Annotated in this window: 46 protein-coding genes (1 of these 46 running past the window's edge); 19 read left to right on the top strand and 27 right to left on the bottom strand. The window is 43.2% G+C overall.

What is annotated here, in order from left to right; all coding sequences use genetic code 11:
• The 4 genes from purE to FOR85_RS07600 form a co-directional block, all read left to right on the top strand.
• Positions 1–235, top strand: partial view of a 5-(carboxyamino)imidazole ribonucleotide mutase gene (purE, locus tag FOR85_RS07615; protein WP_144297418.1) — the final stretch only. Its footprint begins 344 nt before the window's first position; 235 of the gene's 579 nt are visible here — the last part of the coding sequence; its start codon lies off the left edge, out of view; its stop codon occupies positions 233–235.
• A 228-nt stretch (positions 236–463) separates the two neighbouring features.
• Positions 464–1,810 carry a 5-(carboxyamino)imidazole ribonucleotide synthase gene (locus FOR85_RS07610; RefSeq protein ID WP_144297417.1) on the top strand — a complete coding sequence of 449 codons (1,347 nt, stop codon included), beginning with the start codon at positions 464–466 and terminating at the stop codon, positions 1,808–1,810.
• Positions 1,810–2,259 (top strand): DUF188 domain-containing protein, encoded by a 450-nt coding sequence (locus FOR85_RS07605; protein WP_144297416.1) that lies wholly within the window; start codon positions 1,810–1,812, stop codon positions 2,257–2,259. Before FOR85_RS07610 ends, FOR85_RS07605 begins: the two co-directional genes overlap by 1 nt.
• Complete coding sequence (locus tag FOR85_RS07600) at positions 2,259–2,645, top strand: NAD(P)H-binding protein (RefSeq protein WP_263390484.1); 387 nt, start codon at positions 2,259–2,261, stop codon at positions 2,643–2,645. Before FOR85_RS07605 ends, FOR85_RS07600 begins: the two co-directional genes overlap by 1 nt.
• 145 nt (positions 2,646–2,790) lie before the next feature.
• Here the strand turns inward: FOR85_RS07600 and epmA are convergent, their stop codons facing one another.
• From epmA to FOR85_RS07585, 3 genes are all read right to left on the bottom strand, one after another.
• Entirely contained in the window at positions 2,791–3,816 is a 1,026-nt protein-coding gene (gene epmA, locus FOR85_RS07595) for an EF-P lysine aminoacylase EpmA (RefSeq protein ID WP_144297415.1), read from the bottom strand.
• Positions 3,817–3,903: 87 nt separating this feature from the next.
• A complete protein-coding gene (locus FOR85_RS07590) occupies positions 3,904–5,016 on the bottom strand; it encodes a 4-phosphoerythronate dehydrogenase (RefSeq protein ID WP_144297448.1) in 1,113 nt (370 codons plus the stop codon).
• Between the two features lie 150 nt (positions 5,017–5,166).
• Complete coding sequence (locus tag FOR85_RS07585) at positions 5,167–6,321, bottom strand: AI-2E family transporter (protein WP_223808568.1); 1,155 nt, start codon at positions 6,319–6,321, stop codon at positions 5,167–5,169.
• A 955-nt stretch (positions 6,322–7,276) separates the two neighbouring features.
• On the opposite strand from FOR85_RS07585, the gene FOR85_RS07580 reads away from it, so the two are divergent.
• A complete protein-coding gene (locus FOR85_RS07580; protein WP_144297414.1) occupies positions 7,277–8,980 on the top strand; it encodes an NAD+ synthase in 1,704 nt (567 codons plus the stop codon).
• Between the two features lie 295 nt (positions 8,981–9,275).
• Entirely contained in the window at positions 9,276–10,553 is a 1,278-nt protein-coding gene (locus FOR85_RS07575; RefSeq protein WP_144297413.1) for a hemolysin family protein, read from the top strand.
• A 92-nt stretch (positions 10,554–10,645) separates the two neighbouring features.
• Here the strand turns inward: FOR85_RS07575 and FOR85_RS07570 are convergent, their stop codons facing one another.
• A complete protein-coding gene (locus tag FOR85_RS07570) occupies positions 10,646–11,410 on the bottom strand; it encodes a YggS family pyridoxal phosphate-dependent enzyme (protein WP_144297412.1) in 765 nt (254 codons plus the stop codon).
• Between the two features lie 369 nt (positions 11,411–11,779).
• On the opposite strand from FOR85_RS07570, the gene FOR85_RS07565 reads away from it, so the two are divergent.
• Both FOR85_RS07565 and FOR85_RS07560 read left to right on the top strand, forming a co-directional pair.
• Complete coding sequence (locus FOR85_RS07565) at positions 11,780–12,835, top strand: type IV pilus twitching motility protein PilT (RefSeq protein WP_144297411.1); 1,056 nt, start codon at positions 11,780–11,782, stop codon at positions 12,833–12,835.
• Positions 12,836–13,001: 166 nt separating this feature from the next.
• Complete coding sequence (locus tag FOR85_RS07560) at positions 13,002–14,123, top strand: PilT/PilU family type 4a pilus ATPase (protein ID WP_144297410.1); 1,122 nt, start codon at positions 13,002–13,004, stop codon at positions 14,121–14,123.
• Positions 14,124–14,259: 136 nt separating this feature from the next.
• On the opposite strand, the gene fur is transcribed toward FOR85_RS07560, so the two are convergent.
• Positions 14,260–14,694 carry a ferric iron uptake transcriptional regulator gene (gene fur / locus FOR85_RS07555; protein WP_068406404.1) on the bottom strand — a complete coding sequence of 145 codons (435 nt, stop codon included), beginning with the start codon at positions 14,692–14,694 and terminating at the stop codon, positions 14,260–14,262.
• 312 nt (positions 14,695–15,006) lie between these two features.
• On the opposite strand from fur, the gene FOR85_RS07550 reads away from it, so the two are divergent.
• Positions 15,007–15,426: an outer membrane protein assembly factor BamE gene (locus FOR85_RS07550; protein WP_144297409.1), complete on the top strand. Its 420-nt coding sequence runs from the start codon at positions 15,007–15,009 to the stop codon at positions 15,424–15,426.
• A gap of 22 nt (positions 15,427–15,448) precedes the next feature.
• On the opposite strand, the gene FOR85_RS07545 is transcribed toward FOR85_RS07550, so the two are convergent.
• From FOR85_RS07545 to FOR85_RS07530, 4 genes are all read right to left on the bottom strand, one after another.
• Positions 15,449–15,835, bottom strand: a complete 387-nt coding sequence (locus tag FOR85_RS07545; RefSeq protein WP_144297408.1) for an RnfH family protein — start codon at positions 15,833–15,835, stop codon at positions 15,449–15,451.
• Positions 15,835–16,974, bottom strand: a complete 1,140-nt coding sequence (locus FOR85_RS07540) for a hypothetical protein (protein ID WP_144297407.1) — start codon at positions 16,972–16,974, stop codon at positions 15,835–15,837. Before FOR85_RS07540 ends, FOR85_RS07545 begins: the two co-directional genes overlap by 1 nt.
• A gap of 271 nt (positions 16,975–17,245) precedes the next feature.
• A complete protein-coding gene (locus FOR85_RS07535) occupies positions 17,246–17,914 on the bottom strand; it encodes a cytochrome c (protein WP_144297406.1) in 669 nt (222 codons plus the stop codon).
• Between the two features lie 362 nt (positions 17,915–18,276).
• Positions 18,277–18,612, bottom strand: a complete 336-nt coding sequence (locus FOR85_RS07530) for a cytochrome c5 family protein (protein WP_144297405.1) — start codon at positions 18,610–18,612, stop codon at positions 18,277–18,279.
• A 396-nt stretch (positions 18,613–19,008) separates the two neighbouring features.
• Between FOR85_RS07530 and yihA the strand changes: the two genes are divergently transcribed.
• Complete coding sequence (gene yihA / locus FOR85_RS07525; RefSeq protein WP_223808567.1) at positions 19,009–19,749, top strand: ribosome biogenesis GTP-binding protein YihA/YsxC; 741 nt, start codon at positions 19,009–19,011, stop codon at positions 19,747–19,749.
• Positions 19,750–20,093: 344 nt separating this feature from the next.
• Here yihA and FOR85_RS07520 read toward each other — a convergent pair whose 3' ends face one another.
• From FOR85_RS07520 to FOR85_RS07510, 3 genes are all read right to left on the bottom strand, one after another.
• A complete protein-coding gene (locus FOR85_RS07520) occupies positions 20,094–20,804 on the bottom strand; it encodes an HAD-IA family hydrolase (protein WP_144297404.1) in 711 nt (236 codons plus the stop codon).
• A 167-nt stretch (positions 20,805–20,971) separates the two neighbouring features.
• A complete protein-coding gene (locus tag FOR85_RS07515; RefSeq protein WP_223808566.1) occupies positions 20,972–21,997 on the bottom strand; it encodes an RluA family pseudouridine synthase in 1,026 nt (341 codons plus the stop codon).
• A 397-nt stretch (positions 21,998–22,394) separates the two neighbouring features.
• Positions 22,395–22,586, bottom strand: coding sequence for a hypothetical protein (locus FOR85_RS07510; protein ID WP_144297403.1), 192 nt, complete (start codon positions 22,584–22,586; stop codon positions 22,395–22,397).
• Between the two features lie 661 nt (positions 22,587–23,247).
• Here FOR85_RS07510 and FOR85_RS07505 point away from each other — a divergent pair.
• On the top strand, positions 23,248–27,474 hold the full coding sequence (locus FOR85_RS07505; RefSeq protein WP_144297402.1) for an Rne/Rng family ribonuclease: 4,227 nt from the start codon (positions 23,248–23,250) through the stop codon (positions 27,472–27,474).
• A gap of 142 nt (positions 27,475–27,616) precedes the next feature.
• Here FOR85_RS07505 and FOR85_RS07500 read toward each other — a convergent pair whose 3' ends face one another.
• Together FOR85_RS07500 and FOR85_RS07495 are read right to left on the bottom strand one after the other, a co-directional pair.
• Positions 27,617–28,540, bottom strand: a complete 924-nt coding sequence (locus FOR85_RS07500) for a DUF808 domain-containing protein (RefSeq protein WP_144297401.1) — start codon at positions 28,538–28,540, stop codon at positions 27,617–27,619.
• A gap of 126 nt (positions 28,541–28,666) precedes the next feature.
• Positions 28,667–29,743, bottom strand: coding sequence for an RNA-guided endonuclease TnpB family protein (locus FOR85_RS07495; protein ID WP_144297400.1), 1,077 nt, complete (start codon positions 29,741–29,743; stop codon positions 28,667–28,669).
• 375 nt (positions 29,744–30,118) lie between these two features.
• Here FOR85_RS07495 and FOR85_RS07490 point away from each other — a divergent pair, with 375 nt between their 5' ends.
• From FOR85_RS07490 to FOR85_RS07470, 5 genes are all read left to right on the top strand, one after another.
• Positions 30,119–30,976 carry a DsbC family protein gene (locus FOR85_RS07490; RefSeq protein ID WP_144297399.1) on the top strand — a complete coding sequence of 286 codons (858 nt, stop codon included), beginning with the start codon at positions 30,119–30,121 and terminating at the stop codon, positions 30,974–30,976.
• Positions 30,977–31,199: 223 nt separating this feature from the next.
• Complete coding sequence (locus tag FOR85_RS07485) at positions 31,200–32,561, top strand: homoserine dehydrogenase (protein WP_144297398.1); 1,362 nt, start codon at positions 31,200–31,202, stop codon at positions 32,559–32,561.
• Positions 32,562–32,661: 100 nt separating this feature from the next.
• Positions 32,662–33,843 carry a thiolase family protein gene (locus FOR85_RS07480; RefSeq protein WP_144297397.1) on the top strand — a complete coding sequence of 394 codons (1,182 nt, stop codon included), beginning with the start codon at positions 32,662–32,664 and terminating at the stop codon, positions 33,841–33,843.
• Between the two features lie 541 nt (positions 33,844–34,384).
• Entirely contained in the window at positions 34,385–35,233 is an 849-nt protein-coding gene (locus tag FOR85_RS07475) for a DUF2382 domain-containing protein (protein ID WP_144297396.1), read from the top strand.
• 212 nt (positions 35,234–35,445) lie between these two features.
• Positions 35,446–36,177, top strand: a complete 732-nt coding sequence (locus FOR85_RS07470) for a YsnF/AvaK domain-containing protein (RefSeq protein ID WP_223808565.1) — start codon at positions 35,446–35,448, stop codon at positions 36,175–36,177.
• A 116-nt stretch (positions 36,178–36,293) separates the two neighbouring features.
• Here the strand turns inward: FOR85_RS07470 and FOR85_RS07465 are convergent, their stop codons facing one another.
• Both FOR85_RS07465 and secA read right to left on the bottom strand, forming a co-directional pair.
• Positions 36,294–36,851: a hypothetical protein gene (locus FOR85_RS07465; RefSeq protein ID WP_144297395.1), complete on the bottom strand. Its 558-nt coding sequence runs from the start codon at positions 36,849–36,851 to the stop codon at positions 36,294–36,296.
• Positions 36,852–37,166: 315 nt separating this feature from the next.
• The gene (gene secA / locus FOR85_RS07460; RefSeq protein WP_144297394.1) at positions 37,167–39,947 is read right to left on the bottom strand and encodes a preprotein translocase subunit SecA; all 2,781 of its coding nucleotides are present in this window, start codon (positions 39,945–39,947) and stop codon (positions 37,167–37,169) included.
• Positions 39,948–40,566: 619 nt separating this feature from the next.
• Between secA and mutS the strand changes: the two genes are divergently transcribed.
• The 3 genes from mutS (at position 40,567) to FOR85_RS07445 (ending at position 44,759) form a co-directional block, all read left to right on the top strand.
• On the top strand, positions 40,567–43,584 hold the full coding sequence (gene mutS, locus FOR85_RS07455; RefSeq protein ID WP_373681948.1) for a DNA mismatch repair protein MutS: 3,018 nt from the start codon (positions 40,567–40,569) through the stop codon (positions 43,582–43,584).
• 107 nt (positions 43,585–43,691) lie between these two features.
• Entirely contained in the window at positions 43,692–44,015 is a 324-nt protein-coding gene (gene fdxA / locus FOR85_RS07450) for a ferredoxin FdxA (RefSeq protein WP_045452504.1), read from the top strand.
• 207 nt (positions 44,016–44,222) lie between these two features.
• Positions 44,223–44,759: a transposase gene (locus tag FOR85_RS07445; protein WP_144297392.1), complete on the top strand. Its 537-nt coding sequence runs from the start codon at positions 44,223–44,225 to the stop codon at positions 44,757–44,759.
• A 573-nt stretch (positions 44,760–45,332) separates the two neighbouring features.
• On the opposite strand, the gene FOR85_RS07440 is transcribed toward FOR85_RS07445, so the two are convergent.
• From FOR85_RS07440 to FOR85_RS07390, 11 genes are all read right to left on the bottom strand, one after another.
• Entirely contained in the window at positions 45,333–45,767 is a 435-nt protein-coding gene (locus tag FOR85_RS07440; RefSeq protein ID WP_144297391.1) for a pilin, read from the bottom strand.
• 93 nt (positions 45,768–45,860) lie between these two features.
• Positions 45,861–46,310 carry a prepilin-type N-terminal cleavage/methylation domain-containing protein gene (locus tag FOR85_RS07435; protein ID WP_144297390.1) on the bottom strand — a complete coding sequence of 150 codons (450 nt, stop codon included), beginning with the start codon at positions 46,308–46,310 and terminating at the stop codon, positions 45,861–45,863.
• A 319-nt stretch (positions 46,311–46,629) separates the two neighbouring features.
• Positions 46,630–47,082, bottom strand: a complete 453-nt coding sequence (locus FOR85_RS07430; RefSeq protein ID WP_144297389.1) for a type IV pilin protein — start codon at positions 47,080–47,082, stop codon at positions 46,630–46,632.
• Positions 47,082–47,630, bottom strand: coding sequence for a type IV pilin protein (locus tag FOR85_RS07425; RefSeq protein ID WP_144297388.1), 549 nt, complete (start codon positions 47,628–47,630; stop codon positions 47,082–47,084). The genes FOR85_RS07430 and FOR85_RS07425 overlap by 1 nt, the downstream gene beginning before the upstream one ends.
• 12 nt (positions 47,631–47,642) lie before the next feature.
• Positions 47,643–51,779, bottom strand: a complete 4,137-nt coding sequence (locus FOR85_RS07420) for a pilus assembly protein PilY (RefSeq protein WP_223808564.1) — start codon at positions 51,777–51,779, stop codon at positions 47,643–47,645.
• Between the two features lie 42 nt (positions 51,780–51,821).
• Complete coding sequence (locus FOR85_RS07415; protein WP_144297387.1) at positions 51,822–52,679, bottom strand: PilX N-terminal domain-containing pilus assembly protein; 858 nt, start codon at positions 52,677–52,679, stop codon at positions 51,822–51,824.
• A gap of 20 nt (positions 52,680–52,699) precedes the next feature.
• The gene (locus FOR85_RS07410) at positions 52,700–53,701 is read right to left on the bottom strand and encodes a prepilin-type N-terminal cleavage/methylation domain-containing protein (protein WP_144297386.1); all 1,002 of its coding nucleotides are present in this window, start codon (positions 53,699–53,701) and stop codon (positions 52,700–52,702) included.
• On the bottom strand, positions 53,701–54,267 hold the full coding sequence (pilV, locus tag FOR85_RS07405; RefSeq protein ID WP_144297385.1) for a type IV pilus modification protein PilV: 567 nt from the start codon (positions 54,265–54,267) through the stop codon (positions 53,701–53,703). Before pilV ends, FOR85_RS07410 begins: the two co-directional genes overlap by 1 nt.
• Positions 54,267–54,773 (bottom strand): Tfp pilus assembly protein FimT/FimU, encoded by a 507-nt coding sequence (locus tag FOR85_RS07400; RefSeq protein ID WP_223808563.1) that lies wholly within the window; start codon positions 54,771–54,773, stop codon positions 54,267–54,269. Before FOR85_RS07400 ends, pilV begins: the two co-directional genes overlap by 1 nt.
• A gap of 354 nt (positions 54,774–55,127) precedes the next feature.
• Positions 55,128–55,931 (bottom strand): ComF family protein, encoded by an 804-nt coding sequence (locus FOR85_RS07395; protein ID WP_190295523.1) that lies wholly within the window; start codon positions 55,929–55,931, stop codon positions 55,128–55,130.
• 27 nt (positions 55,932–55,958) lie between these two features.
• Positions 55,959–57,401 carry a phospholipase A gene (locus FOR85_RS07390; RefSeq protein ID WP_144297384.1) on the bottom strand — a complete coding sequence of 481 codons (1,443 nt, stop codon included), beginning with the start codon at positions 57,399–57,401 and terminating at the stop codon, positions 55,959–55,961.
• Positions 57,402–57,671 lie beyond the last annotated feature (270 nt).

The raw sequence follows: 57,671 nt of genomic DNA, 5'->3' as shown, positions 1-57,671 counted from the left end.
TAAATCATCCATGCTTAGCGGTTGGGACAGTCTGCTTTCTATCGTACAAATGCCAAAAGGTGTGGCTGTTGGCACCTTAGCCATTGGTACTGCTGGTGCCTATAACGCGGCCCTCCTTGCCATTCAGGTGCTGGCCTTGCATGATGAATCGCTTGCCACTAAGCTTGATAACATGCGTCAAGCGCAAACAGAGACCATTCTTGCAAGTCCAACGCCCGGTATTATTAATCAGTAACACAATTAAAGTTGGTCAGATTTATATAAAATTTTAGCAAAACTGCTATTATCAATATTCTTGCTAGCAATATTTGATACTTACCATGCGCTAAACTTGATATTTATAGCCAAATGAGTTTTACTAAAGATAAGGTGCATACGGTGCACCTTTTCCTATTTCTAACCTTAACTTTTAGCCAATCATTTACTAAAAACCCTTATTCATTTTAAATGTAAAGAGCCTGCCATGACTACCGCCAATGCTTATCCTGTTACCCAAACCATCCGTACCATCGGTATTTTAGGCGGCGGTCAGCTTGGTATGATGCTCGCCCAAGCTGCCCTGCCGCTCGGTTATCAGTGCGTGTTTTTAGAAGATAATGCCAACTGCCCTGCCAGCCTATACGGCAAAGTTTTTTCTAGCGAGCAATTAGATGAATTTATTGCCGCAGCTGACGTCTTTACTTTAGAGTTTGAAAACACACCAACGGCGACTGTCGAACAGTTGGCAAATCTATCAAAATCAGGCAGCAAACAAGGTATGTTCCCGCCACCGCTTGCCCTTGATATCGCTCAAGATCGCTTAAAAGAAAAAGGCATGTTTAATGAGCTTGATATCGCCACCGTGCCATTTATGGCGGTCAATTCTGAAGCCGAATTAAAGCAAGCTTGCGACGAGCTAGGATTGCCGATAGTGCTCAAGACCAGCCGCGGTGGTTATGATGGTAAAGGTCAATTCGTTATCAAAGAGGACAGCGATATTAAAACTGCTTGGCATGAGCTAAAAGACGCGGTTAGCGGTAAAGGTTCATTAACCCCAACGCCTGCGCCATTAATTGCAGAGGGCTTTATTAACTTTAGCCGTGAAGTATCTATCATTGCTGTACGCGCGCAAAATGGTCAGGTGCGCTGCTATGATTTGGTCGAAAATCACCATCATCATGGTATCTTAGCCAAAACCCGCGCCCCTGCCGTTGGTACCAGCCATTTATTTCAGCAAGCAACCGATGCCATTAGCACGGTGATGAATCACTTGGGTTATGTCGGTGTGATGGCGCTTGAGCTATTTGTGAGTAAAGATGCTCGCGGTAACGATTATCTGCTAGCCAACGAGATTGCTCCGCGCGTGCATAACTCTGGACACTGGAGTATCGAAGGCGCGATTACCAGTCAATTTGAAAACCATATCCGCGCGGTGGTCAATCTGCCCTTAGGCGATACCGACAACGTTCATCCAGCGATTATGCTCAACGTGTTGGGTCAATATCCTGATATCAGCGCGGTGCTCAATATCGATGGCGCCCATTATCATAGCTACCATAAGGCTGAGCGCGAAGACCGTAAAATTGCCCATATCACCTTGATGCCAAATGACGTGGCGGATTTAGAACCTGCGCTAGCAAAACTGGTTGCGGTCTTGCCAAATAAAGTAGGGCTTGATAAAAAACTGGCCCCTACTATTACCGAGAAGCAAACAAGTACGCTAGAGGAAGCAAGCAATACGAAACCTAACAGTATTTCAGAAGATAATGAAAATGAAGTCAAAGGTAGCCAAACAGAGGCATTATTAAAGACCGATAAGGCTGAGAAATAATGCAGATTTGGGTAGATGCCGATTCGGTGCCATTGATTGCCAAAGACTTAATCATCAAAACGGCTGAACGTACCCAAACGATGGCGATATTTGTTGCCAATCAGCCGATTAAATTGCGCAAATCACCGCTGCTCGTCATGACCGTGGTGCCATCAGGGTTTGATAAAGCCGATGATTATATCGTTGAGCAAATCCAGCCAGGCGATTTGGCCATTACCAGCGACATTCCTTTGGCCAATGATATTTTGGATAAAGGCGGTATGGTTTTGACCACCCGCGGTGTGGTTTACGATAAAAACAACATCAAGCAAAAGCTTAATATGCGTGACTTTATGGATACCATGCGCGGCACTGGTGTGCTTGAGTTGCAAGAAATGAGCGGGCAGAAACCTTACGGCGACCGCGACAAAAAAGCCTTTGCCGATGGTCTTAATCGCTTGGTACGTTAATTGGTGCGGTCAAGACGATGCAAGCGGTTCAAGATAAAGGTATCAAACGCTATATTATGCTAAGCACGGTATTTTCCTTAGATACGAGTAAATGGAACCAGCCTGGTATTGCCGATTTAAAAGAATACTACGTCTGTAAGCATTATGCCGATCAGTGGTTGGTTAAAAATAGCAGTCTTAATTACACCATTGTACAAGCAGGTGCGCTAAAAGAGCGCGCTGGTACTGGTAAAATCATTGTTAACGATGATAATGCGGGCGAAAACGCTATTGAAGATGTGGCTACAACATTAGCAGCGGTACTTAATGCTGATAATACGATCAAAAAAGTCTTTAGTATGCATAATGGTGAGACCGCCATCGATGCAGCGCTGGCTAAACTTTAGCAAATAAAAGCTATAATAAATAATATGTAGCTTTGAAGCATTATTAAAAACACAGAAATAAAAAAGCGCGTAAGCCCTGGTTTACGCGCTTTTGTTATGGATTATTTAAAAATTAACGGTTACGTTAAATGATATTAAAGAACAACTAAGCTAGGCCACTTGGAAATGGAATGACGTCCTCTAAGCTGCTAGCGCCTGTGATGACCATCAGCAATCTATCAATACCGACAGCGATACCGCTACAAGGTATTAAGTCATCAGATGCTGCTAATAAATGTTCATCGATTGGCATTTGCGGCAGATTATGCTGCTTGCGCAATTGATTATCACGCTCAAAGCGCGCTCTTAACGCCTGCCCGTCTGCTAGCTCATCGTAAGCATTGGCAATTTCAATGCCATTAATATACAGCTCAAAACGCTTGGCGACTGTATTACCGTCTTTATCGATAGCCGTCTTTGCTAGTGCTGCCGTCGCAGGCGGATATTCTATAATCAACGTCGGCAAATCGTGCCCCAAATTTGGCTCGACGGTATGACTAAACAATAAATCTAACCAACTTTGACGAATATCTTCTTCACTATTGCTGGCACCATTTTCTGCACTATTAAAATCAAACCCTGTTAAACCTTTGTCTTCTGCCACCGCTTGTAGCGCGGCAAGACTCGCCGTTAACGGATGGATACCCACAAAATCCATAAAAGCATCGACGTAACGATAATGACTTAGCACCATCGGATAACCGTAAAGCGCCTCCAATAGCTCGCCCAATTCAGTACCCATATCCTCTAGGCTATAGTTCGGCTGATACCACTCAAGCATAGTAAATTCAATATTGTGGCGCACGCCTATCTCGTTATCACGAAATACCGGACAAATCTGGTAAATGGGCATCTGCCAGCTGGCAAGTAGGCGCTTCATGGCAAACTCAGGCGACGTATGCAGATAATAGGTACAAGGTTTATCTTGATACGTAACCTGCGCCGCTACCGACTGTAAAAAGGTATCGGTATTACCCGCTTGTGAGAGCAACGGCGTCTGTACTTCAAGCACGTGGCGACTGGCAAAAAACTGCCGAATAGCATTGATAAATTGCGCACGCCTTTGTGCCATCGCTAATGTCATCGTTGGCGCATAACTGGGTTTAGAGGAAAGGTTATTTGCTTGGGTCATTACTCTCTACTGTAGTTTTCGAAAAAAAAATCAAATAATTAAAATAGGCTTTGAAATGGACTTTTAACCTTTAAAGCTGGTTGTCTTTTAAAACTGCCATTCGCGGCGTAAATGATAATCTCGGCGCAATTGATCAAAATCTGCACCATGTATTTGTCCATCTGTTAATTTATCTCGCAGTGCCGCATCATCTGCCATGATGTCATAAAACTTCACCAATCTATCTGGATGCTCCTTTAGCTCAGACCATAAAAACATATTGAGCGGCAGTAATCTATGCATGGTTTGCACAGGGGTCACTGTTAATTTTTCACACAGCGCATCATAAATCATTTGCGTACCGCGTAGCTTACCTTCTAACGTGTAGCCAGCAATATGAGGAGTGGCAATCGCAAGTTTAGATAATAAATTTGCTGCTATCTCAGGCTCATGCTCAAACACATCGAGTACCACTTGGCGTCCAGTACGGGCAATATCTGCCTGCAAATCATCGGCATTAATGACCGGCCCACGCGCGCTATTAATCAACAAAGTATCTGCTGGCATCGCAGCCAATGCTTCTTTATCAATTAAATGACGAGTTGGATAGTCGCTACCAGTAGGATTAGTGGCATCTTTTTTATCGGTCAACGGCACGTGCAAGCTAATCACATGACTTTGGCTCAATACTTGCTCAAAGCTGGCGTTATTGATGTTCGATGCAGGCAGTAGCGGATCGTAACCCAATACTTGCCAGCCCAAATCATGGGCATATTGCGTAAGAGTGCTGCCAATATTACCCAGTCCGATGATGCCCAAGGTCGCGGGCGGCGTCGATTTCTGCCAATATTGTGGACGTAAATTTAAGATAGCGGTCAATACGTACTGCGCAACCGAATGCTTACTGCAGCCTGCGGCATTGGCAAAGGTAATATTGCGCGCTGCCAAATAGGTTTGATCGACATGGTCAGTACCAATCGTCGCCGAACCAACAAATTGAACGGTATTATTGTTTGCCAATAGCGGCTCGCCAACTGGCGTAACCGAGCGTATCAACAGTACGTCAGGCTGATACGCTGCGAGCAACTGGGCATTGATCGCGCGCCCAGCAACGCTAATAATATTTACTGGTCGTTTATTATTTTGCCCAAGCGTCGACGCATTAAAAAACTCATCAAGGCTAGCGATATTGCTATCAGCAATGATAGTTAGAGGACGCATATGTTCATTATTTGCAGCGCTCGCATGTGGCATTTTTAATTATCCCTATCTCTAAAGGTTTATTATCAATGATTGCTGGATTAGCAAGGTGTATTTTTTATAGGTTGGTTTTAATAGTTTTTAAATTGCTGTTTAAATTAAGCACACGCCCTAATCCGTAGAAACGATATTTTCGTCTTCATTTTGTGCCTTAACTTTAGGTTGCAGCTGGGCGTCAGCGAGCATATCTTCGTGCTGCGCAAATAAATCATTCTTATGCTGCGATATCCACTCACGCCATACCGCAAGGCCGATTGCCAATACCACAGGACCGATAAACAAGCCGACAAAACCAAACGCCGTCAGACCGCCCAATACTCCGATAAAAATAATAATAAAAGGAATTTTGGTCGCGCCGCTGATGACGATAGGACGTATAAGATTATCAACCCAGCTGATAACCAGTATGCCCCAAAGCGCCAAACCAATCCCTTCTACGGTATGACCTTGGCTTAATAACCAAATAGACACCCCGCCCCAAACAAATGGCGTACCAAAGGGGATTAAAGCGATAATAAAAGTGACAATAGTCAGTAGAATGGGACTTGGTGCACCAGCGAAATAATAACCAATACCAGCGAGCAAAGCCTGAGCCAATGCGGTCAAACCAATGCCATACACTACCGCGCGCGTGGTCGTACCGACCGAATCAATATAACCATCGATGCGATTACCAATGATATTGCGTAAGGCTTGGCGGATTTGACGTACCAAACTGGTGCCATCGCGATAAAAGAAAAACAGCGTCATCAGCGCCATCCCCATTTTGGCAAGACCACTGAAAACGACATCGAACGCGACTTTGCCATAATACAGATGCGACTGTACCCACAGGCGAAAAGCCTCTAGCGTGCCTTCTGGATTTTTATTAATTCTCCACAACACATCTTTAACTTGCTGTCCGATGACGGGTAAGTCCTTGATAGAGTCTGGCACATCCAAATAGCCAACCTTGATGCGATAAATTAAGTTGCTAATCAGGCTTAAGGCTTCTTGCTGCAAGATAAAGACACCAGCAACGAGCGGCAGACCTATCATCAATGTGATGCTGACCGTCATAATGGCGGCGCTAAAGTTTGAGCTAAAGCGAACGCGCTGATGAAAAAAATTATAAATAGGAAAGGTGACGTACGCTAAAATCGCGGCCCACAGTGCCGGTACAATAAAAAACTGTACGACTTGAAAGCACAATACAATCAGCACCACCAGCAAAGTAATAGCCAATAAGCGCTGAATAATAAATTCTTTTGTCCAGTTTTCGATCATAGCGTATAAACCAAGAGCGGGCAGCAGACAGCCAATTTGGCGCTGCTGTAACGTTTATAAATAGGTGGATAAAAATCACAGACTGCGTACATTATTTATATCCCTTAGCGAGTGTGTTGCGTTATAAATTATACGTTGTCAGCTTTGCGAGATATTCGCTTCATAAATTAGGCGAAATCATGGCGAAAAATAAGTCTAATAATAGCGCTACCGTATCATAGCGCGCTTTTATAAACATGTTATTTGGTTATAAAAAACAGTATTCATCTATAAAAATAATTGTGATTCATAAAATCGCTCTTAACTTGCCATTTCTCTATATTTAGAAGAGTAAGCCCAACCATAATAACGGCTTATTATGCCTCAAAGCCTGCCAAATAAATAAGGCTATGTTGTAATCTTTACTTACAATTACCTGCACGCTATCGGCACCAATATTATTAAGTATTAATAGGTACTTTCAAAAATACCTTATTAGAATCATTGCTTTAAAATAATAGTCATTTATTTGCTTTTAAAGAATTCTGGCCTGACAACTTGCGCGCTAAATCACTGTGCAGTTCTATTTGTGCAGACAATTGATGTTATACTAAAAGGATTAATTTGCACATTTAAATGCTACTAAGCGGGTTTGCTGTTATTGGTTTATAGCAAAATCAGCCCTAGCATTTTTAACATTATTTCTTACAATCTTCATTTATAACTCTATTCTAAACGGTTTTAAGCACTACCATTTAGAGCAGCGCCGCATATTTTAGTAATACCGATATTCATTGTATTAATGGCTATCCAAGTGCCGCGCTCAGCATAGGCTCACGATTGATGAGCCTTGATATGGGGGCATAAGTGCATACTTATATTTTGCGTTACTTTTATAACCTATTTTGCTTTGGTTTTATTTGAAACTAAGCTAGATTCAATACATTTACACAACCTATTGATAGGAACAATAACAATGTCAAAAGACACCACCAAAGATACTGACAATCCCAACCTTAATTCGTCAAATGAGGCCAATACAGGCTCTAAATCGCAAGATAGCGTTACTTTTGCGTTAGCACAATCGCATTTTTTGGTCGGCGATATCACCGCCAATGCTGAAAAAATGCGCGCCCTTGCCCTACAAGCCCGTGAGCAAGGCGCTGATGTCATCATTTTCCCAGAGCTTGCTTTATTAGGCTATCCTCCGCAAGATTTGCTGCTACGTCCTAGCCTATCTGGCCGTGTCAAAAGCGCGCTGTCTAGCTTAAGTGATATCGATGATATCGTGATGATTGTAGGCTATCCGCATGTCGATCATCATGGCACCTTTAACTCGGCGGCGATTTTGCATAACGGTCATCAAAAAGGCTTTTATCATAAGCAAATCTTACCAAATTATGGCGTTTTTGATGAGCGTCGTTATTTTGATAAAGGTCGCAATCAAGTCTTATTTGACTATAAAGGCATTACCATTGGTCTGCTAATCTGCGAAGATTTGTGGGAAAAAGGTCCGATTGCTGAGCTTAAAAAACAAGGTGCTGACCTTGTGGCCTGCTTAAATGCCTCACCGTTTGAGATTGAAAAACAAGACAATCGTAAAACCATGCTCGCCAAACGTAGCCGCGAAAATAATCTGCCAATTATTTATCTTAATGCCGTTGGCGGGCAGGATGATTTGGTATTTGACGGCGGCTCTATGGCCATCCAATCTGATGGCAGCGTTGCTCATGAAGCGTCGCGCTTTATGAATCAGCTTATGCTGACGACGTTTGACGTAAAAACCGCAAAATTCGATACGCAAACAAAAGCGCCGTTGTCATTAAGCCGCGAGTCGGAGATGTACCAAGCGTTGGTCGTCGGTTTGCGTGATTATGTCAATCTTTCGGGCTTTACTGGTATTATTGTTGGCTTGTCAGGCGGTATTGATTCTGCGTTAACCTTATGTATCGCTGTCGATGCGCTGGGTGCTGATAAAGTCTATGCGGTGATGATGCCGTACGAATATACCTCTCAAATCAGTTTAGAGGACGCGCAGGCGCAAGCCCGTCGCTTAAACGTTTCTTATACGGTTTGCCCGATTTTTGACGCCGTTGAAGGCATACGTCATACTTTAGCACCACTATTTAACAAATCGCCTGCTGATACCACCGAAGAAAATATCCAAGCGCGCGCTCGCGGTGTGGTACTAATGGCCTTGTCTAATAAATTTGGGCATTTAGTCATCACTACGGGTAACAAATCAGAGCTAGCAGTTGGTTATTCGACTTTATACGGCGATATGGCAGGCGGTTTTGACGTATTAAAAGACGTTTATAAAACGCAAGTTTATAAGCTTGCCAGCTATCGCAACCGTTTAGAAGACACGCCAGTTATTCCTGAGCGCGTTATCATACGTCCGCCATCGGCCGAACTACGTCCTGATCAAGAAGACCAAGATAGCTTGCCAGACTATGATGTGCTAGATGGTATTTTGATGTCGTATATCGACGAAGATATGGGCTATCAAGATATTGTCGATAAAGGATTTGATGCCGATTTGGTCGCTAAGGTGATTAAAATGGTTGATAATAGCGAATTCAAACGTGCTCAAGCGCCGATTGGGACTAAAATCAGCCATAAAGCCTTTGGCCGTGAACGCCGTTTTCCTTTAGTCAATAAATGGTCGATAAAAGGCTAAGCGTCAACGACTAAAGTTGCTATTTCAACCTTTTAGATGTCTCTGTAGTCTGAATATACTATCCTTTAGATAGAGGCTAAAAGGTTGAATAACTTTACGTTTCTATATAATTTGATATAATATAATCAGAATATTTTATAATAAGCTGGGTACTTACCCAGCTTTTTTAGTTTTTATTGATAAAGTTTTCTTTATATAAGACTCTTTGAATAAATAATTAAACCCAGTTCTCTACTTTTCTATATTTCAACTACTTTCAATTTAACTACCCTACCTATCGTTATCCGAGTCCGTCATGAGTTTGCTAACCGCTAGTATTTTTCTTTTATTATTACTGGCTTTGAGTGCCTTTGTTTCTGGGGCAGAAATTGCTATCGCTGCTGGTCGCAAGATTAAGCTGCAAATCATGGCAAAAGAAGGCGAAGTCCGCGCCCTTGATGTTTTGCATATGCAAGAAAATCCTGGTGGATTTATTACGGTGGTGCAAGTCGTGCTTAATGCCGTCGCCATTTCAGCTGGTGCGGTTGGTGAGTCGGCGATTAGCCCGTATTTACAGCTGTTAGTCAAGAATGAAGCGGTGTCATCGGTTATCTCTTTCGTCGTGATTACCAGCTTATTTTCCCTACTTGCCGATTTGATGCCCAGACGTTTGGCGATGTCTAATGCAGAAGTTTTTGCAGTGCGGCTGGTACGCCCTATGATGGCGCTGACATTTATTTTTAAGCCCGTTATTTGGGTCTTTGATGGCGCAGCAAACCTGATTTTTGAATTTTTTGGTATCTCAACCACGCGCCAAGATGACATGACACCAGAAGACATCTATGCAGTGATGGACGCGGGCGCCGAAGCTGGGGTAATCAAAAAACAAGAACATCATCTGATCGAAAATATTTTTGAGATGCAAGAGCGTACCGTCACCTCAGTCATGAATCCGCGTGAGCATATCGTTTATTTTGATAGCAAAACCAGCACCGAAGAAGTGGTTGAGGTGATGATTGCCCAGCCACATAATAAGTTTTTGGTCTGCGAAGAAGACGATTTAGAGCAAATTATCGGCTATGTAGAATCGCGCAGCTTTCTAGCTTTGGTACTCAATCAACAAGAAGTCAGCCTAACCGATAAAGCGCTATTAAAACCGGCGTTATTTGTACCTGATACCTTGTCTTTGTTTGAAGTGTTGGAGATGTTTAAATCGACCGGCGCCGACTTTGCCGTTATCGTCAATGAATATGGCTTGGTGGTTGGTGTCATTACCCTACGTGATGTAATGAGTATTGTCATGGGAGAGCTGGTGACGGTTGAAGAGCAGCCTATCGTGCAACGTACCGATAATTCTTGGCTCATCGATGGCATGACACCTATTGAAGATGTGGTTCGCGCGCTCGATATCGTTAATTTACCGCGCAGTCAAAATTATGAAACCATTAGCGGCTTTATGATGTATATGCTGCGCAAAATTCCTAAGAAAACCGATACCATCGAATACGCCAACTATCGCTTTGAGATTATCGCGACTGACAATCTGAAAATCACCCAGCTACTCGTCACCAAACTTGAAGAAAAAGTTTTGTAAAAGCTGCATTTCGAAGTGCATTTCACGATAAATAACCGTATAAATTTAGAGAGTTTGACCCTCAACTAATAGGTTTAATAAGAATACAGAAATCAGGTACGCGCCCCAAATATCGCCGTGCCGACGCGTACCATCGTAGAATCATTGGCAATCGCGGCGCTCATATCATCACTCATGCCCATACTCAGCGTATCCCACTGCTTTAATTCCGGATATTCACGCTTGATACTATCAAATAACTGCTTGATGCGAACAAAAGCATCAGTATTGGCTTTTGCGGGAATAATCATCAGCCCGCGCAATTGCAAGCGCTCGTAATCTTTAATCGCGCTTATCAAGTTTGACAGCTCAGCTGGCAAACATCCTGACTTACTGTCTTCATTATCAATATTGACTTGTATCAACACATTAAGCGCTGGCAGCTCGGCTGGGCGTTGTTCGTTTAAACGTTTGGCGATAATCTCACGCTCAAGCGTTTGCACCCAATCAAAATTCTCAGCAATATCGCGGGTTTTATTACGCTGGATACTGCCAATATAATGCCAAACGATGTGTTCACAGTCTGGCTGTTGTCGTAAAGCTTGTATTTTCTCAATAGCCTCTTGCAAGTAGTTCTCACCAAAATTATACTGCCCTTGACGCGCTAACGTCGCAATCATCTCAACAGGTTTGGTTTTAGACACTGCTAATAAAGTGATCTCGTCTTTTTGCCTTTGCGTTTGTACAGACGCTTGCGCCACCTGCTCGCTTACTTGCTGCCAATTTGCAATCAATTCTGCCGCATCAAAATCATCTCCATTATTTTTTTTACTAGCTAAACTCGTAGCGTTAGTTTGCAGTGTAGAGGTAGTGTTCATAAAAAACTCACAGAAGAAATTAGACAATTAATTTAAGAATTATCAATAGAAGAAAATATGAAGGTAAGTAATTGATACTCCGAGAGCAAGCTACAATTAACTTCATAGTAACGAAACAACAAATATTCAGACTATTTTTACATTTTATTCATATAGTAGATGGTTAAATAGCAGCAGTCTTGTTATCATATTGTTACATGGTCTAACATATGCTACTGAAAAATATAGTAATAGTAACAGTTAAGACTAACACTCTTTTAAATAAGCTAATTTAGATAGTGGCATAGAATCGCAAATTATTATACGTTCTATGCATTTCTTTGCTCATCCTTCTTAGCTCATTTTGTCTATAAATAGGAATATCCGATTATGGCTGAAAAGAATAATTTAAGCATCGAAGACTTGTTGCGCTTTACGGTTAAGCACAAAGCGTCGGATTTACATATTTCAGCCGGTATGCCAGCGATGATTCGTGTCGATGGTGAGATGACCCGTATTAATATGCCCGAAATGACGCATCAAGTGGTGCATCAGCTTATCTATGACATCATGAATGATAAGCAACGCGCCGACTTTGAAGAGTTTTTTGAAACCGATTTCTCTTTTGAAATTCCAAACCTAGCACGCTTTCGTGTCAACGCCTTTAACCAAAACCGCGGCGCTGGCGCTGTTTTTCGAACCATTCCCTCTAAAGTTCTCACCATGGAAGACTTAGGCATGGGTGACGTCTTTAAACGGGTATCCGACTTTAAACGCGGCGTCGTTCTAGTCACAGGTCCAACGGGCTCAGGGAAATCTACCACACTTGCTGCCATGATTGATTATATCAATGAAACCCGTAAAGAGCATATTTTAACCATTGAAGACCCGATTGAGTTTGTTCATGAGTCTAAAAAGAGCTTGATTAACCAACGCGAAGTCCACCGCGATACCTTAGGTTTCGAGCCAGCATTGCGCTCGGCCCTACGTGAGGATCCAGACGTTATCCTCGTTGGTGAGTTACGTGACCTTGAGACTATTCGCTTGGCATTGACCGCCGCTGAAACAGGGCATTTGGTCTTTGGCACCTTGCACACCAGCTCTGCTGCCAAAACCATTGACCGCGTCATTGACGTCTTCCCTGCAGCCGAAAAAGACATGATTCGGGCGATGCTTTCAGAGTCGCTACAAGCCGTCATCTCACAAACGCTACTACGTCGGCAAACCGGCGGACGTATTGCTGCTCATGAAATCATGCTGGGCACGCCTGCGATTCGTAACTTGATACGTGAGAATAAAATCGCGCAGATGTATTCTGCTATTCAAACAGGTGCTGGTGAAGGCATGATTACTCTTGATCAAACGCTTAAAAACTTGGTTTCAAAAGGCACAATAAGTAAAGATGTCGCTCGCCCTTATGCTAAGCAGCCTGAAGCCTTTATTTAGTATGGGTTTACATAGTATTAAAAGTTTTAACATAAATTTTTGTTAAAGTTATAGATAAATGATCAAAAACTTTTATTCAGCTTTAGTTATTTCAACGATTGTTATTGCCCGCTTTAAAAGTTTATTGCAGCAGTTTTAAACTATATATTCCAAATGTAGGTACGTTATGGACATTGATAAGCTTTTACAATTAATGATTAATAAAAACGGCTCTGACCTTTTTATTACTGCTGATGTCGCGCCGTCCATGAAAATCAATGGCAAAATCTTGCCGGTGGGTAAAACGCCGTTAACCGCTGAGCAAACCATGAGATTGGTCAAAGGGGTGATGACCCCAAGCCAGCAAAAAGAATTTGACGAAACCAACGAGTGTCAATTTGCGATTTCAGATCAAGCGCAGCAAGCGCGCTTTCGGGTAAGTGCTTTTATTCAGCGCGACATGGCAGGGATGATTTTACGGAAAATCGAAAATAAAATCCCGACCGTTGAAGAGCTGCGCCTGCCCCCAGCGCTAAAAGAGCTGGCCATGAAAAAGCGCGGTATTATTTTGTTGGTTGGGGCTACAGGTACGGGTAAATCAACTACCCTTGCGGCGATGATTGGCCATCGTAACCAAAATTCACACGGTCATATTATTACTATCGAAGATCCGATTGAGTTTGTACATAAGCACCGCGGTTGTATCATTACCCAGCGCGAAGTTGGTATCGATACCCATTCTTTTGAGGCAGGTCTTAAAAATACCTTGCGCCAAGCGCCTGATGTGATTTTGATTGGTGAGATTCGTAACCGCGAGGTTATGAGCTACGCGATTCAATACGCTGAAACGGGGCATTTGGTCTTTGCAACTTTACACGCCAATAACGCCAACCAAGCGATTGACCGTATCATTCACTTTTTTGAAACCAGTCGCCATAATCAGTTGTTTATGGATTTATCATTAAACTTGCAAGCTATTATCGCTCAGCAATTGATTCCAACGCCTGATGGTAAAGGACGCCGCGCCGCTATTGAGATTCTCTTAAACTCACAGCTAATCAGCGACTATATCCGTAAAGGCGAGGTACATGAAATCAAAGATGTGATGACGCGCTCACGTGATAGCGGCATGCAAACCTTTGACCAAGCGCTGTTTGATTTATATGAAAATGGTGAAATCACTTATAAAGAAGCCATTCTCCACGCTGATTCCCCTAACGATTTACGCTTAAAAATTAAACTCAGCAGCAAAAGTGGCAACGTCAACTTAGATGAAGGTGCCGATAGTTTATCGTTAGACATCACTTAATATGGCACTACTTACCTAGAATTTTCCCATAAAAAAGCCCTCATCAAATGTGAGGGCTTTTTTTAGCGTTTAAGTTAATACTTGGACAGTAATAGACTATAAATTATCAATATCAGATAATCGATTTCTAAAACGCTTACTTAGCGTTGTCTCTACAAGCTTGATTATCACAAATACCGTACAGCACCAAAGAATGACCAGATAGCTTAAAGCCATGCTCTGCCGCTACTTTGGTCTGCTCTTCTTCAATGGTTTTGTTATGGAACTCGACGATTTTGCCGCACACATCACAAACCAGATGGTCATGATGCTCTTCTTGGGTAATCTCAAACACCGATAAATTGTTTTCAAAGTTATGGCGCTCAACGATACCGGCTTGCTCAAACTGGGTTAATACGCGGTAAACGGTTGCTAGCCCCACATCTTCGCCTTGATCAATCAGTGCTTTATATACCTCTTCAGCACTCATATGATGCAGCTCTGCACTTTCAAGCAGCTCTAAAATTTTGATACGTGGTAACGTTACCTTTAAACCCGCTTTACGTAAATCTTGATTGGTAAAAGAAGCCATAATATCCCTTCTGACTATGAAAGTCTTAGCAAATGAATTCAAAAAACAGGAGTTAAACAAACATCAATAGTTAACAATAAGTGCTGATAAAATATAAAAACCATAAAAAATGAACGATTATGCAGAGCATTTTTTGCGAAAAAACGCTGCCAAGTGTTTGAATTTAAAATATAAATAATAAAGGCGGTAAGATAGCGCTTGGTAAATAATGTCGTAAGTGGTAGGCAATTGCAAGTAAATGACGTATCATTTGTGCAAGATTGCCTGCAAGACCCCCATTATCGGTTTTTAGCAGCGCCTAACCCATTTTTTATGAGTCATCTTACCATGATAAAGACCTTTAATTTTCGTTCGTTAAGCTCTACAAACGCCTTACGCAAGATTACCATGACGACTATGCTCAGTGCCACTGTAGCTATGTCTGGCTGCTCATTACTGAGTGTCTATAAAATTGACTTGCCCCAAGGCACTGCCATTACCCAAGCGCAAGCGCAAAAAGTGCAAGTAGGTATGAATCAAAATCAGGTGCTTTATATTCTTGGTAGCCCAGCAATCAGAGACACGCTCGCGCCAAAACGCTGGGACTACATTTACGACTATAAAGCCGGAACAGAAGGTCGCCGTAAAGGTATCGCCGATGTCAAAAATGCCAGCCAGCATTTGATTGTTTATTTCGACGATAACGGTATAGTGACCCGCATTGAAGGTATCGACAGCCTACCTGCATCATAAATCTGATAGAAATTTCTAACGACTAGCTGCGAGATTTATTTTTGCGCTGAGACATGGGATCAGCGCTTAAGCTGCGATAAACCTCTATCCGATCAGACGGCTGCAATCTATAGTTTAGCAGCTGCTTTTGCGCATATACTCCCACATGCCAACGTTTAGCCGTTGGCGTTGTCGTATTGGCAACCTGCTCGCACCAGCTTGCTAGCTCTTCAAACTGTTTTAGCCAACCTGCCTGAGCCAAGGCCTCATACAAAGTTGTGCCCTGACTGACTTGAACAGTTTGATAATGCTGGCGCACCGCCTCTTCTGCATATGCCAGATATACTGTTATCAAATCAGTCTGCTCAGTCTGAGCTGGGTTAACGTTAACCTCATCTTTATCAGCTGTACTATGGTTAGCAGCGGTCATCAGCTTAACCACTGCATCACCCAACCGATTAACGCTAACAGTAACGCCAGCGGCACAATAAGGCGTATCGCCACCCGCCACAAGTTATAAAAAGCTTCATTGCCAAAGTTTAAAGACTTACGCAAGTGGCTGATTTTCATCTGCCAACCAGCAAAAACGGACAATAAGAGCACGGCGATACTACTGATAATCACCAAAATACCGACTAGCCAATTGGTCGGTATGGCGACGACTAACAATAGCGCTAGCACAAACGTTAATACCACGCTGACTAGCAAACCAAATTTATGCGCCAATTGCTGAGAGCTATAATGTAATAAATAGCTGGCCACAAATACGACACCGATCCAATACGATAGCTGCCCAATCGGTGGTAGCGCCATGCCGCTGATGAATAAAGCGACCACACCAACCACTAGCTGTAATACCCAAATCGGTAGAACCAACTTGGTTGCGCGATATGCTGGCGCGGCACTATTACGAGTGGTTTGCGCATTGTGATTATCAGTCCCTACTGCCGTGACCGTTTGCTTGCTAATTAAGTTTTGACCAAACCAGTATAAACCTGTACCCGCACCGACGCTCACTAATGCCAACGCCACGGCGCGCGCCCATTCACTTAAGCTGACATCAGTCATGGCAAAAGCGATATTTGGCAGACCGTTGGCAACACCCAATAATAAACCGATCAACATTAAACCTAAGCCAATTGGTAACGGCGCCACGCCGAGTAAGCTTAATAAGACGGCGATGACCATCAATCCTGCCGCAATAGCAAAGCTTGGTACATTAGGTACGCTGTTGAGTTCCGTCAAAGCGGCTAAAATACCTTGGCTTGCTCCCGATATGACAAGCGCAGCAATGAGGATAGAAACCAGTGCCGCGAGCCAGCCAAAACTGCGCCAAAAGGTGCTGGCATCGGCTTCGCGTGTAAGCTTTTGCATACCTGCCAGAGGTGCTTCAGCACTACGATAAGCCAAAGCAATTTCCGCATACACAACGGGCAGAGAGACCAGTAGCATCGCCAACAGCCACAGCAACCAAAAGTCAATCTCGCCTATAGATGCAGGTGCAAACCAGCGAAATAACAATAGCGGTAGCAGCGCGGCGATAAAGTAAGAAGCATAGCGAATCATCATAATCTAAATCCAAGCGATTCAAAGTGAATAATAGTTAAGGCTATAAAGTACTGATAGACATCTATATTTTCTATGATAGCGTCATATGAAAGCCGCTTAATTCTTATAAGGGTTATCAAAGCTTATGCAAATTATATAAGGACTAATAGTTATAAAAAAACCCCGAAATCGGGGTTTAAGAGCTAAATCATAACGGCGGCAGCAAATTGTTTAACTTATTATATAATCTCACTAAGCGCGTCAAAGTGCGAGCCGCTATATAGGTAGCCAATTAGTGAATCGCGCTCACATAATCTGACAAGATACGAATATCGCGATCAGATAGTTTGGCCGCAACCATCTGCATCATACCCATCTCGCCTTCTTTTTCCGCATCGTTAACACGTTTTTGCTCGTCGCTATCGATATCATCAACACGACCAGCAGCACGGAAAAGCTTTAGCTGAGTGGCAATATATTCAGCATGCTGTCCGCCTAAACGCGGAAATGCAGCCCAAACGTTACCCGCCGCATCTGGACCATGACAGCCTGCACAACCGATAACGCCACGGGATTTGTCACCACCTAAAAATAGCTTAGTCGCTTCTTGCGTCGTCGCAGGATTACCAAATGCGACGCCCCAAGGTTTTTGGCTGGCATAATAACCTGCAACGTTGGCTAAATCTTGCTGAGACAAATTGGCAACTTGCGACTGCATGATACCGTTTTTACGGTAGCCTGATTTATAATCGACCAACTGCTTATATAAGTACTTTACGTTTTGACCGCCAAGATTTGGCTGTGCTGGCACAGGACTGACACCATCAACACCATGACAAGCCGCACAAACGGTTTCTGCAATTTGCTTACCTGCATTGACGTCATGTTCAGGAACAATAATAGCAGCTTGTACGCTGAAACTTGCAACACATAAGCTGGCGGCAGCGATTAACTTTTTCATTGATACAAATCCTACTAACTCGACGTAAGCATTATTTAGAGTGATTGCATTATCAAAAGCCGCACCCACTACAAAGATAGCATCTGATCAGCTACGCTATGTATTACGCGGTCTTTATCACAAGCAGCCCGAAAGTACTTACTAATATCAGGGTTTATTTTGGATTATTATAGCAAGACTTTTTACTATTTGCCTACTTAATCGTAGCATTGGTTATTTTTTCTGGCGGTTCGACATTTATTCACTTAATAAAAAAACAAAAAGCGCAATAGGTTTACTCACCCTGCGCCTCGTACCATTTATCATTAAATTTATCTAGCCATACAAAACTACTTACTGCTTGGCTATTTATTGTTCATTTATTACTTGCTCATATATTCAATAAGCTTGCGATAATCCTCATCACTACATTTTTGGCATAAGCCACCCGCTGGCATTTGAATCATGCCATTTTTGACAGACTTAACCAACGCTGGCATACCTTTTTGTTTGATAAGCTGTTGCCATTTGGCACTATCGCCTTTTTTAATCGCATTGAGTGCGCCACTATCGTGACAGGCGGCACATGAGTTATTATAGGATGTTGCAATATCGGCGGCGCCTGCACTAATGATCGTCGCCGTACCAATGATTAAAGCAGCACTACTGGCAGCTAAGAAACGATAGCTTTTAGCAAAAATGTCGGTGATTGAGAACATAAGACACCTCATATCTTTTTCGTTCGCTTAATCCATAATTTTATTAAGCGTTTATCGTGCAATGGTCATTCACTTTATCTGACTAAAGATTGTAACAATATATGTCACATTAATATATATAAATATGGTTTAGCTTTGTTAACGATGTTTATTGGAATAAAAATCAGGGTTCAGACGCGTTTTTATTTACGGTTATGTTGTGATTATTATGAGGGTAATTGCCGTTATTTCAATAACTAAGCACTGTAATAGTATAGAATAGTCGTTATTCTAAAACCTTTATATTATTGACGACCAATTTTTACCATTCATCTACTTTAGGCATCGCTCAGCGCTCTGCTTTATTCACAAACTTTTCACTACTGTATCTAATTTTTTAAGGTTAATGAGTCATTTATGAGTACCCCGTTTAAAGATGTCGCCGCCGAACATGCGGATTTTAATACCAAAGCCCGTCAGCGCATTCAGCAAACTGAATTTATGACGTCCGCGCCGACTTTTCGTCTTTGTCCGCCCGATGTTGGGCTCGAAGTCGCTTTTGCTGGTCGCTCGAACGCGGGGAAATCGTCCGCTATCAACGCCCTAACCAATCAGCGTCAACTGGCACGCTCGTCTAAAACGCCTGGGCGTACGCAGATGATTAACTTTTTTAGTATCGGCGATACCGATACGCGTTTGGTTGATTTGCCGGGTTATGGTTATGCGGCCGTGCCCCTTGAGATGAAAAAAGAATGGCAAGTTGAGCTTGAAGAATATCTGGTATCGCGTTCAAGCCTAGCAGGTTTGGTACTGATGACCGATATCCGTCATCCGCTTAAATTCTTTGATGAGCAAATGCTGCATTGGGCAAAAGATGGCGAGTTACCCGTGCATATTTTGCTCACCAAAGCCGATAAGCTTAAATATGGCGCGTCTAAAACTGCGCTGCTTAATACCCGTAAAAGACTTAAGCAGTTGGGTTTAGACTGCACAATACAGTTGTTTTCCGCATTAAGAAAAGAAGGTCTTGATGAGCTGGCAGGCGTCATGGGTAATTGGTATCAATATCAGACCAAGGAGGATAAAAATGCTGAAGCGTCTGTTATTGAAAACCAAGAAAATAGAATAGAAACTAACGACCAAAGCGCTGATAAGTAAAAAAGTGCTAAATAGACTACTCAGTTTATTCAGTAGAAATTTCAAAAGGGTTTATCATTTATAACGATAAACCCTTCTTTTATGGGTATTTTTTGAAAAATCTATTTGTTAAGGTTAACCCCAGTTCGGGATAAGCCAGTGCTTAAGTTGTTGATACTATTTGTATAATTATTATCTGACCTTATAAAGTCATGCTTTTGACAGTAGTTTATAGAGAAGCCTGTCTTCAAAGACTTAGCTGGTCTTCAAGAGTAATAGAAAATATCAATACTATCAGCAGCTTAATGAATCACTTATCCCGAACTGGGGTTAAGGTTAAATGATGTTTTGGTTAAGCACTTAATTTATGCACATAACAATGCCACTAATTCTTGCGGCGTGTCCACTTGATAAGTTGGCTGCTCGGCAGCAAGCTCGCTGCTTGACGCTGTGCCATAATTGACCGCAATACTGGTCATGCCCAAACGATTGGCCATTTGTATATCGTAGATACTGTCACCGATAAATACTGCCTGCGAGATTGACTGCTTGGTGTAGTCTAAGATATCGCTCAGCATTTGCGGATCAGGTTTGGAGCCGGATTCATCAGCACAGCGCGTGATGGTAAAATAGTGATGGCTAGCAGAAGCCTCTAATACTCGATCTAGCCCCTTTCTTTTTTTGCCGGTAGCGACCGCAAGCTGTTTATCTTGCTGCTTTAACGTCAGGAGCATATCGTCTATCGGCATAAAAAACGGCGTACGATGGCTGTTCGGAATATAATAATCCGCATAGCTTTGCTGAATGGCAAGCTTTTGCGTATTGCTTGCTTGCGGATATAAAATCTCAATGCCGTGCATTAAACTTAACCCAATAATGTCTTTGACGGCCTGATCGGTAGTCCTAAAGCCATGCGCCTCGCCCGCTATATGCATCGACTCAACGATTAGGCCAATCGAATCCATCAAGGTGCCATCCCAATCAAAAATAATCAGCGTTTTATCAGCTAAATGATGCTCAGCTGCTGATTCAGAAGTATTGGTTGGCGCTGTTTCGTTAGCGCTAGATGCTGTCATGGACTAACCCTTTACAAATAACAAATGGCAAATATAAAAATGTCACAGGTCCTTATTTGGCGAATGTATGCGCAAATAAGCAACTGTGACGATTGTGTTAAATAGTCATTTCAAAACTGCATTGACTATCAGTCTTTAAACAGCCTTTAAAAAGAAATTTTTAAAACTTATTCAGGCAGCTGCATATCTGCTGGTAACCAATCTTTCATCTCATCTGGTAATGGCGCGGTAATGGTTTCATAGCCAGGAATATCTAAACGCCACGCATGTAAACACAAACGATGCACGCCCGATTTGTCATGCACATTGTATTTATCATCACCTAAAATAGCATGACCGATATGCGCCAAATGTACGCGAATTTGATGGGTGCGACCGGTCAAAGGTTTTGCTTCAAGCAGGCTCACTGGCTGATCGTTCAGCGTAAAGCGGCCATGCACAATGATATCGGTCTGGCTTTCTTTGGCTTGTGGGTCTTGCGCATCTACTTTTACGCGGCGCTCACCGCTAGCCAGCGTATAGCGCAGTAATGGCGCGTCGATACGCTGCTCATTGAGCGCAGGTTGGCCTTTCGCTAGGCAAAGATAATGCTTTTGAATGGTTCTATCGACAAGATGCTGCTGGAGCACTTTTAACGCCGAGCGCTTTTTAGAAATCATCAGCAGACCTGAAGTATCTTTATCGATACGATGAATCAGCTCGAGATATTTTTTACCTGTCACTTCGCGCATGGCTTCAATAACGCCAAAATCTAAACCACTACCGCCATGCACAGCAATACCAGCAGGCTTATTAAGTACGATTAGACCCTCATCTTCGTAGACCACTCGCGCCAATAAGCTATTGGCAAATTCAGCGCTGATAATCGGTTTATCACGGGTCGCCAGCTGTACAGGCGCTATACGTACCACGTCTTCACGTTGCAATCTGTCATGCGCTTTACAGCGTTTATTATTAACGCGCACTTCGTCTGAGCGAATCATCTTGTAGATGTGGGATTTTGGCAAACCCTTTAGGCGATTGAGCAAAAAGTTGTCTAAGCGCTGGTCGTGCTGATGGCGCGTGACTTCAAGGTAATTGACCTTTTCAAAGTTACTGATTTCGTCGTCGGCACTTTGCGGGCGCGTTTTACTATTAAAGATAGCGGGCGCTTCGTGGATAGGCTGTTCGGTTGGCATTTTTGAGTTTGTCATTTTTAGTTAGGTATTTACACAAAGATTTGCTATAGTTTAGCATGTTGAGCGCCAATTAAGCAGAGGCTGCGACAATAATTCCTTGTTGTTACAGACAATATTACGCCTTTGCTACTACTGGTTAGTCAGGCAATAGCCGTTATAAAGGTTGCCAAACTTGTGCGTTTCATCTGATTTTAAGGGTGTTATATCCCTTGATATACCCTATAATGCCCCATAAATTGTAAGAACAACGCTGATAATCATCTATATATAGAATGTATCAGTACCCAAAATTTTTAGTACAACGTTTTTTAGTAATATAGTTTTTTATCAAGACAAAACACGCTGATATTAAACGACATCGCTTTGATAAATTGGCTAACAACCATTTTATCGCGCGATAACAACATAACATTTACTCACTACCGCCTAACCACGACTTATTTTGATAATTATTTATCACGCATAACTGATTATCAGTCAGTCCTTTAGCGCACAGTTGAGCAAGTATGGGTCGCTTAGAGCCAGAATCGAGCATCATTTGTTGATTATCGATAGCTGCCTGAGTATTGGTGGTCAAACAGAGCACGCGAAGTAGGATAGACAAGAGACACCGTGCCGATAAGCCGGTCATTTATTCTGTTTGCCAAGTACGCCCCGCTGATGATTAGAGCAGCACCACCTAGCTTTGAGTTACCCCAGATATTTTTGACGTGATAGCCAAAAGAACGATAAATAAAGAATGACCAATTGCTTTACCTAAAAGGATAACCGCTGCACGGCACTGTTTTATGCACTAGCACTTACCGATAAAACAGTTCTTTATTAACAGCGCTATGATTGCTAGACCTTGATTGATTAATTGTGACAACACGATGCTTTTTTGGTAATTGTGACCTCTTAAATCTCAGTCCTTATCCATCGCCGCCCTTACAAGGTGTGCGAATTAAACTTGGATAAATGGCTGTCAAAAAGACCACAAACCCGCGCGTGCCTTAATCGTTAGACCAAGCCTACTCATAATATGATATAGATAGTAGCTTTACACCCTACCTTGTCTATACGAACGTTACCGACATTAGCAGGATAAATGGCTAATACATTTTAGGTTAACAGCAGTTACGAAAAGCTCATGTGCTTGCCGATATTTCTGCTTTACGTTCTCCCGCTCATTAACATCTACTCAGGTTGATTTACCCTTAACCTCACTTGCTCACTTGCCCGAAAGCCTGCCCCGTCGTTGTTATGCGTACTCATAGGATTCAAACATGAAACGCATTTTAATCAACGCTACTCAAAACGAAGAAATTCGCGTTGCCCTTTGTAAAGGTAATCATCTTTACGATTTCGATTTAGAAAACCGTACCCGCGAGCAAAAAAAATCCAACATTTATAAAGGTCACGTTACCCGTGTCGAGCCATCGCTTGAAGCGGTATTTGTCGAATATGGCTCACAGCGCCAAGGCTTTTTGCCAATTCGTGAAATTTCTGCTGAATATCTAAGCGGCAATCCACGCGATGAAAACATCAAAAAATTGATCAAAGAAGGTGATGAGCTTATCGTCCAAGTCGAAAAAGAAGAGCGCGGTAATAAAGGCGCAGCCCTTTCGACTTATGTCTCTTTAGCAGGGCGTTATCTAGTATTGATGCCAAACAATCCTCGTGGCGGCGGTATTTCGCGTCAAATCTCGGGTAAATTGCGCGAAGATATGAAGCGTATGCTCGGCAATCTTGATTTGCCAAAAGGCATGAGCGTCATCATTCGTACTGCGGGTATTGGTAAAACCCAAGAAGACTTGCAACACGATTTAAATCACTTGCTTAATATCTGGCAAGCCATCCAAGAACAAAATCAAAAATATCCGTCACCGCGTTTGGTGCACCAAGAAGCAGGCGTCGTCACCCGTGCCGTGCGTGATTATCTACGCGATGATATTAGCGAGATTTGGATTGATAACGAAAACGCTTATATCGAAGCGGCTGGTTTTATCGATGCCGTGATGCCAAAACAAGCAGAAAAATTGCGTAAATATACCGATTATGAGCCGATGTTTTCGCGCTTTAATATCGAAAAGCAGATTGAAACAGCTTATCAGCGTGAAGTTCGCTTGCCATCAGGTGGCTCAATCGTTATTGACCAAACTGAAGCCTTAGTATCTATCGATATCAACTCAGCAAAATCAACCAAAGGCTCAGATGTTGCTGAAACTGCCTATCATACCAACCTAGAAGCTGCCGATGAGATTGCACGCCAGTTACGTCTGCGTGATATGGGCGGTTTGATTGTCATTGATTTCATCGATATGAATGACAATAAGCATCAAAAAGAAGTGGAAAAACGTCTGGTTGACGCGACCAAATACGACCGCGCGCGTGTACAGTTTGGTGATATTTCTAAATTTGGTTTGATGGAAATGAGCCGTCAGCGCCTGCGCCCATCGCTAGAAGAGTCGACCGGCTATATTTGCCCGCGTTGCCATGGCAATGGCATGATTCGTGATTTGCGCTCGCTATCATTGTCGATTATGCGTCAGATTGAACAAATCGCCTTAAAAGAACGTCAAGGCGAAGTACAGGCCGAAGTGCCAACCGATATCGCGGCTTTCTTGCTAAATGAGAAACGCGATAGCTTGGTTTATTTGGAGCAAGACAGCGGTACGCGTATCACGATTTTGCCACACGCGCATTTAGAATCGCCAAACTTTAAGCTACATTTTAATCGTGATGGCTTTGCGCCATCGAGCTATGAGCGTATCACCGATACCCAGCAACAAGAGCACAGCGACCTAGGTTATAACGTCGATTGGCAGACCGCTGATTCAGTGCGCCCTGAGCAGCAGCCGACGCGTCAGCCACGTCAAGCAGCTGATAATAGCAGCAATAAAAACAGTCAAACGACTCCTCGTGCCAACAGTCAGCAGAAAAACACGACCAGTCATAGCAATGACCATCGTAGCAATGCTAATGCTAATGGCAGCAATGCTGCACCAGCACGTGCGCCGCAACCACAAACTCAATCACAAACGCAGTCAAAAAACGCGCTAACTGTTGCGACTACCGCGGCGCCAGTAGCTTCACAAAACAATAACGCGACTGCTGCCCAACCGCAAGCAGTCGCTTGGTTATCGAATTTATTTGCCCAAGCGCCGCAAGCATCGACGACGCCTAAGGTCAGTAGTCGTGATGCTGCCGAAGCCATTGAAGCACTGGTAAATACGGGCGCTCAAAGTCTTGGTTCGTTTGGACAAATAGATAGCAGCGCTTTAGATGCTAACGCTCAAGCCACAGTAGCACCGCAAACGGCAAGCAATCAGCAGAACACTGAGCAACAGCTGAATACTAATCGCCAGCAAGCCGCTAATAGCAATACTGATGATAATAACGACGCTGAAGACAGAAGAAGACGTAAACCGCGTAAATCAAGACCTTCTAAAACGCGTCAGAGAAAAGAGCAAGCAGATGAGTCCAATGGTAACGCTGCTAGCAATCACGTAGATAGCAGCCCGACCAGCTCTGACGACAAGCAGGCTGATAGTCAAGATAAACGTCAGCATGATAATCGACGCTCTAATGACCGTAATCGTAACAACCGTCAAGACAGCGGTCGTAATGGACATGACAATAGCAATACCGAGCACAATCACGCTGCTAGTAAAGACGCTAATACCACAGATGAGCAAACGCGTGCCAAGCGTAAATCAAATAGCCAGCGCTCCTCACGCGGTAAAATTGAGCGCGGTGAGACGTTAAGTGCGAATAACGAGCAAAGCAACAAAGAGACCAGTCATAGCAATGACAAAAATCAGACTGGTACCCGCCGCAACCAAGACCCTAATGAAGTGGTATTACAGGTCAATGAAGCGTCTACAAAGCTCAAGTCGCCAGAAGTTGTGCACTTGTCTTTAGATGATAGTAAATCGGTAACAGCAACGCGCCAAGCGCCTGAAAAGCAAAGCGCTGAGAAAGCTAGCAATGAAGCTGATAAGCAGAAAGCAAGTCAGGAAGACAGGACTCCGAAAAATGCGGATAAGCAGGAAGCCGTTGAGCAAATTACTGATAGTCAAGCTACTAAAAACAGCCTTGACTCGGTTGATAGTAGTCCAAGAACCAGTACGCAAACTGTGACTGCCGACGCTGCTAAAAAGGATAATGCTGCAAGTGGCGATGCGGTGGTAGCGGCAGCAAAAATGGACGACGCTAAGACAAGCACCACTGAAGACAAAGTGCAAAAGTCTGACGCTAATTCTGTAGACGAGCGTAATGTCGAAGCTACAAAATCAGCAGCCGATGAGCACTCGACCTCTAAAAGTGGTAGTGCTGTCGAAACTAGCAGAAAAGCTGATGGCATAGCGCCTACCGAGAAAGCGCAAAAAGCGGCTTCTAATGTTGACGCTAATACCGATGATACTGACAGTAGCAATCAAACAGCGTTTGAGCTTGACCATCAAGCTTTGTTCGCCAAGCGCTATGTGACGGCTGAAAAGTTCGGTCAAGCCAGCAATGATCCACGCGTGGTTCGTCGTCAGCAGGCTCAAGCCTCGACAACTACAGCATCGGATAATCAATCGCCTGTGGTAAATGAGCATCGCGCTGTGAACGTTCCAGCTATCCGCGGCACGGTTGGCGAGTTTATCCGCGCAACCTTGCCAGAGGCGCAAGCGCGTTTAGCCGCTGAAGGCGTGATTAATTGTTTTAATGCGGCTATCGCTTTGCATCTAGAGCAAGCTAACGCTGTTAACGAAAAGGTAGATAGTAACAACGAGTCTAAAGTCGAGACTGGCAAAACTGCCAAGCAAGATTTTGACTTCAGTAACTATGGTTATGAACCTTTAGCAGCGGATTATCTCGCAAGCTTTGAGGCGATGACGCAAGCCGTCAGTCAGTTTGCTGCGGCGCAAGGTAAAACAGCCGTTGAGCCTCGCCCTATTAGCAAACGGGCGAGCAACGACCCACGCGGTCAGCATCCTGGCTATCAGGCGCCAGCTGCAACCACAGTCGCCGAAGTGCCTAAAAATGGCTCTCTAGCAGCCGACAGCGACGCTGACATTGACGCTCAGAATATAGACGCCACTGCCCTGGCCAATCAAAGTCAGACAGACGATGTCAGCGCCGATAGTGAAGAGCTGCTAAAAGTAGAGCAAGCACTAGAGGTAGAGAACGCTGAAGTAGCAGATACTGAAGCTAAAGATGCTGACTCTGATGTCGAGCAAAGCGAAACCGAGCAAGCATCTGAGCCAACTGAACAGCTATCTGAGCAAGCGACAAAAGAGGAAATTCAGGCGGCGAAGTCAAAAACGACCATCGCCAGTTATAAAAACATGATCGAAAATGTGGCGGAGCAATTACTACCACAAAAAGGCATGTTTAATTTAACGACGCCAAAAGTGCCAAAAGCGCGGACGCGTAAGCCGAAAGCAGAGCATAAAAAGCCGACGCAAGCGGAAAAATCAGAAACTGATGGCTCAGGTGTTGATGACTCAGATAGCGAAAGCTAATAGCCGTTATAAGTAATCTTTTATAAAATAACAAAGCCCCAAAGTTGTTAGAAACTTTGGGGCTTTTCTATGAATATAGCTTTATAAACGATCTTTTATATCAATGCCAAGCTTTGATAAACAGAACTTTTGAGCAACAAGATCAATGGGCAGTAGGCTCGTCTTTATGACGTATCTTATTGATAACCGTAAATAGCGCAACGATAGCAGCGCCAATAATAAAACCGACAACGCCATTTAATAAGGCAGTGGTAAAGCTCTCAAATACGCCAGTCAAATGCGCAATATCTTCAACCTCATGATGCAAAAAGTTAATACCGTGCACCAAAATACCGCCACCGACTAAAAACATCGCCAAAGTCCCAGCGATAGATAAAAACTTCATTAATTTAGGCGCTGCCGTAAATAAAACCTTACCGACTTTTTGAGTAAAATTACCGTCTTTCTCCATCATATGCAAGCCTAAGTCATCAATTTTAACGATGCCCGCGACCAAACCATAAATACCAACAGTAATACCGATGGCTAAAATAGAGAGCACCAAACTACGCTGCAACAACGTAGCGGTTGCCGTTGCACCTAGCGCAATCACAATAATTTCTGCTGATAAAATAAAATCGGTACGCACCGCCCCTTTGATTTTTTCTTTTTCAAAGGCGACCAAATCAACGTTTTTATCAGCGTTGGCTTGCCGACGGGCATTTTGCTCTTCATCATCTGGCAGGGCATGCGGCCAAAAGCGATGAATCACTTTTTCAGCGCCTTCATAAACCAAAAACAAGCCGCCACACATCAGCAGAAAGGTGATTAAAGGCGGATAAATGGCGCTGATAAGGATAGCTGCTGGCACCAAAATAAGCTTATTAATAAACGAGCCTTTGGCAACCGCCCAAACGACTGGCAGTTCACGATTTGCTGTGACGCCGGTGACCTGCTCGGCATTCAACGCCAAATCATCACCCAATACCCCCGCAGTTTTTTTGGCGGCGACCTTCGTCATGACCGAAACGTCATCGAGTATCACACTGATATCATCAAGTAGGGTTAATAAACTGGCACCAGCCATAGAGGCTCCTTAGAAAATTAGAAAGAAATTAGAAAGAAAATTTATTTTAATGGATAATTTAATGTTTATGACAGTAGCCTACCTAGACTTGACTTCCTCCCCGACCTAAAGGAACGGGGATTCCTACTAAAGACGGCCAAGCCCGACCGCGAGAATGTTTTTTGCTCCATTAACGTCACGTTGATGGGTCGTTTTACAAGAACGACAAAACCATTGTCTTATACCAAGCCCCGATCTACCTTTCGGACTGTCTTGGCGAGAGCCGCAACACGAGCAGGTTTGGGTGGTGTACGCTTCATTTACTTCGATATAGTGGCAACCTGCGTTCGCGCATTTGTAGTCCAGTTGTCGCTTTATCTCAAACCAACCCGCATCATAGACGGATTTGGCGAGTTTGCTTGAAGTAAATGATTTTGACTTGATTTTACCAACTACGATTAGGCTGTTGGCTTTAACAAGCTTTGATGTAAATTTATGAATCAAGTCTAATCTAGTATTTTTAATCTTGGCGTGAATGGCCTTAACCCGTTTTTTGTTTTTGGCTCTTTGAGCAATGGCCAGTTTTTCTGCGTATTGAGTCGTCAGCTTAGTAGTTAGAACCTTGCCATCACTACTGACTGCGGCATCTTTACAGCCCAAATCAATACCGACTTGACCGTCACCACAGGCTGTTTCTGAAAACTCTTTAACAGTGATACAGGCGTACCAGTGGCCGCGAGAATCTTGTACCAACTCGCACGTATTGATGCTGTAGAGCGAAAGGTTATAGCTGTCCCACACATCAATAATCAGCTTTTGACCCTTAGCCAAACTGAATTGTAGAGTTGTTTTTAGAGATTTTTTGCCACTTTGTTTAGTGCTTAGATGCTTGATAGCAGCTTTTTTAAAAGGAATCCAGCCCAAACTTCTTTTCTTGGCTTTAGGATTGTTTGTGCGCCAGTTTAGTTTGGTTTTTTTAAACTGTTTACGGCTTTTGGCGTGAACCTCACTAATCGCTTGCAAGGTTTGGCTGTGCAGGTTCAGGTACTCACCAACGCCTTTGGTGTAAGTGGCCAAGTCGTAGGCTGAGAAGAATTTGCCTGTGCGCTTAAGATGTTTAAAACTTAGCTCATTAACGTAATTCCAGACAAAGTTGACCGCACCAGCTAAGATATTTAGCTGAGTGGCATGTTTGTCTTTGATGCGTAGCTTGAGCGTCTTCATGGGTTTAGTATGATCCTAATGCGTTTAGTATGATCCTAATGCGTTTGGTTAACAAGGTTCTTTTAATCTTAGGTGACAACGGCTGACGCCTGATATCCACGCCCTTCTAGGACGTGGTTTTACGGCGCTGGATGATAAATTTGGCGATGCCAATAAAACATCAACAAATAGCCTTTGGTGGTTATTTCTAAAAATATGTTAATATAACCAGTATTGCTACTTATCTTTTATTATCAATAAATTGCACCTCATCCTTGAAGTATATCGCGCTGACAACAAAATTTAGCGTATATGGGATAAGCGTTCATACACTATCTATGTCCCTGTTTTTATATCTATATCTTGCTTAGGCACCACCGCCTAAAGGAAATACTTATGTTTTTACCTTCTTTCTCTAAAGCCACTTCTGCTCGCGCTCTATTTTCTCGCAAACCTTTATCGAGGATGATGATGGGCGCGTTGCTGGTCGTGGTTGCAGCAGGCTGCTCGAATAATGCGGCAGATGCGACCAGCAATACAGGTATCGTCAATAGCGCTAATGCCAAAGTCAGCACCGCACAAGTCGCCGATAATGATGCAGCAGTGGTCAAAGCCTTACAAACAAATCTAAAAGCCTCAGGGATTGAAGAAGAAATTATTTCAGCCGTACCAACGGATATGGACGATATTTACTGGGTAACGGCATCGGGCTTACCATCGTTTTTTACCGATAAATCTGGCAAACATATTATCCAAGGACAAATCATCGCCGTTGGGCAAGAGGCGCCAGTTGATATCAGTGGCGCTTTGGTTGCCAAAGCCGCGCAAGACGCTCTAAAAACGGTCGATAAAAAAGACATGGTTATTTATCCAGCAAAAGGCGCCACTAAATCAGTTGTTTATGCCTTTACTGATGCCGACTGCCCTTACTGCACCAAGCTTCATGAAGAAATGAGCGATATCAATGCACGCGGTATTGAAGTGCGTTATTTGGCATGGCCACGCAGCGAAGGCAGTATCCCAAAAATGGAAGCGATTTGGTGTAGCGAAGATCGCAAGGCGGCGATGGACCAGGCAAAAATGGGCGCTAATGTCCAAGCGCCTAGCTGTAATAACCCAGTAAAAGAGCAAATCGAGCTTGGAATGTCGTTAGGAGTACGCGGCACGCCTGCTATCTTTACCGAGTCTGGCCAACAAATCGGCGGCTATCTACCCGCGGCGCAATTGGCGCAAACAGCGATCGATGCCAGCTAGTCCTCTCCCCTCATATTGTTGACTTTACCGACAGTGAGATTGGGTAGACGCCACAAGCGCTTATCGGTATGATACGATGAAGCGCTAGGTAAAATTAGCGATGTATTTTTATACTTTTCTTCTTTATATCAGCCTCATTTATAAGCACTTTTATATAAGTCTTTTTATGTAAGCGCTGTCATAGAAGCATTTTTATCCAACTCTATAATCTCTTGAGGATACTGTGAGCAAATCCATCAAACTAGCGATACTTGGTCTGGGCACCGTCGGAACGGGCGTGATCAATCTAATCAATGACAATTTAGATGAGTTAAAACGCCGTAGCGGACGCGACATTGTGATTACCGAAGTCGGTACCCGTCGTCAGCGCGATGATATCGACGCTACCATCGTACAAAATAGTGACTTGATGGCAACCGCTGCCAGTGACAATGTCGATATTGTCATCGAAGTGATTGGCGGTACGTCCTTGGCTAAAGATGTGATTATGCATGCCATTAAACACGGCAAACATGTGGTCACTGCCAATAAAGCCTTGCTCGCCGAACACGGCAATGAGATTTTCGCCTTTGCCGAAGCCCATAATGTACACGTTGCTTATGAAGCGGCGGTGGCAGGTGGTATTCCAATTATCAAAGTCATGCGTGAAGGCCTTGCTGCCAATAAGATTGAGTGGTTAGCTGGTATTATCAATGGCACTGGCAACTTTATCATGACTGAAATGCGTGATAAAGGTCGCCCGTTCGCCGATGTTTTAAGCGAAGCACAAGCACTTGGTTACGCCGAAGCCGATCCAACCTTTGATGTCGAAGGTATTGATGCGGCGCATAAGCTTGCGCTCCTCGCCTCTATCGCCTTTGGGATTCCGCTACAGTTTGACAAAGTTTACTGCGAAGGTATCACCGGTATTACCTTGCAAGACGTCAACTACGCCGAAGAGCTTGGTTACCGTATCAAACATCTAGGCTTTGCGGTACGCCGCGAAGACAACGGTTCAGGTGATGGCCAAGGAAATAACGGCGCGGCTGGTATCGAGCTGCGTGTCCATCCAACCCTCATTCCACAGAACGCCCTACTTGCCAACGTTAATGGCGTAAAAAATGCGGTATTAGTCAACTCGCACCCACTTGGTCAGACGCTATATTGCGGTGATGGCGCTGGTGCTGGAGCAACGGCTTCTGCGGTCATGGCCGATGTCATGGATTTGGTTCGCGTTCTTGGTAGTAAAGATAGCAACAATGAAAGCACGAACGGTCACCATGTGCCGCATCTAGCCTTTATCCCAGAGCAATTATCAGACACACCCATCTTGCGCGCTGAGCAAATGATTACTGGTTATTATCTGCGCGTGCATGCGCATGACAATCCAGGCGTTTTGGCGGACATTACTCGTATTTTGAGTGACGCGGGTATCAATATCGATGCCATTTTACAAAAACCTGCGCATAAGCTGGGCCAAGTACCAGTGATTATCTTGACCCTACCTGTGGTGGAAAGTCAGATGAATCTGGCGATTGAAAAAATCGAGAAGCTCGATACCATTACAGATAAAGTCGTCCGTATTCGCTTAGACGAGCTAGCTTAATCTATCCAGCGATTCATCTATAAACGTGTGACCTTAGCTAAAAACTTTTTTTAATGACTAAAAAACTTTCGTTTCAAATACCGAAAAAGGAAAAATAACGATGTCAAATGATGCAATTGTAATTTTAAATGGCGCCCGTACTCCGATGGGTGGTTTTCAAGGCGCTTTAAAGGACGTCAGCGCAACTAAACTTGGCGCAACCGCTATCAAAGCAGCCGTTGAGCGTTCAGGCGTGAGCGTTGATAATATTGATGAAGTCATCATGGGCTGTATCTTGACCGCTGGTCTTGGTCAAGGCCCTGCCCGTCAAGCCATGCGTAAAGCAGGTCTAAATGATGCCACGGGTGCCGTTACCATCAATAAACTTTGTGGTTCTGGCCTAAAAGCGGTCATGCAAGCGCACGATGGTATCAAAGCGGGCAGCTTTAACGTCGCAGTCGCTGGCGGCATGGAATCAATGACCAATGCCCCTTACATCATGCCAGGGTCACGCGGTGGTTACCGTATGGGTCATAAAGAAGTCAAAGACCATATGTTCTTAGACGGTCTAGAAGATGCCGAAACCGGCAAATTAATGGGGCAGTTCGCGCAAGAAATGGCCGATGAAAAAGGCTATAGCCGTGAGCAAATGGACGAATTTGCTATTGAATCGCTAAACCGTGCATTGACAGCGATTAAAGACGACCATTTTAAAGATGAAATCGAGCCTGTCACTTTCAAATCGCGTAAAGGCGAGCAAACGGTTGATACTGACGAGCAGCCTGCACTTGCCAATGCTGAGCGCATTCCTACCCTGCGCCCTGCTTTTGCAAAAGAAGGAACGATTACAGCGGCAAACGCCAGCTCAATCTCAGACGGCGCGGCGGCGGTTGTGATGATGAAAGAATCACAAGCAAAAGCCGAAGGTTTAGATTACCAAGCACGTATTGTTGCCACCGCTTCTAACTCGCGCCATCCAAGCGAGTTTACCATTGCTCCGATTGGCGCCATTGAAAAAGTTCTGGACAAGGCGGGTTGGTCAATTGCAGACGTCGATTTATGGGAAATCAACGAAGCCTTTGCGATGGTAACGATGGCAGCGATGGATGAACTTAAAATCGACCACGCTAAAGTCAACGTCGAAGGCGGCGCTTGTGCACTTGGCCATCCAGTTGGCTGCTCTGGCGCGCGTATCTTAGTCACCCTTATCAACTCGCTTAAACGTACTGGTGGTAAAAAAGGCGTTGCAACCTTATGTATCGGTGGCGGTGAAGCTGTTGCCGTTGCCATTGAACTGGCTTAACTTTAAGCCAATTCAACGTTTGAGCTTCTAAAATTGAAATTCTGATTTAAAATACCGACTTATTTTCTTAAAATTTTAAGACCGCATAGCTACTAGCTGTGCGGTTTTTTTATACCTAAAAATGACAAATACCGCAAAGCGGTGAACACGCTGTAAGAAAGCCTTAACTTAATTTTATATAGTAACGGCGTCATTTACAGCCTATTACACGCAATTACCTCAAGCGCACACTTTGCTACCTTGCTCATATATCGTATCGAAAAACCTGCTGCTACGATAATAACAAGTTGATGGAGAGGCGGTTTATTAACGAACGATAGCTAGTCCTTAATGATAGCGAGATTCTATTAATAACCACGGTAATATCTTCTTCATCTAATCTTGTTGATTTATAAAATCAAAATCTAAGTTTAAACAAGTTCAAAAGAAATAGACGACAGTTTTTTAGCAACGCAAATTTTTACTGCATTGCCATTTTATAAAAAATAATTATTAATCCAAACAAATAAATTTACTCATAAAAAAGGAAGACAATAAAATAATGAGCCAACTAATTCGTTTAAGAGATATCCAAGCAACTCACCGTGACCTAATTGGTGATGACTATTATGACCCAACAGGTAAAACTGCTTATGGCGTCAATGAAGAAAAAATCGGTAAAATCGAAGGTGCGCTAGTAGAAGATACTACTGGTCGTATTCGTTATTTAATCGTTGATGCAGGCGGTTGGTTCAGCTCAAAAGAAGTTCTAGTGCCAGCAGGTCTCGCTCGTATCGTCGGTGATGACGTTTTCTTTGATAGTTTAACGAAAGCACAAGTAGAAGCGATGGAAGTCTACGATCACGATTATCAGTACAGCTATAAAGAGCAGTACGAAAAAGATCGTCAATCATTCGCTGCTGATACTGTACCAGAAGCAGAGCGTATGGAGATTGCCGACCACGCTTATAATGCGCCAAATACCCTAGAGCTATTGGAAGAGCGTTTGACAGTGAATAAAGACCGCATCGTTGCAGGCTTAGTAAAAGTTGGTAAGCACGTCGTTACTGAAGAGCGCAACATTGATGTTGACCTTGAAGAAGAGCATGCCAATATCCAACGTACCAATGTAGATCGTCCAACAGATCGCCGTATCGGTGATGTAGATGGCAATCAAACCGTCGAGGTTCAATTAGAAGCAGAACGTGCTCGCGTCAATAAAGAAACCTATGTCGCTGAAGAAGTAAACGTTGGTAAAACTACCGAGCGTCATACTGAAACCATCGCTGAAACCATCCAACGTGAAGAATTAGATATCGATGGTGATGGTAATGTGGTTGACCGCGAAGGTAACCTTTTTGACCGCGATGATATCACTGCCGAAGATATCCGCCGCGCTCGTGGTATCTAATACGCCATACTTGCGCACCTTGCATAATTTTTAAGGAAGATTTCTTAGCAATTGATAATAAGAAATAATCATTAGAAAAATAAAAGTTAGATATGCATTGGGCGATAGTAATGAGCAGCTGAGTTTCAAGCTCAGTGACTAAGACCAGAGCTTGCCTCTGGTCTTTTTTTATACCTCTTTTTAAGCTACCTCACCATTTAAGGAACACTACCATGATTAACGACGACAAAAAAATTGACCCACAACAAACGCATCCACGCTCATCCTTGGCAAACGCCCCTAATCCTACTTCGCATTTAGAGCAAATTGCCAATCATAGCGGTGAGAACAAATTGCCTGCGCCAGATTTGTCCGCTACGGATTTATCCAATACTAATCAGCAGCAAACTGTGTCAAGCAGTACAAGAGAAGGTTTACATTCAGCGCATCATTTAGCAAACCACCAAACCGATGCAGGTGATGGTGGCTATTTAGAATTATTAGAAGAGCGTCCTGTTATTAATAAAGAACGCTTGGATGTTGGCAAAGTCACAGTAACCAAGCACAGACGGACTAAAACCATTGAAGTGCCTATTGAGCTGATAGAAGAATATATTACCGTACGTACTGATTATCAAGACGCAGAGAGTCAGGATTTACTATCAGGTAATTATGATGATAAGGACATATTGCGCCACGTTGAGCCATCGCTAGATAGTAAAGCAGTCGTAACCATCAATGGCAAGCAGGTTGAGATTGGTGACGCGCCGATTGAGATTGTCTTATCGCGTCAGGTAGCGACGATTACCAAAGACACCCACGTCATTCAAGAAATAGAGATTAATAAAACCACGCATACCCATACCGATAGCATTCAAGTAGCGCTCCAACACGAAGAGCTAGATGTTAAAGAAGAAGGTTATCTAGCACACGAGCAACAAAGCAATGCTGCTTATAAAAAATAGCGTTTATAAAAAGTGGGCTGATAAAGCATAAAGCTTTTTTGTAAGCAGCCAGCAGCCTTAAAACCAAATAAAAAAAGCAACGTTAATGTTGCTTTTTTTATGCGAGGTATTTGTTGTTAGGCGGCTGTTTCTGCCGTTTTAGTTTCAGACGCTGGTGATGTTTTACATTCATAAGTACTGACGTTTTCTGAATCGGCGCCAGCGGTACGCATCACGCCAGTTTCACGATCTTCATGCGCCACGCGCCACTGGATAAAGCCTTCACCACCGTCAAATGAAGTATCAAGATTGAAAACTTCAGGGTTGGTCGCATCATTGGTTTTGGTCAGAGTTACCGTACCTTGAGCAGTCTCAAGAATCACTTGTTTGTCAGCGTCTTTGTAAGTCGCTTCAACGGCTAGTGCCGGTGAACATGAGTAGCTCATTTGCTTGACGCCAGAATTAACAGACGCTACGGTATCCTCTTCCACATCGCTGACTGGCGCATCTACCACCACATCACTTGGCTCAGCAGGCTCTGCGGACATAGGCACCGATTGCTCTTCACTGATACTGTCTTCTAGGCTTGGTTCTGGCTCCTGCTGTTGTTGACAAGCACTAATTGTCATCGCGCCAGCGAGCAGACCTGTAACAATGACAGAGGTACGAAATTGTTTTAATAATTCTATATTCATGACACTCTCCAAAAAAATATGTTAAACACTATAGCGTGTATGTAAATTCACGCCTATGCTGAATTTGTAATTAATCACCACAAAACTGCTGTTACTTTTATATTCTTAATAGTTAGACCATTTGTTAACACAGTCAAAATATTAACAGAGCCAAACTAACTTAAAAACGCTAAAGATTAAAAGGAAAAGATGCTGCTAGAATAATTTTTCCTATCGAAATTCTTATGGCTATAAATCTTATCGCTATAAAAAAGTCCCTATCTAAATAAGACAGGGACTTTTTATCATAGCTTAACAATGGTTGATTATCAATATTTAGATTTTACCGTGACATTGTTTATACTTTAGGCCTGAACCACAAGGACATGGCGCGTTACGGCTTATATTCATCCCAGTGTATGGGTCAGGCTCACTGGTATTGTTGCTACCACTGCCCGCGATAGACCCTGCTGTTACGCCAGCAGCAACGCTACGGTTTTGCGCCGCTGGTCGCTCTACGCCGCCATCCATATTGTCGATATCACTGTGCTCAAACTGCATTTGCATGTGCGCGGCGTTTTCACGCTGCTGAGCTTCTAACGCTTCTAACTCTTCTTTGGTTGGGATATGCACGCGTGATAAATCTTGTACGGTTTCAGATTTAATCGCACCAAGCATCATTTGGAACAGCTCAAACGATTCACGCTTATATTCTTGCTCAGGATTTTTTTGCGCATAGCCGCGCAGATGGATACCTTTACGTAGCTGATCCATTTGGGTTAAATGCTCTTTCCAATGCTTATCCAAACTTTGTAGCATAAAATGACGCTCGAGCTGGGCGGCATCTTTTTCGCCCATTTGCTCACGGCGGGCATGATAACGATCCAGTGCGGTTTGGATGATTTTGGCACGTAAACCTTCTTCATCTAGGCGGCGGTCTTCATCTAGCCAATCGTTAATCGGCATTGAAATTTTAAACTCATCTTCAAGCTCGTCTTCTAAGCCGTCGATATTCCACTGATCATCGATAGAGCCTGGCGGAATAAACTGATCAATCATAGCGTTATAAACTTCATGATGCATGACTTCGATGGCCTCCAATAAGTCCATCTCTGCCAGTAAATCATCGCGCTGACCATAGATTACTTTACGCTGCTCATTGGCGACGTCATCGTATTTCAATAGGTTTTTACGGGCATCAAAGTCACGACTTTCGACTTTACCTTGCGCATTTTCAATCGATTTTGAAACCATTTTATGCTCGATGGCTTCGTCTTCTTTTAGACCCATGGCACGCATCATATTAACGACGCGGTCACCGGCGAAGATACGCATCAAGTCATCTTCAAGCGATAAGAAAAAGCGCGACATCCCAGGGTCACCTTGACGACCGGCTCGACCACGCAACTGGTTATCGATACGGCGTGATTCATGACGCTCAGAGCCAATGATATGCAGTCCACCTGCTGCAACGACTTGGTCATGCTTGACCTGCCATTCTGCTTTTAGGCGCGCCATCTCTTCCGGACTGACCGCATCAATGTCTTCGATAAACGACTGCCAGTTACCGCCCAAGATAATATCGGTACCACGACCTGCCATATTGGTGGCGATGGTCACCGCTTTTGGACTACCTGCCTGCGCGATAATTTCTGCCTCACGTTCGTGCTGCTTGGCGTTTAGGACATTATGCTTGATGCCTTCTTGATCGAGCAGATAAGACAACTCTTCACTGGCTTCAATCGTCGCCGTACCAACTAAGACCGGCGCACCTTTGGCTTGGATCTCTTTAATCTCGCGAATGATACCTTTGTACTTTCCTAACTTGGTTAAGAAAATTTGGTCATCCATGTCGATACGCGCAATCGGCTCGTGCGTTGGAATCACGATGACGTCTAAATCATACGTTGATTTAAACTCTGCTGCTTCGGTATCGGCGGTACCGGTCATACCGGATAGTTTGTCATAGAGACGGAAATAGTTCTGGAAAGTCGTCGTCGCAAGGGTTTGGTTCTCTGCTTGAATCTCGACGTTTTCTTTGGCCTCTACCGCTTGGTGCAAGCCTTCTGACCAGCGGCGACCGGGCATGGTACGACCGGTGTTTTCATCGACGATAATCACTTCGCCGTCGTCAACGATATAATGGACGTTTTTGACAAATACATGATGGGCACGAATGGCCGCTTGGACGTGAGCAAGTAGCGGTAAACGACTTGGGCTATATAAACTTTCGTTTTCGCCAAGCTCACCGACTTCGATTAAAAAGCGCTCAATTTTCTCATAGCCTTTTTCGCTGATTTCGATTTGACGATTTTTTTCATCAATCCAAAAATCTTCGTCTTCGTTATTTTTATTGGCTTCTTCATCTTTTGAGCGTTTAAGCCTTGGGATAATGGTATTAATCAGCGCATACATGCGTGATGAATCTTCTGCTTGACCCGAAATAATCAGCGGCGTACGCGCTTCATCGATTAAGATAGAGTCGATTTCATCAATAATACAATAGTTTAGCGGACGCTGTTTTTTCTCAGCGAGGCTAAAGACCATGTTATCGCGCAGATAATCAAAGCCATATTCGTTATTGGTACCGTAGGTGATATCCGCTTGATAAGCGTCGATTTTTTCTTGTGGTGGCTGCTGCGAATAAATAACGCCAACCGTCATACCCAAAAAGCCAAACAATGGACGGTTTAATTCGGCATCACGCGCCGCCAAATAATCGTTGACCGTAACCAAATGCACGCCTTTGCCACTAATGGCATTGAGGTACATCGCCAAGGTACCCATCAAGGTTTTACCCTCACCGGTTTTCATCTCAGCGATTTTGCCTTCGTGCAAGGTGATACCACCGATGAGCTGCACGTCGTAGTGGCGCATGCCATTGACGCGTAACGAGGCTTCGCGGCAGACGGCAAACGCTTCTGGTAATAAGGCGTCTAAGCTTTCACCGTTTTGGTGTCTTTCTTTAAATTCTGCGGTTTTTTGTTGTAATTGCTCATCAGACAGGGCTTGAATGTCAGCCTCATATGCGTTGATTTTGCTGACCACGCGGCGCATGCGCTTGAGTTCGCGGTCATTTTTGGTGCCAACGACACTGCCTATAATCTTTGATAACATAATTTTTGACCTATGGAAATATTCGATAATTAGTGCGCATTCGCCAAGGCTTTATATATTGCTGCCTGGTCATTACAATGCTGACAATCATCACTGACTAAATACCTTTTGATAACGCACTGATTAATAACGCATTGATTGTCAAAATACGGATTAACAAAGCACGCAATAATAAGGTACTGCCTAATGATGAGTCGCTTAATGAAGTATCGCCCAATTAAGTGTGCCGTCATTATATATGGTTATGACGCCGATGGATACAAGGGCAGCGAGTAGATATTTGCCGACGTAAAAAGGTCGCTGAACGTGTTAAAATAGCGCCTATATCCTTCATTTAGCAGCTGTTTCGCGCCATTAATAAACGCAACTATCTGACAGCATTCATCGCTAATTTTTTCTAAAAAACAGCCTTTGTTTCTAAGCAAACCCATTTAAGCATCATAAGAGATTCTGCATGACCGTAAAACCTTCCGCGCAAAACCCTAACGCTTTAACATGTGTTACATCTGAACCCTTAAACGCTGAGCACTTAAAATCAGAGCACGTAAAAACTGAGCATTTAAATAACGATCAGTTGCTAATCGGCGACGCTATTTATCATTTAGCCGACCATACGCCAATGATGGTGCAATATCTGACCATGAAAGCCAAATATCCACAAGCATTATTGCTGTACCGGATGGGTGATTTTTATGAGTTATTTTTTGAGGATGCCAAACGAGCGGCGCAGATACTCGATATCACCCTAACCCGCCGCGGTACCGATAAAGCCGGTAATACCATTGCCATGGCTGGCGTGCCGTTTCACGCAGCTGACAGCTATATGGCGCGGCTCATTGCGGCTGGGCAGACAGTGGTTGTTTGTGAGCAAATTGACGAGTCAGCTACTGGCACTAGCAGCCCGTCCAATACGCCGACGATAGGTGATAAGCAAAAGAAGCATAAAAGTAAATCGGCAGCTGGTAGTATCATGCGCCGAGAAGTGGTTAAAACTTTGACTGCTGGAACCATCACTGATGATGCCCTAATTGCGCCCAATCATACGCCAACCGTCGTTGCTATTGATATTGCGCTGCCAAAAGCGAATAGTAAAAAACCTTTGCAGGCTGCCATCAGCCAAATGGACTTGGCTGCTGGGACATTAACGACGCAAACACTCAGCGCGCATCACAACGATATTGAAGGTTTGCAAGCTCAAATGCTGACGGTGCTGGCACGCTTTGCCCCAAGTGAATGTATTATTAGCGAAGCACTTACTGAAAAAGCTGGTGAAAGCTGGTTATTGTGGCTTCGGCAACATCTCGACTGCCCTATTATCGAAGTTGCCGCCAATGACTTTCATCGTCAGCATGCTGCAGAAACCCTTTGTCAGCAATTTGAGGTTCAGCGCCTCGATGGCTTAGGGATTAGCGATATGTCGCTTGCACAATCGAGCTGTGCTGCGCTGATTCATTATGCACGGCAAACCCAGCAACGCCATGTGCCTCAAGTTAACCAGCTTATCGTCGAATATAATGATGACTATTTAATCATTGATGCCAATAGTCAGCAAAATCTTGAGCTGTTTACCCCCGTTAGCAGTAATGGTACGTCATTAATGTCCGTACTCAATCACTGCCAAACGCCAATGGGACGCCGCTTACTCGTTCAGCAAATGAAGCGCCCGCTGCGTCAGCATGCGCGTATTAATTTGCGTTTAGATGCGATAGCCAGCCTTTTACAGACAGACAATCAATCTAGTGAAAATAAGCAGGTTAACGAAAATTTAGAGAATAGTTCATTGGTCAGCTGTCTACGCGAAACCTTAAATACCATCGGTGATATCGAGCGAATCACTAGCCGTATTGGGCTGATGAGCGCTAAGCCGCGTGACCTGCGTAAATTGGCTGATGGTATTACTAGCAGCACTCAACTTACTACCCTACTGAGCAATGCAGGTATCAGTCATGAGCAGGCAGGACTGTTGCCCATGCTGATGCAGCAATTACCTGCGCAGCTACCTGCGGCGCAATCTGTCGCCGAGCTGATCGAGCGTGCTATTATCGCCGAGCCACCGGCGCATATTCGTGATGGTGGTATGCTAGCCGCAGGCTACGATGCAGAGTTTGACCGCCTCACCCACTTGCATGACAATATCCAAGTAACGTTAGATGAGATGCTAGAGCGCGCGCGTCAAGACTATCAATTACCTAGCTTAAAAGTAGGTTTTAATAAAGTCAGCGGCTTTTATTTTGAATTACCTAAAATGCAAGCACAAAATGCTCCTGCGCACTTTATTCGTCGGCAAACGTTAAAAAGCAGTGAGCGCTTTATTACCGATGAGCTAAAAGAAGTGGAAACCGAGTATCTCAGCGCACAAAGCTTAGCATTAGCACGTGAAAAGCTGCTATATCACGAACTATTGACCATATTAAGTGGCCATTTAGCAGAATTGCAACAGCTGAGTGCGGCTATTGCGCAAATAGATGTGCTTAGTAATTGGGCACAACTTGCTACCCTTTATAATTGGCAACGTCCAGTTATGACTAAAAATTCAAACGATGGCAACTTGTTAAAAAAAAGCAGCCAGACCCGTATCGACCAGAGCAGTATCGACATTCAGCAAGGCCGCCATGTGGTGGTCGAGGCGGCATTAAACCCCGATAATACCAGCAGCCCAGCCGCGCAAGGCGCAACACAGACTTTTAGCCAAAACCCCAGCAAACCTGCGCGCGCCCATGCCTTTGTCGCCAATGACTGTGCGCTCGGCAGTGATAGCAACCCTGAAAGATTATTAATGATTACCGGTCCTAATATGGGCGGTAAATCAACCTACATGCGCCAGACCGCTCTTATTGTCTTGCTCGCGCACTGTGGCAGCTTTGTGCCAGCGGCCAGCGCGCGCATCGGTGATATCGACCGCATCTTTACCCGTATTGGCTCGGCTGATGATTTGGCAGGTGGCAAATCTACCTTTATGGTTGAGATGATTGAAACCGCAAATATCTTGAACCAAGCAACCAATAAATCGCTGGTGCTGATGGATGAAGTCGGACGCGGCACCGCTACTACGGACGGTCTAGCAATCGCTCATGCGTGCGTCAATCGTCTGGTCGAGATTGGCTGCCTGACATTATTTGCCACCCATTATTTTGAATTGACGCAATTGGTCAACCCTGCTGAGAGCCAACACGCCAGCATTCGTAATGTGCATGTCGCCGCCAGTGAAGTCGATGGTCAACTGCTACTACTGCATCAAATCAAAGGCGGCGCTGCAAGCTCTAGCTTTGGACTTCATGTCGCAAAAATGGCGGGGATTCCGACTCAAGTATTAAATGATGCCAAACGTTACTTAGTAGATAACTTGAGCGTCGATCATTTAAAAACAAACGACTTCAAAGCAGGTAAAGAAAACACTAATGATGATAAAAATGACTTAACTAAGTCAGTAAAGGATAAAAGCGCGCAGACTTATCATAGTGAAGCAAAGAAAATGAAGGAAGATGACGTTAGTCTAAGTCGAAGCATGGCTAATATTCCACAGCAAAATCAATTATTTAGCTTACAAGATGAGCTGGCAGCGATTAATCCTGATAACCTAACACCAAAGCAAGCGCACGATTTACTTTATCATCTAAAGGAAATCATTAGTCAGTAAAGGGATTTGTCAAATAGCCCTAAAAGCGCTAAAATATGTCTTATTTTTCAGCTAATGTACTTACAATCGTAATTGTACTTTGCCAAACCAATAACAGGTAGACCACTATGACCTTTGTCGTTACAGATAACTGCATTCTTTGCAAATACACCGACTGTGTGGAAGTCTGCCCTGTGGACTGCTTTTATGAAGGCCCGAACTTCCTCGCTATCGACCCTGACGAATGCATCGACTGCGCGCTATGCGAGCCCGAATGCCCTGCCAATGCGATATTTTCAGAAGATGAGGTGCCAAAAGGGCAAGAAGTATTTATTCAGCTCAATGAAGAACTGGCACAAAAATGGCCAAACATTACTGAGATGAAAGGTCAACTACCAGAAGCTGAAAAGTGGGATGGTGTGGAAGGTAAGATTCAGTATTTGGAGAAGTAGGCAACAACTGATACTTTGGATACTATGTAGGCTGGGCTTTTGGCTCAGCCTTTTTATTTATAACCTAACTCCAATTCGTATTTCGTAGGCTGTGGCTTTAGCCCAGCATGGTAACTTTGCATAATTTGAGCTGGGCTAAAAAGCCCAGCCTACGCTTAAGCTGCAGCCTACCTACACCCATCACCTCGTCTATACACTGATTGCCTTATGAGAAACTATATTCGTGACAAAACCCAAGGCGGTTGTTACTTTTTGACCTTTAATCTACTTGATAGAAAGTCGTCACTCTTATTGATTCATATTGACAAGTTTCGTGATGCCTATGCTAAAACCATTCAACACCACCAATTCAAATTAGACGCGATGGTCGTCCTTCCTGACCACGTCCATATCATGATTACTTTGCCACCAAATTCTGATAATTACGCTGTCATAGTGGCGAGTATCAAAAGCCAATTCTCTAGGCAAATCACTAAAACCGAAGCCATTACTCCTTCACGACAAGCAAAAAGAGAGCGTGGTATTTGGCAACGACGATTTTGGGAACATCGTATCCGTGATGACGCTGACTATCGGCAACATATGGATTATATTCATCATAATCCTATTAAGCATGGCTACGTCACCAATCCTCAAAATTGGCAGTACTCTACGTTGCATAAATTGATTAAAAAAGGCGTGTATCCCTCTGATTGGGGAACGGATGAAAATGATAAAAATATCAACATTCGATATGATGTGTAAGCTAATATATTGGCTTACACATCATAGGCTTTGGGATTTGTAGGCTGAGCTACCCTTGGTTTTTTATTAAATTTAATCGTTTAATCTGTGTAGGCTGGGCATTTTGCCCAGCATATTAACCTTGCAAATATTTGATGCAAAAAATTTTGAATAATTTTAAACACAAAGAGCCAAACGTGATGTTTGGCTTTTAGATATTAAACAAGACTCTTTGTAGGCTGGGCATTCTGCCCAGCATATTAACCTTGCAGAGTTTGAGCTGGGCTAAAAGCCCAGCCTACGCTTGCTGGTACATATCCACTCCGCTGTCACTACGCCTTGCGAGAATAAAGCAGTCCACTGGACTGTTTCTTAACGTCTCTCATCTGGTGTTTAAAACGCCAAATGCCTTATCAGCCTCAATCAGTGAATATTGCTACTTGATTATGAATCGGCAAGATGCTATCTACGCTTGCTATTAGTGAATTCTAAACAGCCGCTAGCATAGTTAAAGAATTTAATATAAACCCATTAAGCTAAAGTAAACTGATTTCTTGAGGTTTTGACGTAATAAGTATATTTATTACTCATATATCACTTCACGCTAGCTGGTAATAAATCACTATCAACTGTGGTGGTAGCACGATTATAAAGAATGGCGTTTTCATTCACATCAAACTCTATTATCTTATTTTTAAGCTCACTTGATACGCCTTGCGTGTTAAATGTGTACTTAATGCCGCAGGATCGTTGTCCTGAATTATTAGCTTGCAATATCATTGCTGTTCCATACTTTCCTACCACGGTGTCTCTAGTGCCCAAATTATCTCGATTACTATAGCAATAACCAGTGGCACGGTTTTCTTGAATAGTAATTTTGAGCCCTTGTGATAGATTAATCGATTCAGATATTTGCGATTTAGCGATATATTTCTGATACTCAGGTAAAGCTATGGCAGCTAATGTACCGATAATAGCGATAACTATCATCAATTCGATTAAGGTAAAGCCATTATTATTCTGCTTCATAACTGATATACCTCTTAATTTCGGAATAAAAAAAGCATATCCTAAGATATGCTTTTTTACTAAACGAGTAATAATTAGCTCAATTAACAAATATTACTTGAAAGAACCAGGAGTAAATTCGTCTAACACTGCTGGAGTAGTTACATTGACTGTTGATGGGCTAAGTTGACCTGTCTCACTAACTTCCATACCAATTATTGCATCTTTAGGTATCAAACTTGATGCGGTGGCATTATCATAAGTATATAAGATACCACAGCCAGACTCAGCCTTTGCATCTGCAACAATTTTAGCTGTACCATATTTACCTGCAACCGTATCAGTACCACCAGTTGCATCTTTTCCATTCTTGAAACAGCTGTTGCTTTGACGGTTAGTAGCGATAGCTGTTTTTAGGCCATCAGCTAGAGTAAATGCTTCAGAAGTTTGCGATTTAGCAATGTAATTCTGATACGCAGGGATAGCGATCGCTGCTAAGATACCGATAATAGCGATTACGATCATTAATTCGATTAAGGTAAAACCTTTTTGGGTAGTGTTCATAAGAACTCCTTTTGGGGTATATAAAGATAGCTGATTATTAGCAATTTCTATCTTTAGGGATATAATAAATTTCTTTCTTATTATAACTGTTGCAGTTAGCATGCCAATTTTCTAATCATTACCACTTTTATTATCAAACTGCTCTATTAAACTTATTAATCATTAATTTTGACTCTTTATTGCCTAATCTTATTTACATATTATCGTCTAATGTTACTGCTAACCTACTGAAAATTGTCAATACATATATGCTTTAGGTGTAAAACGTAAATATATATGACAATTTTTGTCAGTTTCTACATTGCTGATACAATAATCGTCATTTATTCCAGTCATCACCAGTGCTGCAATTGCTACCACGGCATTTAATCCCCTGATAATTCAAGCTAAGATTGCCATCACTTGCCATTTGAGTACCAGTTTTTGGCGTGGCAGTGATTATCCATTTGTTAGTCAATATATTATTAGGGGGTGTTAGCGGGGTTGGATTAATAGTAACATCATATAGTGCAGTGCCCTGCCTTGGGTATGCGGTGGCAAAGTTTGTTTTGACAGTTGCACTAATCGCACTATAACTACCTTGTGCCAATTTACGACTTTCGATCTCTGAGGCGATATTTTGCATCTCGCTCATCATGTCAGTACGTTTGGTTTTGATAACATACTGCTGATAACTGGGATAAGCAATCGCCGCTAAAACACCAATGATAGCGACGACAATCATTATTTCGATTAAAGTAAATCCTCTATCGTTGTCGCTTAGACTTTGCATCACCAGTCCTCCGAATAAGTACCACAATTAGCAGAAGCCACTGTAATACTGCTATCATTATTCTTGGTCTTACACCGTAGACCAGTACTACTAAGTAGTATTTTATGGGCTGTGCCATAGTCACTACTAGGCTCAGCGAACATGCGCCATGAGCTACCCGCAGTAGAATAACCAGTACTTGCAGGAGCCAATGTATTGCCTGTACTAGCGTCTACTAAGGTAATCTGATAATGGTAATTGGTACTATCGCTGCCTTTTGGGACATAGATGGTTTTATTATCAGTCGCATCATATACATAACTGACATCGCCATTACTTGCGACCTTTTTGGGTGTAAAGCCTTTATAAGTCAAGGCACTAGCGCGCCAGCGATTGAGCTCTATATCCAGCTCCTGCATTCTGGCTTGTGCTTGTGACTCAGCATTACGTACCACGAACTGCCGATAAGAGGGAACCGCAATCGCCGCTAGGATAGCCACTATCATAATGACTATCATCAGCTCTATGAGCGTAAAGCCTACTTGTTGTTTTAACGCCTTCATATTCATGCGACTATCCTATCAGTCTACTTCATACCAAGTTTTAGGCTGTAGCGTATAACGTTCATTAAATATCATATCAGGTGCTGTGCCATCACCAATAAGTTGATCAGCAGCGGTCAAACTCTGTTGTAGGCCTTGCTCCTTCTTACCTCCCGCTAATAAAGGAGTATCATAAAAGAATTTACCATCATCGCTGCCGAAATTTACACGGTCATTAGCACGTTCGGTCAATGTCCGTGTACCGATAAGCAGACGCTGATTTGATAGGCTCGAACTACGTGGCCCGAGCGTCAGCTCTTGAATACCTTTACCTGCTTGCACATATCCACCCGTACCATTCTTGGAAGCATCATCGGTACAAATACCATAAGGTAGGCAGTAAAGTTGTCTTTCTGAACCGCCCGTCACTTTGGCAGAGCAAGAATCGGTAGCACCATAGCTCATATCTGGATTATAAACAGTCGTATAGATAAAACTATCTACTACTTCAGACTTACCAATACCTTTGCTATACCTCACATTACCGTAGCCATCAAAGCGGGTCAGAGGATAATACCAGCCTCTTTTTGTGCCAGCTTTTAGAGTATTAATGGCCGCCTCTTTTTGAGCTAAACTATAACCAGCTGCGGTAAGCGTACCAATTGCAGATGGCAATTCAGCTAGATTACTATCTGCTAAATCTACGATTGTTTGACCACCTGTTGTTCCTGCAGTGGTAAAGTTACTGGCATAAAAAACGTTATCTGGCTTAGTAACATCACTGTCTATAATACCGTAGAGTCTATCAGCCTTGGTATTATCACGTATTTTTGATAAAGGTGAGCTACGATCCCCTGAGATAGCATTAACTAAAGCAAACAAGCTGTTACTACTATCATTACGATAGAAACTGACCGTAGGGCGTTCATAGAAGCGATAGTTATACTTTTTATCATTGCCTGTATAGACGCTTTTGAGTATACGCGTGACTCTGGTATTGCTAAAAGAAGTCTCAGGTGATGGTGTGCCTGATGCAACTGGCTTTTTAAAACCCGCATTGGTAAAGTCAGCACGGAATATCTGACCACCTAAATCTGCAAAATAGATATGATCCATAAAGCCATCATTATCGCGGTCTAGAGTAGTAACACCAGCGACAACGCTGTTAGTCATATCAGAAACAGTTTTCGAGACTCCTGTCGAGTTCGACACGTTAGAAGCTGACCATATTAACGCACCTGTTTTAGCGTTTATAATATATACCGCATTACCTTTGGTAGACGATAGGTTTGAGCAGTCACCTAATAGCTCGGCATTTGAAACACCAACTTGGAAGGTTTCATTTTCATAACACATATCATAACCACCGCCAAACACCAATACATCGGTTCCTGTATCGGTAGTACTGGTTTTTATTTTGGCTTTGGTAGGTTTTTCCCAAATCTGACCCATACGACTAAAACCTGAAGTGGCTGGTGTAATCGTAAACATCATACTAGGATTATCACTGTCATTAAGGTTTACGCCATAAAAAGCCTCACCGCCCATACGCAGCCCACCGTAAGCGAATACACCTTTACCGCCTGTCGTATTAACATTTACTCTATTATTAGACAAATTGTATTGATAATCTGCAGTGACTAACCAAGGTGCATCTATACCAAAGTTCGGTGACCCTATCTCGTTTTTAGTTGCCCCCTTAATAAGCGCATCAGATTTGCTTGGATCTCTTAGCATCTCTCTTGGAATAACAACGAATTTCTCTTTGCCTCCATTACCGCTGCCTTGATCACCTGCATCTACTAAATGCAAGCCACCTTCTGATGAACCGAATAATACATAATCATCGCGTGCATCCGTGACTCTACCTGTGTCAGCGTCAAGAGTAGCAGAATAGGAAACGGCTGCCGGTGTAGAGTGAATCGTTGCCCCTAATATCTTAATCGGTTTGGTGGCATTTGCTGTAGTAAGCGTCATGTCTTTGACGGCAGTCGCAGTACTTGGTAAATTATCGAATCCTAAGAAATTCAATAACTTTCTTAAAGTCGCTTCATTGTAGGTAGTAGTATCTACAAATGTACTATCAGTCAACGCTGCTCCATCTACTACTACCTTACCGGCAATACTTACGCCAAATTTCCTTAATACCGGCTTAGTATCATCGGCACTCGTCGAATCTTCAACATACAATGTTCTAAGCGATGCTACATCTGTATTAGGTGTATTCAATAGAGCATAGAAACCACCGTTTTCTACCTTATCATTAGCACCAGTGTAGTCTTTATCTGACCACATATCTTGCGTCGCTGCATTCAAATCACCCGCAACACTTTTAAATAACTTGGAGTCACTTTTACCGTATAAGGTCCCTTCATTTAAGGTGTATTTTTTTAGGTTACCTTCCCAAATAACTGAGTTTTCAGCTACCTTTGGTTGTAATGTAGGATAATAAGCAACAGCGAGTTGACTATCAGCACGATAGGGATCATCAGGTATGATGATCGTACCTGATGGCACTGATGGCAGGGTTTGGTTTAAATCACTGACAAAGGTGATAATACTATTAACAATATCTTCTGTAGATTGTGCTGAATAGAAACCGCCTTCGCCGAAGCCGCCTACGCCTGATAAAGATGGATGGGATTTTTCGCCCCAGTTGCAGGCGTTTCTTGCATCAATATTGTTGATTTTTTCACAGTTATAAAAATCGCGATCTGCGGTCACACCCGTTTTTGGATTAGTATAAGGTAACCTGCGAATGATTCGCTGTTCTGGTTGTCTCTGTGCATCTGCCACTCGATCAACATCAAAAACAGAGCCAAAGCCAACCACTGCTGTATATATTTCTCTATCTGTACCTAATGGGTTGATGGTTGGATCACGCAAGGCTTTCGCAAACGCTCCAACTTCGGGCATGCCATGACCACTTTGAGTGCCATTTGGTAGCGTGGCTGCTGGGACACGGAAATCAGGAAAACCTAAAGCTGATCTCATCAAGGGTAAAGAAGCGGGTGAGCTATTTGGCTCACCATCGGTTAAGAAGTAAATACCACGTCCATCACAACTAGAAACGGATGTCAGGGGACTGATATAATTCGCACCAGAATCAGACTTCGAGCTTGTAATAGACTTTTCAAAACCACTGAAGCCCCAGTCTTCTGCACTTTGGGTTTTATCTTTAGATAGACAAGTACCATTATAATATTTACAAGAACTGCTCGTATAACCGGACGTTGAAATTCGATAGGAATTACCCAGTCCAGTACATCTTTCAGCAGTCCATGAGATACATTGTGAATAATAATCCCCATAGTAGTCTCTACCAGCATATCTATACTCTTCTCTTGGATAGGTAATAGATGATGTAGATGTATTTCTGCCTAGCATGTAAGCACCGACTTCTGCATAGGCATTGGCAGTCGGTGTTCCATTCTCTCCCTTTAATGCTGCTACTGCTGTTTTGATGGCGTTACGCTGGGTCTGATCAACCAGTTTTGCTGGTACGACTATTTTGCCGCTAGTGCCATCAGCACCTATATATGTATTATTGTTTTTATTGCTTTGCGTTGAGTACTGACCAATACCAATCGCTACCTTTTTGGGATCTAATTGAGTGTTATTCATAAGAGCAAAAAGCGCGTCTTTAAGGCGGGTTAGACGGTCGTAAGAAGGTACATCATCTTTATAATAGTATGTATTCCCGCTATTATTTCCAGCAATAAAACCACTGGTTGTTGGAGCGGCTATTTCAGTTGCACATTCAGCAATTCCGAAATTAAAACTACCAGAACCATCGCTTAATCCGCAGCTATACCATTTACTGCCTGTTTTACGATAAAAAAACTTTCTAGTTTCACAATATACTTTGGGATATGGCATGGTTGAAGAGCTTTGTTGTTTAATACCATTAGAAGATACTCCATTAGGTAGGTCACACGCATCAGCTCCAACATTAGATACGAGGGCTGACATACTACCCGAGGTATCTAGCATCATAGTGATGGTCGTCTTACCTGCCTCAGCAGCTTTATAAATCTCTAAATCACCAATTTTTTTACCCGCCACATCTGCCTGAGAGATCGGCATTGCCATCATGGATGCCACGACAACGACCAAATACTTCAATGGAACAGTGATTGTGTTAGACGTAGTCGGTACGTTGTTAAATCGTTTCATGACATCTATCCTTATATTATTTCAGAGCAATGAATAGGCAAATTAAGGTGTAGAAAGTACACACTTAGAATTCATGGAGCCTCTACCAAATGGATAACACTTGGTAGAAGAAGAAACGTTTTCCACATCCGCTTGCTCATATAGCATTTTGCTCGGTGTGCTGGCTGCTAGTAAACATTCATTTAACGATTTTTTGCCAGCTGCGACGTTTGCACGAATACTGGTTTGTTCAAAACACTTTTCAGTGCCTACCTTAGGCTCACTATAAGCTGGTAGTGAAGAGGTTGCTCGTATATCGAACTGATACTTTTTACTGGTTCTATCTTCAATTTCCTTACCGATGACGACGTGTTCAAATGGCCCCGCATTGGCACTAGGAGGCGTCAGTGAAATACTCATCTGGGTCATGACGGCTTGCCTCTCGCTCGTATAGTCGGTCGCTTTTGTATAATCGCATATACCGTTATTCAGGCTATCTACATACCCACCAGTAGGCGCTCTAACAGTCGCACTATTGGTTAAATATCTTTGGGTACGCGGATTGAAGCAATAGATAAACTCGTTGACTTTATTATCTTCGAATAACACAAAATGACCAAGAGCGCCTGTTGCGCTTGTGACATCTTTATATCCTTCAGATGCTGGACTACCATTTACCATCGTCTCTAATTTTTGATTGGCGCTGTCTGCTGATTGCAACAACACCGTGTTGATCTGATCGCTAGTCGCAACTTTAAGATCTGTCGTACTTTGCCTGACTGCAATAGCGCCCGCCAACATAATGAGCACTAAAAATAATAAGACCACTATCAGCGTCGCCCCTTGCTCGGTACTCCGATATGCCAAGCCAATATTGATAGGTCTTTGTGTCGAACTTGATAAATCCGGATGTCGAATCACTTTCAGTCTCCTTCAATAAGCTATAGGCTAGTATTTATATTGACAACACGAGCGTTACGTAACAATGTTGTGGTCTCATACGTGCTACGGACTTTCTTTTTACTACTGCTATCTGTTTTCAATTTATTATCTGCAGGCGACTGACCTAACAAGGCAAATTCCGACTGTTCAGCACTCCCTATAATGGGCGTGCTACCATGCACAATTAAACCAATCTTTACAGCTGTTATAGCTGCCTTATCAGGAGTTGTTATTAACGAATAGGCGCTACTAGGTAGATAAATAAGTTGTCCTGCGTTAGCGCCCATTGTGTACTGGGCACCTAATAACACCTTAAACTGATCTACATTAACGATAAACTCTTGCCCTGCTTGACCAAAAGTACGTGAATCAGTCGTTGGCATTGATTTATCTATTCCACCATCCTTATTAACGCGTCCGGCGTCACACGCCAATACTAAGTCTTTAATAGCGGTAGTGCTGGTATTACTTGTTGCCAGACGTACAAAATAACGCTCGATAACGATATCATTAACAGCAGCCGTTGCTCCTTCACAATCTGTCATTGGAGCGCCTGTTATATTGGTATATTGAATTGTCAGCTGATCGCTATCGGTATTGGTATTTGATATACCTGTCCACCCGTTCGTACCGACAGCTGTATCGCCTGCTCGTCTGGTTAGATATCCTGTATGGGAATAAGGAGTCGGTGTATCTGGAACACCAATATTCAGACCCGTTAAGACAATACCGCCATTGCGAGTAGTGCCATCAATTCTGGTGGTTGGATTACCAAGATTCGCTAGACGAATACTTTTTTCTAGTTGTTGTAAGCCGAACACACTGGCATCCTGTAATTCACTACCGCTGGCCTGAATACTGCTTGTCTTTACATTAATCAGATATACTTGAATAACGGCTGCAGAGACGATTAAACCAAGCACTAAAGAAATCATCAGCTCTATTAACGTAAAGCCTGCTTGATGAACATTCATATGCTTGCTTTGATAATTATATGACATCAGTAAGCCTCCATAATAAAGCACTCGGCACCATTCTTATAACTACCATTTGCTTTGGCGCAAGCCTTAGGTTCAGTATCACTTAATTCAACGGTGGTGTCTCCCCAACTTGCTACAAAGCACTGGAGTTCCTGCTTACCAGATGTACCAGGACAGCCGCCTGGCACCATACCAATGTTAATATCATTAGCATTTGCATATGATTTTAATAATAATCCATCACGTGTTGCCAGTTGATTGATAGTACAACTGGTTGCTGCTGTAGGTGCGGTATTCGCACTTGTCAAACAACTGTCTTTGGTTATACTCTTGCTATCAATACTTACAGTATCTGAAGTGCCGTTTATCGCTGCCTTAAAAGCAGCAATACCACTAGGATTCGTACGCATCGTCTCTGCGCCGCCTCGCATAATAGCTAAAGAACGAGTACGCATCAGACTTTCGTCTGTTGCTTTAATCGCTGACATTTGCATAGCGCTAAACCCTAACACGGCGACAGCTAGTAACAGCAGTGCCACCATTACTTCTATTAAACCTACGCCTGCCTGTGTGTCTACGATCTTCATTAGCAGCTCCCAGCATTTGTAATGTTCACATTAGCAATGTTAGTAAGGCTTACTTGTTTAGGTGTTTCATTAGTAGAGCCACTATCACAGATGGTATATATTACTGTAGCATTGTTAGCTATTTTCTTATTGGGTTGAAAAACAATACTGGTTACCGAAGATGGGGTAATCGTTTGGGTAACAGTACTTCTAGCATTAAGATTATAGGTAGATATATCGTCACTACCAACTTGTAATTTGATCGTTTGAGGTGTGCTAGTACTCGTGTATATGACTGTTACATTCTGACGACGAAGTATACTTTCCACTTTTGCTTCTTTTAGCGCATTTGCAATAGTAGAAGTCGTTGATTTTACGCGCTGATTGGCAAGCTGAGTATTGATACTAGGCGCAGCGATACCTGCAATAATAGCAAGCACGGCAATCGTTACCATCAGCTCAATCAGGGTAAACCCTGAGCTGGTCATTCGTAATTTTCGTGCTACTTTATTTGCAGATGCGTTCAAATCGAATCCCTATCTCTCGCTGGCACTGTCTTTAATTGATATTAAGCTTAAAGTACAGTAAATATCTCGTTTTATGAAACCTATGCTCATACTGATTGTTTTTTAGGTATATTCACTAATAGATATGCAATTCTTGTTCCATAAAGGCTATACAATAAAAACGTCGATATTTAGCGTATTCATTAAATATATGTTTCTTAAATTCTGACTTATTTTTATAAAAATATTATTGAACTATAAATATTCAAAATATGTAGGTAAAATTGTGCCAATAATATAACGTTAAGACAACACATTAGCAACATAATAGTTATTATAAATTGATAGAGGGAGTTTTTCTAATAAAAACAAACTTTATAGCTGACTACCATGCGCCAACGCATAGGCAGATAATTGATAACGGCTCGTGCTTTGAGAATTAAGACCTACTAGACTAAAAGATTGACTATATAAGGTACGCCCTAACGCTTGCAAGCTTGCGCCTGTGGTTGCGACATCATCAAATAAGATGAGCCGTTTGACAGGTGGTATCTCGATGAGGGCAAAGGCATTGACTAAGTTACTTAAACGTTCGGCACGGGTAAGGCCTTGCTGGCTAACAGTATTATCGATACGTTCTACGCCATGCCAAAGCGGAATATGCCAATGCTTAGACAGTTGTGCGGCTAAAATACTGACGGGGTCAAAGCCTCTTTTAACAAGGCGTTTATTGGTCGTCGGCATGGCAACAATGACGCTATTATCGCGATGGCAGCCCTGCGGTCTAGGTAACTGACGTAATACATGTAGCAATAACGGTAACTTGGTCATATCTTCATGATGCTTAAAAGCACGAATCGCTTGGCGTATTGGATAATCGTAATAGGTCGCTGCTTGAATAGAGAGAACAGTGCCCGCAGCGATATCAACCTCAAAGGGTTTGGGTAGCCATGCGAGACTGTGATGGCAATGTGAGCAGAGCAAGCCGCTATTAAAACGGTCATTAACGTGCTGGCGTAGTTTCGTAAAAAAGGAGTGATTATTAGGAGGAATTGCTGAGGAATGGTTTTGTGGCAGGTGGAATTGCGGTGTACTACGATAAATACGGCATAACTGACAGCGTACGTCTCCATACTCTGCCAGCCATAGTCCGCTTTGATAAGGCGCTAAACGGCGCATCTATCGATACCTATCGACGCGTTTATCCTAAAAACCTTTCCAGTCATTTAGCACGATACCAAAACCAATCGAAGTATTTTCATGGTTATAATCAATAATAGATTCGCCATAACCTTGGAATAATTGAATATAGCCGTTGACGTTTTTGGATAATGGATAGACATAATCAATTTGGGCAGCACCCTTATTGGTACTCGGATTATAACGCAAGGTACCGCTTAGGCTTTGCTGCTCAGGCAAGTCATATAAGAACTTGATATCACCATAGCCCATGTAGTCTTCGATATCTGGATTGTCCTCACTGCTAGAGCTCTCGTTATTGACGCGCGCCCATAGACGCGGTATGACTGACAATTTGCCCCACTCTGCCCCTGCCATCAGATAAGCACGGTTCCACGAGCGCGATAATGGATCATCTTGTCCATTAGAGTGGTGAATCGCACCCGCCCCTAACATGCGCAGACGGCCACCAAAAGGCAGGTCAGCTGTGACCGGCTGGGTCAAAAATATCTCCGGCTGATAATCGGTAGCACGAAATGGTCGTGAGTTGTCTTCGTTATAAACCTGCCAGTGCGACTCTTGGGTATAACCAAACCATAAATCGGCACTGGTATCAAACAAATCTTCCATCACTTTGGTCTTTAATGACAGCTGGAACTTTAGCTCTGTATTACGGGTGTCGTTAGAGGTGAATGTTTCACCGGGCTCATCTGGATTACTAGGAGTTGGGCTAAGATTAGGGTCAAAGGTATAAAACAGCGGCAGTACGTAGGTTGGACGATAAGGTCTGACGGTCCAAGTACCGCGCTCGCTGTTTTTATCCAAGTCATAAGATAGGCTTAGCGGCGTGTATTTCTCGATATCAGCTTGGGTGACGCCGACGTTCTCTAATACTTCCGCCTCCCTTTGCGTCAGTCCAACCGTATCCAAACTTTCGCCATTACTAGCTTCATTATTTGCCGCATTACCTTTTGCAGAAATGGTGGTATTTTCCTCTACTAGGACAACTTGCGGATTACCAGCAAGGGTACTTTGTAGGGTTTTTGCCAAATCAACGGGTTGTTTAGTCGTGGTGTAGCTCGGCGTTTTACCTTGCTCAGCGACTTTATCAAAACAGGCTAACCGCGCACCACTGGTTTGTACTTGTGTACACTCATAAAACAGTCTTGCTTGTTCGGCGACAAACTCCTTACTAATCACCTTATCGCTTTGAGCCGCCGCATTTGGATTGACCACGCGCTTATTGACAACTTTTGCCGCCTCATCAGTATCATACTCAAATGCGATACTCTCTACCGGTAGCTCTTCATAGCTTGGAGTGCCATTAGCGGCGTTGGCTTGTAAGGTAAAACAAGCAAGCGCCGTCCCAACCGCCATGGTTAAATAGCATTTGGACCGCTGACTGTTATTATTTTTGCCCGCTGTGTTAAGCGCTAAAGAGGGACGCTGCGGCGTAATAGGAGAAAACATAAGTGTCCTTTATCTAACTGGCATGAGCGCCAGCAGAGTCTATGAGATAATTGATATAACCATTAGCATGATTGCTAAAATAGAGTAAAAACCAAAGAAAACCAATAAATATGGACGTGTCAGGTAGCCATTACTCGTAGTAATGCGCCTTTCGCAATGTTGCTTTATTGTAATGAAAATAAGGGCACTATACTAGGGCGTGTTGAACATTGGATATAAATTTCTGGCAAAAAAAATAGCGAACGGTTAATCTTTAAGTTCTCACACAAA

Origin of the sequence: Psychrobacter sp. YGAH215 (assembly GCF_007280595.1) — a bacterium.
GTDB classification, from domain to species: domain Bacteria; phylum Pseudomonadota; class Gammaproteobacteria; order Pseudomonadales; family Moraxellaceae; genus Psychrobacter; species Psychrobacter faecalis.
Note: the sequence above shows the minus strand (reverse complement) of the source record. Positions and strands in the feature narration are given on the sequence as shown.

What these genes read in the sequence shown, in the direction of transcription:
- FOR85_RS07610 (WP_144297417.1), top strand. Translation starts at nt 464, where the DNA reads ATGACTACCGCCAATGCTTATCCTGTTACCCAAACCATCCGTACCATC.
- FOR85_RS07605 (WP_144297416.1), top strand. Translation starts at nt 1,810, where the DNA reads ATGCAGATTTGGGTAGATGCCGATTCGGTGCCATTGATTGCCAAAGAC.
- epmA (WP_144297415.1), bottom strand. Translation starts at nt 3,816, where the DNA reads ATGACCCAAGCAAATAACCTTTCCTCTAAACCCAGTTATGCGCCAACG.
- FOR85_RS07590 (WP_144297448.1), bottom strand. Translation starts at nt 5,016, where the DNA reads ATGCGTCCTCTAACTATCATTGCTGATAGCAATATCGCTAGCCTTGAT.
- FOR85_RS07585 (WP_223808568.1), bottom strand. Translation starts at nt 6,321, where the DNA reads ATGATCGAAAACTGGACAAAAGAATTTATTATTCAGCGCTTATTGGCT.
- FOR85_RS07580 (WP_144297414.1), top strand. Translation starts at nt 7,277, where the DNA reads ATGTCAAAAGACACCACCAAAGATACTGACAATCCCAACCTTAATTCG.
- FOR85_RS07575 (WP_144297413.1), top strand. Translation starts at nt 9,276, where the DNA reads ATGAGTTTGCTAACCGCTAGTATTTTTCTTTTATTATTACTGGCTTTG.
- FOR85_RS07570 (WP_144297412.1), bottom strand. Translation starts at nt 11,410, where the DNA reads ATGAACACTACCTCTACACTGCAAACTAACGCTACGAGTTTAGCTAGT.
- FOR85_RS07565 (WP_144297411.1), top strand. Translation starts at nt 11,780, where the DNA reads ATGGCTGAAAAGAATAATTTAAGCATCGAAGACTTGTTGCGCTTTACG.
- FOR85_RS07560 (WP_144297410.1), top strand. Translation starts at nt 13,002, where the DNA reads ATGGACATTGATAAGCTTTTACAATTAATGATTAATAAAAACGGCTCT.
- fur (WP_068406404.1), bottom strand. Translation starts at nt 14,694, where the DNA reads ATGGCTTCTTTTACCAATCAAGATTTACGTAAAGCGGGTTTAAAGGTA.
- FOR85_RS07550 (WP_144297409.1), top strand. Translation starts at nt 15,007, where the DNA reads ATGAGTCATCTTACCATGATAAAGACCTTTAATTTTCGTTCGTTAAGC.
- FOR85_RS07545 (WP_144297408.1), bottom strand. Translation starts at nt 15,835, where the DNA reads ATGACCGCTGCTAACCATAGTACAGCTGATAAAGATGAGGTTAACGTT.
- FOR85_RS07540 (WP_144297407.1), bottom strand. Translation starts at nt 16,974, where the DNA reads ATGATGATTCGCTATGCTTCTTACTTTATCGCCGCGCTGCTACCGCTA.
- FOR85_RS07535 (WP_144297406.1), bottom strand. Translation starts at nt 17,914, where the DNA reads ATGAAAAAGTTAATCGCTGCCGCCAGCTTATGTGTTGCAAGTTTCAGC.
- FOR85_RS07530 (WP_144297405.1), bottom strand. Translation starts at nt 18,612, where the DNA reads ATGTTCTCAATCACCGACATTTTTGCTAAAAGCTATCGTTTCTTAGCT.
- yihA (WP_223808567.1), top strand. Translation starts at nt 19,009, where the DNA reads ATGAGTACCCCGTTTAAAGATGTCGCCGCCGAACATGCGGATTTTAAT.
- FOR85_RS07520 (WP_144297404.1), bottom strand. Translation starts at nt 20,804, where the DNA reads ATGACAGCATCTAGCGCTAACGAAACAGCGCCAACCAATACTTCTGAA.
- FOR85_RS07515 (WP_223808566.1), bottom strand. Translation starts at nt 21,997, where the DNA reads ATGACAAACTCAAAAATGCCAACCGAACAGCCTATCCACGAAGCGCCC.
- FOR85_RS07505 (WP_144297402.1), top strand. Translation starts at nt 23,248, where the DNA reads ATGAAACGCATTTTAATCAACGCTACTCAAAACGAAGAAATTCGCGTT.
- FOR85_RS07500 (WP_144297401.1), bottom strand. Translation starts at nt 28,540, where the DNA reads ATGGCTGGTGCCAGTTTATTAACCCTACTTGATGATATCAGTGTGATA.
- FOR85_RS07495 (WP_144297400.1), bottom strand. Translation starts at nt 29,743, where the DNA reads ATGAAGACGCTCAAGCTACGCATCAAAGACAAACATGCCACTCAGCTA.
- FOR85_RS07490 (WP_144297399.1), top strand. Translation starts at nt 30,119, where the DNA reads ATGTTTTTACCTTCTTTCTCTAAAGCCACTTCTGCTCGCGCTCTATTT.
- FOR85_RS07480 (WP_144297397.1), top strand. Translation starts at nt 32,662, where the DNA reads ATGTCAAATGATGCAATTGTAATTTTAAATGGCGCCCGTACTCCGATG.
- FOR85_RS07475 (WP_144297396.1), top strand. Translation starts at nt 34,385, where the DNA reads ATGAGCCAACTAATTCGTTTAAGAGATATCCAAGCAACTCACCGTGAC.
- FOR85_RS07470 (WP_223808565.1), top strand. Translation starts at nt 35,446, where the DNA reads ATGATTAACGACGACAAAAAAATTGACCCACAACAAACGCATCCACGC.
- FOR85_RS07465 (WP_144297395.1), bottom strand. Translation starts at nt 36,851, where the DNA reads ATGAATATAGAATTATTAAAACAATTTCGTACCTCTGTCATTGTTACA.
- secA (WP_144297394.1), bottom strand. Translation starts at nt 39,947, where the DNA reads ATGTTATCAAAGATTATAGGCAGTGTCGTTGGCACCAAAAATGACCGC.
- mutS (WP_373681948.1), top strand. Translation starts at nt 40,567, where the DNA reads ATGATGGTGCAATATCTGACCATGAAAGCCAAATATCCACAAGCATTA.
- fdxA (WP_045452504.1), top strand. Translation starts at nt 43,692, where the DNA reads ATGACCTTTGTCGTTACAGATAACTGCATTCTTTGCAAATACACCGAC.
- FOR85_RS07445 (WP_144297392.1), top strand. Translation starts at nt 44,223, where the DNA reads ATGAGAAACTATATTCGTGACAAAACCCAAGGCGGTTGTTACTTTTTG.
- FOR85_RS07440 (WP_144297391.1), bottom strand. Translation starts at nt 45,767, where the DNA reads ATGAAGCAGAATAATAATGGCTTTACCTTAATCGAATTGATGATAGTT.
- FOR85_RS07435 (WP_144297390.1), bottom strand. Translation starts at nt 46,310, where the DNA reads ATGAACACTACCCAAAAAGGTTTTACCTTAATCGAATTAATGATCGTA.
- FOR85_RS07430 (WP_144297389.1), bottom strand. Translation starts at nt 47,082, where the DNA reads ATGCAAAGTCTAAGCGACAACGATAGAGGATTTACTTTAATCGAAATA.
- FOR85_RS07425 (WP_144297388.1), bottom strand. Translation starts at nt 47,630, where the DNA reads ATGAATATGAAGGCGTTAAAACAACAAGTAGGCTTTACGCTCATAGAG.
- FOR85_RS07420 (WP_223808564.1), bottom strand. Translation starts at nt 51,779, where the DNA reads ATGAAACGATTTAACAACGTACCGACTACGTCTAACACAATCACTGTT.
- FOR85_RS07410 (WP_144297386.1), bottom strand. Translation starts at nt 53,701, where the DNA reads ATGTCATATAATTATCAAAGCAAGCATATGAATGTTCATCAAGCAGGC.
- pilV (WP_144297385.1), bottom strand. Translation starts at nt 54,267, where the DNA reads ATGAAGATCGTAGACACACAGGCAGGCGTAGGTTTAATAGAAGTAATG.
- FOR85_RS07395 (WP_190295523.1), bottom strand. Translation starts at nt 55,931, where the DNA reads ATGCGCCGTTTAGCGCCTTATCAAAGCGGACTATGGCTGGCAGAGTAT.
- FOR85_RS07390 (WP_144297384.1), bottom strand. Translation starts at nt 57,401, where the DNA reads ATGTTTTCTCCTATTACGCCGCAGCGTCCCTCTTTAGCGCTTAACACA.